Annotated in this window: 47 protein-coding genes and 3 tRNA genes; 23 read left to right on the forward strand and 27 right to left on the reverse strand. The window is 63.5% G+C overall.

Annotated elements, in window-relative coordinates; all coding sequences use genetic code 11:
* From AYB31_RS05050 to AYB31_RS05070, 5 genes are all read left to right on the forward strand, one after another.
* A partial coding sequence (locus AYB31_RS05050) for an FAD-binding protein (protein ID WP_153020650.1) occupies positions 1–985 on the forward strand: 985 nt, incomplete at its 5' end.
* 11 nt (positions 986–996) lie between these two features.
* Complete coding sequence (locus AYB31_RS05055) at positions 997–1752, forward strand: glucose 1-dehydrogenase (protein ID WP_068826404.1); 756 nt, start codon at positions 997–999, stop codon at positions 1750–1752.
* An 11-nt stretch (positions 1753–1763) separates the two neighbouring features.
* Complete coding sequence (locus AYB31_RS05060; protein ID WP_236715503.1) at positions 1764–2816, forward strand: ferredoxin--NADP reductase; 1053 nt, start codon at positions 1764–1766, stop codon at positions 2814–2816.
* A gap of 89 nt (positions 2817–2905) precedes the next feature.
* A complete protein-coding gene (locus AYB31_RS05065; protein ID WP_068826408.1) occupies positions 2906–3670 on the forward strand; it encodes an SDR family NAD(P)-dependent oxidoreductase in 765 nt (254 codons plus the stop codon).
* Positions 3671–3738: 68 nt separating this feature from the next.
* Positions 3739–5301, forward strand: coding sequence for a FadD3 family acyl-CoA ligase (locus AYB31_RS05070; protein WP_068826410.1), 1563 nt, complete (start codon positions 3739–3741; stop codon positions 5299–5301).
* A 733-nt stretch (positions 5302–6034) separates the two neighbouring features.
* Here AYB31_RS05070 and AYB31_RS05075 read toward each other — a convergent pair.
* Both AYB31_RS05075 and AYB31_RS05080 read right to left on the reverse strand, forming a co-directional pair.
* On the reverse strand, positions 6035–6910 hold the full coding sequence (locus tag AYB31_RS05075; protein WP_068826413.1) for an SDR family NAD(P)-dependent oxidoreductase: 876 nt from the start codon (positions 6908–6910) through the stop codon (positions 6035–6037).
* A gap of 64 nt (positions 6911–6974) precedes the next feature.
* Complete coding sequence (locus tag AYB31_RS05080; RefSeq protein WP_068826415.1) at positions 6975–8687, reverse strand: FAD-dependent oxidoreductase; 1713 nt, start codon at positions 8685–8687, stop codon at positions 6975–6977.
* Positions 8688–8932: 245 nt separating this feature from the next.
* Here AYB31_RS05080 and AYB31_RS05085 point away from each other — a divergent pair, with 245 nt between their 5' ends.
* From AYB31_RS05085 to AYB31_RS05095, 3 genes are all read left to right on the forward strand, one after another.
* On the forward strand, positions 8933–10507 hold the full coding sequence (locus AYB31_RS05085) for a DUF1302 domain-containing protein (RefSeq protein ID WP_068826417.1): 1575 nt from the start codon (positions 8933–8935) through the stop codon (positions 10505–10507).
* Positions 10508–10527: 20 nt separating this feature from the next.
* Positions 10528–11904, forward strand: a complete 1377-nt coding sequence (locus AYB31_RS05090; RefSeq protein ID WP_068826419.1) for a DUF1329 domain-containing protein — start codon at positions 10528–10530, stop codon at positions 11902–11904.
* A 184-nt stretch (positions 11905–12088) separates the two neighbouring features.
* Positions 12089–13072: a 5'/3'-nucleotidase SurE gene (locus AYB31_RS05095; protein ID WP_068826421.1), complete on the forward strand. Its 984-nt coding sequence runs from the start codon at positions 12089–12091 to the stop codon at positions 13070–13072.
* Positions 13073–13152: 80 nt separating this feature from the next.
* On the opposite strand, the gene AYB31_RS05100 is transcribed toward AYB31_RS05095, so the two are convergent.
* The 3 genes from AYB31_RS05100 to AYB31_RS05110 are packed head-to-tail and all read right to left on the reverse strand — an operon-like array spanning position 13153 to position 16029.
* Positions 13153–14271, reverse strand: a complete 1119-nt coding sequence (locus tag AYB31_RS05100; protein WP_068826423.1) for a 3,4-dihydroxy-2-butanone-4-phosphate synthase — start codon at positions 14269–14271, stop codon at positions 13153–13155.
* An 11-nt stretch (positions 14272–14282) separates the two neighbouring features.
* Positions 14283–15209: an alpha/beta hydrolase gene (locus tag AYB31_RS05105; protein WP_068826424.1), complete on the reverse strand. Its 927-nt coding sequence runs from the start codon at positions 15207–15209 to the stop codon at positions 14283–14285.
* Entirely contained in the window at positions 15196–16029 is an 834-nt protein-coding gene (locus AYB31_RS05110) for an SDR family NAD(P)-dependent oxidoreductase (RefSeq protein WP_068826426.1), read from the reverse strand. The genes AYB31_RS05105 and AYB31_RS05110 overlap by 14 nt, the downstream gene beginning before the upstream one ends.
* 164 nt (positions 16030–16193) lie before the next feature.
* Here AYB31_RS05110 and AYB31_RS05115 point away from each other — a divergent pair, with 164 nt between their 5' ends.
* From AYB31_RS05115 to AYB31_RS05135, 6 genes are all read left to right on the forward strand, one after another.
* Positions 16194–17225, forward strand: coding sequence for a Rieske 2Fe-2S domain-containing protein (locus tag AYB31_RS05115; RefSeq protein ID WP_068826428.1), 1032 nt, complete (start codon positions 16194–16196; stop codon positions 17223–17225).
* Between the two features lie 84 nt (positions 17226–17309).
* Entirely contained in the window at positions 17310–18440 is a 1131-nt protein-coding gene (locus tag AYB31_RS05120; RefSeq protein WP_068826429.1) for a helix-turn-helix transcriptional regulator, read from the forward strand.
* A 123-nt stretch (positions 18441–18563) separates the two neighbouring features.
* Positions 18564–19112, forward strand: coding sequence for an ADP compounds hydrolase NudE (gene nudE / locus AYB31_RS05125; protein WP_068826431.1), 549 nt, complete (start codon positions 18564–18566; stop codon positions 19110–19112).
* Positions 19113–19221: 109 nt separating this feature from the next.
* Positions 19222–19386 carry a hypothetical protein gene (locus tag AYB31_RS21690; protein ID WP_161489372.1) on the forward strand — a complete coding sequence of 55 codons (165 nt, stop codon included), beginning with the start codon at positions 19222–19224 and terminating at the stop codon, positions 19384–19386.
* A gap of 313 nt (positions 19387–19699) precedes the next feature.
* Positions 19700–20305 carry a DUF4113 domain-containing protein gene (locus AYB31_RS05130; protein WP_068826819.1) on the forward strand — a complete coding sequence of 202 codons (606 nt, stop codon included), beginning with the start codon at positions 19700–19702 and terminating at the stop codon, positions 20303–20305.
* A 137-nt stretch (positions 20306–20442) separates the two neighbouring features.
* The gene (locus AYB31_RS05135) at positions 20443–20625 is read left to right on the forward strand and encodes a hypothetical protein (protein WP_068826432.1); all 183 of its coding nucleotides are present in this window, start codon (positions 20443–20445) and stop codon (positions 20623–20625) included.
* A gap of 210 nt (positions 20626–20835) precedes the next feature.
* On the opposite strand, the gene AYB31_RS05140 is transcribed toward AYB31_RS05135, so the two are convergent.
* The 10 genes from AYB31_RS05140 to AYB31_RS05185 form a co-directional block, all read right to left on the reverse strand.
* A tRNA-Pro gene (locus AYB31_RS05140) sits at positions 20836–20912 on the reverse strand.
* Between the two features lie 82 nt (positions 20913–20994).
* Positions 20995–21351, reverse strand: coding sequence for a MerR family transcriptional regulator (locus AYB31_RS05145; protein ID WP_068826434.1), 357 nt, complete (start codon positions 21349–21351; stop codon positions 20995–20997).
* A complete protein-coding gene (gene ihfA / locus AYB31_RS05150; RefSeq protein ID WP_002553164.1) occupies positions 21332–21634 on the reverse strand; it encodes an integration host factor subunit alpha in 303 nt (100 codons plus the stop codon). Before ihfA ends, AYB31_RS05145 begins: the two co-directional genes overlap by 20 nt.
* Before the next feature lie 3 nt (positions 21635–21637).
* A complete protein-coding gene (gene pheT / locus AYB31_RS05155; protein ID WP_068826435.1) occupies positions 21638–24016 on the reverse strand; it encodes a phenylalanine--tRNA ligase subunit beta in 2379 nt (792 codons plus the stop codon).
* A 43-nt stretch (positions 24017–24059) separates the two neighbouring features.
* Positions 24060–25076: a phenylalanine--tRNA ligase subunit alpha gene (gene pheS, locus AYB31_RS05160; RefSeq protein ID WP_068826437.1), complete on the reverse strand. Its 1017-nt coding sequence runs from the start codon at positions 25074–25076 to the stop codon at positions 24060–24062.
* A 95-nt stretch (positions 25077–25171) separates the two neighbouring features.
* Positions 25172–25528, reverse strand: coding sequence for a 50S ribosomal protein L20 (gene rplT / locus AYB31_RS05165; RefSeq protein ID WP_068826439.1), 357 nt, complete (start codon positions 25526–25528; stop codon positions 25172–25174).
* A 31-nt stretch (positions 25529–25559) separates the two neighbouring features.
* On the reverse strand, positions 25560–25754 hold the full coding sequence (rpmI, locus tag AYB31_RS05170; protein ID WP_021701550.1) for a 50S ribosomal protein L35: 195 nt from the start codon (positions 25752–25754) through the stop codon (positions 25560–25562).
* A gap of 60 nt (positions 25755–25814) precedes the next feature.
* Complete coding sequence (infC, locus tag AYB31_RS05175) at positions 25815–26366, reverse strand: translation initiation factor IF-3 (RefSeq protein ID WP_177332279.1); 552 nt, start codon at positions 26364–26366, stop codon at positions 25815–25817.
* Complete coding sequence (gene thrS / locus AYB31_RS05180) at positions 26366–28288, reverse strand: threonine--tRNA ligase (RefSeq protein WP_068826443.1); 1923 nt, start codon at positions 28286–28288, stop codon at positions 26366–26368. Before thrS ends, infC begins: the two co-directional genes overlap by 1 nt.
* Positions 28289–28514: 226 nt before the next feature.
* Positions 28515–28591 (reverse strand) — tRNA-Val (locus AYB31_RS05185).
* A 185-nt stretch (positions 28592–28776) separates the two neighbouring features.
* On the opposite strand from AYB31_RS05185, the gene AYB31_RS05190 reads away from it, so the two are divergent.
* Positions 28777–30060 (forward strand): NAD(P)/FAD-dependent oxidoreductase, encoded by a 1284-nt coding sequence (locus AYB31_RS05190; protein WP_068826444.1) that lies wholly within the window; start codon positions 28777–28779, stop codon positions 30058–30060.
* A gap of 58 nt (positions 30061–30118) precedes the next feature.
* On the opposite strand, the gene AYB31_RS05195 is transcribed toward AYB31_RS05190, so the two are convergent.
* Positions 30119–30424, reverse strand: a complete 306-nt coding sequence (locus AYB31_RS05195) for a DUF2388 domain-containing protein (protein ID WP_068826446.1) — start codon at positions 30422–30424, stop codon at positions 30119–30121.
* Between the two features lie 134 nt (positions 30425–30558).
* Between AYB31_RS05195 and dusA the strand changes: the two genes are divergently transcribed.
* Together dusA and tal are read left to right on the forward strand one after the other, a co-directional pair.
* Positions 30559–31563 carry a tRNA dihydrouridine(20/20a) synthase DusA gene (gene dusA / locus AYB31_RS05200; protein ID WP_082805201.1) on the forward strand — a complete coding sequence of 335 codons (1005 nt, stop codon included), beginning with the start codon at positions 30559–30561 and terminating at the stop codon, positions 31561–31563.
* A gap of 77 nt (positions 31564–31640) precedes the next feature.
* Positions 31641–32564: a transaldolase gene (gene tal, locus AYB31_RS05205; protein WP_068826461.1), complete on the forward strand. Its 924-nt coding sequence runs from the start codon at positions 31641–31643 to the stop codon at positions 32562–32564.
* A 69-nt stretch (positions 32565–32633) separates the two neighbouring features.
* Here the strand turns inward: tal and rssC are convergent, their stop codons facing one another.
* Positions 32634–33128, reverse strand: a complete 495-nt coding sequence (gene rssC, locus AYB31_RS05210) for an anti-sigma factor antagonist RssC (RefSeq protein ID WP_068826463.1) — start codon at positions 33126–33128, stop codon at positions 32634–32636.
* On the reverse strand, positions 33125–34309 hold the full coding sequence (gene rssB / locus AYB31_RS05215) for a two-component system response regulator RssB (RefSeq protein ID WP_068826465.1): 1185 nt from the start codon (positions 34307–34309) through the stop codon (positions 33125–33127). Before rssB ends, rssC begins: the two co-directional genes overlap by 4 nt.
* A 215-nt stretch (positions 34310–34524) precedes the next feature.
* On the opposite strand from rssB, the gene AYB31_RS05220 reads away from it, so the two are divergent.
* Positions 34525–34824: a PilZ domain-containing protein gene (locus tag AYB31_RS05220; protein ID WP_068826467.1), complete on the forward strand. Its 300-nt coding sequence runs from the start codon at positions 34525–34527 to the stop codon at positions 34822–34824.
* Between the two features lie 48 nt (positions 34825–34872).
* Here AYB31_RS05220 and AYB31_RS05225 read toward each other — a convergent pair whose 3' ends face one another.
* Positions 34873–35571, reverse strand: a complete 699-nt coding sequence (locus AYB31_RS05225) for an MlaA family lipoprotein (RefSeq protein WP_068826469.1) — start codon at positions 35569–35571, stop codon at positions 34873–34875.
* A gap of 103 nt (positions 35572–35674) precedes the next feature.
* Here AYB31_RS05225 and AYB31_RS05230 point away from each other — a divergent pair, with 103 nt between their 5' ends.
* The 3 genes from AYB31_RS05230 (at position 35675) to AYB31_RS05240 (ending at position 37201) form a co-directional block, all read left to right on the forward strand.
* Positions 35675–36082, forward strand: a complete 408-nt coding sequence (locus AYB31_RS05230; protein ID WP_068826821.1) for an acyl-CoA thioesterase — start codon at positions 35675–35677, stop codon at positions 36080–36082.
* A 71-nt stretch (positions 36083–36153) separates the two neighbouring features.
* Positions 36154–36816: a hypothetical protein gene (locus AYB31_RS05235; protein WP_068826471.1), complete on the forward strand. Its 663-nt coding sequence runs from the start codon at positions 36154–36156 to the stop codon at positions 36814–36816.
* A 121-nt stretch (positions 36817–36937) separates the two neighbouring features.
* Positions 36938–37201: a DUF4404 family protein gene (locus AYB31_RS05240; RefSeq protein WP_068826473.1), complete on the forward strand. Its 264-nt coding sequence runs from the start codon at positions 36938–36940 to the stop codon at positions 37199–37201.
* Positions 37202–37243: 42 nt separating this feature from the next.
* Here the strand turns inward: AYB31_RS05240 and queF are convergent, their stop codons facing one another.
* From queF to AYB31_RS05275, 7 genes are all read right to left on the reverse strand, one after another.
* Entirely contained in the window at positions 37244–38071 is an 828-nt protein-coding gene (gene queF / locus AYB31_RS05245; protein WP_068826475.1) for an NADPH-dependent 7-cyano-7-deazaguanine reductase QueF, read from the reverse strand.
* A 54-nt stretch (positions 38072–38125) separates the two neighbouring features.
* Positions 38126–38617 carry a cupredoxin domain-containing protein gene (locus AYB31_RS05250; RefSeq protein ID WP_068826477.1) on the reverse strand — a complete coding sequence of 164 codons (492 nt, stop codon included), beginning with the start codon at positions 38615–38617 and terminating at the stop codon, positions 38126–38128.
* Between the two features lie 69 nt (positions 38618–38686).
* On the reverse strand, positions 38687–41755 hold the full coding sequence (locus tag AYB31_RS05255; RefSeq protein ID WP_068826480.1) for an efflux RND transporter permease subunit: 3069 nt from the start codon (positions 41753–41755) through the stop codon (positions 38687–38689).
* Entirely contained in the window at positions 41752–42738 is a 987-nt protein-coding gene (locus AYB31_RS05260) for an efflux RND transporter periplasmic adaptor subunit (protein ID WP_236715504.1), read from the reverse strand. The genes AYB31_RS05255 and AYB31_RS05260 overlap by 4 nt, the downstream gene beginning before the upstream one ends.
* A 105-nt stretch (positions 42739–42843) precedes the next feature.
* A complete protein-coding gene (locus AYB31_RS05265; RefSeq protein ID WP_068826484.1) occupies positions 42844–43623 on the reverse strand; it encodes an ABC transporter permease in 780 nt (259 codons plus the stop codon).
* Positions 43620–44555 (reverse strand): ABC transporter ATP-binding protein, encoded by a 936-nt coding sequence (locus tag AYB31_RS05270; RefSeq protein ID WP_068826486.1) that lies wholly within the window; start codon positions 44553–44555, stop codon positions 43620–43622. The genes AYB31_RS05265 and AYB31_RS05270 overlap by 4 nt, the downstream gene beginning before the upstream one ends.
* 120 nt (positions 44556–44675) lie before the next feature.
* Entirely contained in the window at positions 44676–45350 is a 675-nt protein-coding gene (locus AYB31_RS05275) for a transglutaminase-like domain-containing protein (protein WP_068826488.1), read from the reverse strand.
* 112 nt (positions 45351–45462) lie between these two features.
* On the opposite strand from AYB31_RS05275, the gene AYB31_RS05280 reads away from it, so the two are divergent.
* Together AYB31_RS05280 and AYB31_RS05285 are read left to right on the forward strand one after the other, a co-directional pair.
* Entirely contained in the window at positions 45463–47910 is a 2448-nt protein-coding gene (locus AYB31_RS05280; RefSeq protein ID WP_068826490.1) for an acyl-CoA dehydrogenase, read from the forward strand.
* A gap of 61 nt (positions 47911–47971) precedes the next feature.
* Positions 47972–48382: a PA2817 family protein gene (locus AYB31_RS05285; RefSeq protein ID WP_068826492.1), complete on the forward strand. Its 411-nt coding sequence runs from the start codon at positions 47972–47974 to the stop codon at positions 48380–48382.
* Positions 48383–48476: 94 nt separating this feature from the next.
* On the opposite strand, the gene AYB31_RS05290 is transcribed toward AYB31_RS05285, so the two are convergent.
* Positions 48477–48552: transfer RNA gene (locus tag AYB31_RS05290), tRNA-Gly, on the reverse strand.

A 48552-nucleotide genomic window follows, 5' to 3' on the forward strand; every position in this document is an offset into this window, starting at 1 on the left:
GGCTCGCCGGCACGCGCGGCTGTCGCGCTGGGCCCAGGCGCTGCACATGTACAGCCCAGCCCTGGCCGAGCGCCTGCGCGCACGGGCTCGGCGCATCGAGCTGGCTCATGCCCAGCGTCGCCTGATTCGCGCCGAGCACGGCGTGCTGCTGTGCGCCGGAGGTTTCGTATTCAACCGCGAACTGGTCCGCCAGCACGCGCCGGCCTACCTGGCCGGGCTGCCCCTGGGCAGCGCCGGCTGCGACGGCAGCGGTATCGCCCTGGGCAGCAGTGTCGGCGGCGCGACCGCGCGGATGGACAGGATCAGCGCCTGGCGCTTCATCAATCCGCCGCTGGCCTGGGCCTGCGGCCTGATCGTCAACGCGCACGGCCAGCGCTACTGCAACGAAGAGGTGTACGGCGCCAAGCTCGGCCACGCCATGGTCGAGGAGCAGGACGGCCGCGCCATCCTCATCCTCAACCGCGCCCTGGTCGGCGAGGCGCTGCGCCAGGTCGGCCCGGGCAAGGTCTGGCAGTTCCAGCGCCTGCCGGTATTGCTCAATTTGCTATTCAACGCCAAGCGTGCCGCCACGCCCGAACGCCTGGCCCGGCGCTGCGGGCTGCCCGCGGAGAACTTGCAGGCCAGCCTGGCCGCCTATGGCGCCGCCGCCCGCGGTGAATGTGCCGATGTTTTCGGCAAGTCGCCGGCGATGCTCGCCGACCTGAGCCAGGGCCCCTGGTATGCGCTGGATCTGTCCTTCGCCAGTCGTCTGTTCCCCTGCCCGACCATCAGCCTCGGCGGCCTGCGCGTGTGCGAGACCAGCGGCCGGGTGCTCGACGCCGGCGGCAGCGTTATCGACGGGCTGTACAGCGCCGGGCGCAATGCCGTGGGCATCGCCTCCAACCTCTACGTATCCGGCCTGTCGCTGGCCGACTGCATCTATTCCGGCCGCCGCGCCGCCGCCCATGCGGCAGCCGCGGCGACCGCCCAACCCGAAATCGCCTGAAGGAGAACACCATGAACCGAGTCCAAGGCAAGGTCTGCCTGATTACCGGCGCCGCCAGCGGCGTAGGCCGCGAAGACGCACTGCTGCTGGCCAGCCAGGGCGCCAAGGTGGTGCTCACCGACCTCAACGAGGAGGCCGGCCGCCTGGTCGCTGCGGAGATCGGCGACAACGCCCTGTTCATCCGCCAGGACATCGCCAGCGAGGCCGATTGGCAAAACACCATCAAGACCATCCTGGAACGCTTCGGCCGCCTCGATGTGCTGGTCAACAACGCCGCCATCCTCGCCCTCGGCAGCATCGAGGACACCAGCCTGGAGCAGTGGCAGAAGGTGCAGAAGATCAACAGCGACGGCTATTTCCTCGGCTGCAAGTACGCCATCGCGGCGATGAAGGAAACCGGCGGCGGCTCCATCGTCAACATGTCCTCGGTGGCGGCCCTGGGCGGCATGCCGATGTTCTGCGCCTACTCGGCGTCCAAGGGCGCGGTGGCCGCCATGACCCGCTCCATCGCCCTGCACTGCAAGCAGCAGGGCTACCGCATTCGCGTCAACAGCGTGCACCCGGACGGCATCAACACGCCGATGACCCAGGCCCTGGCCGGCGGCCAGGCGATTCCCCAGGACGTGCTGGACGCCGACCCGCTGAACCGCATGGCCGCCCCGCGGGACATCGCCAACGTGGTGCTGTTCCTCGCCAGCGACGAGTCGCGCTTCATCAGCGGCGCCGAGATCCGCGTCGACAACGCCCAGCTGATCAGCGGCCTGTAACGGAGATGAGCATGAGCGCGCAGCCCGTCCAGCAACCGAGCGCCGGCACCTACCGCCTGCAGGTCGCCGCGGTGATAGACGAAACCGCCGACGCCCGCTCGCTGGTACTGAGCGTGCCGGCGGAGCTGCGCGAGCGCTTCCGCTATCGCCCGGGGCAGTTCCTCAGCTTCCGCGTGCCGCATGGCGGCAAGCTGCTGACCCGCTGCTACTCGATGGCCAGTTCGCCGGACTGCGACGCCCAGCCCAAGGTCACCATCAAACGGGTGAACGAGGGTCGGGTGTCCAACTGGATGAACGATGCGGTGCAGGCCGGCGACTGGCTGGAGGTGCTGCCGCCGGCCGGGCACTTCTATCTCAAGCCCGGTACGCATCCGCTGGTGCTGTTCGGCGGCGGCTCGGGCATCACCCCGGTGATGTCGATCCTCAAGTCGGCGCTGCGCACCGGCACGCGGTCGGTCAAGCTGGTGTACGCCAACCGCGACGAGGCCTCGGTGATCTTCCGCGACGAACTGCGCGCGCTGCTCAAGGCCCATCCCGAGCAGCTGCAGGTGGTGCATCTGCTCGACTCGCTGCAAGGCTTCGTCGATGCCGCCGAGGTGCGCCGCCAGGTGCGTGGCGTGGGCGACGGCGAGTTCTTCATCTGTGGCCCGGGCCCGTTCATGGACACGGTCGAAAACACCCTGCTGGAGCTGGGTAAGCCGCGCGAGCGCATCCATGTCGAGCGTTTCGTCTCGCCGCCCGATCCCGACCAGGTCGCGGAGCCGGCGCCGATCGCCAGCACGGTCGAATGCCAGGCCCTGATCGTCGAAGTCGACGGCGTCGCCCATGAGGTGCCCAGCCTGCCTGGCGCCACACTGCTGCAAAGCTGCCGGGCGGCCGGTCTGGATGTACCCTTCTCCTGTGAAGAGGGTTTCTGCGGCGCCTGCATGTGCCAGGTCGAGGAGGGCACGCTGGGCCTGGCGCGCAACGACGTGCTCAGCGCCCAGGAGCTGGCCGAGGGTTGGACCCTGGCCTGCCAGGCTCGCCCGGACGCGCCCAGGGTGCGCCTGAAGTTCCCCGCCTGACGGGCATCTGCCTAGTCCCATCGGACGATCAACCACAGCGGCTGCGCCGGGTAGACTCGGCGCCAGCTCACAAGAACAAGAGGTTTGCTATGGCTCGTTTGCACAACAAAGTGGCGGTGATCACCGGCGCCGCCTCAGGTATCGGCCTGGCCTGCGTGCGCCGCTTCGCCGCGGAAGGTGCCCAGGTGGTCGGTCTGGACCTCGGCGAACCCGCCGCCGACCAGCTCTGGGACCTGAACCCGGCCCCGCTGTTCCTGCGCCTGGACGTCAGCGATGAAGCGCAGACCCAGGCCGTGATGCAGCAGGTCGTCGAGCGCTATGGCCGTATCGACGTGCTGGTCACTGCCGCCGGCATCGCCTCGCAGGGTAGCGCCACCCAGATCGAAACCGCCACCTGGCAGCGCATGCTCGACATCCACCTCAACGGCTGCCTGTTCGCCTGCCGCCACGTGCTGCCGCAGATGGTGGAACAGCGCAGCGGCTCGATCATCACCTTCGGCTCGATCTTCGGCCTGCAGGGTTGCGACAACAACCTGGCCTACAACGTGGCCAAGGGTGGCATCAACCAGCTGACCCGCTCGCTGGCCATCGACTACGGCCACGCCAACGTGCGGGTCAACGGCCTGTGCCCGGGGCTTATCGACACGCCGATGACCAGCATGGTCAAGGAGCATGCCGAGTTCCACGCCTACTTCGCCTCGCAGCACATGCTCAGCCGCGCCGGTCGGCCCGACGAAGTGGCCAATGTCGCGTTGTTCCTCGCCTCCGACGAAGCCTCCTTCGTCAGCGGGCAGATGATCGCCGTCGACGGCGGCTTCTCCGCCGGCCGCCGCTTCGCCCCACCCGCAGCCTGAACCCGAGGCCGGGCGCCCTGCCCGGTCCTTTCCTTCTTGGTTTTTCATCCTCTACCCGGGGAGGCCCCATGACGCCCGCCACCACTTCGCAACTGATCGCCAGTGCCGCCGCCCGGTATGGAAATGCCCTGGCCATCGACGATGCCGGCCGGCGCATCGACTACCACCAGCTCGACGCCCTGCGCCGCCAGGCCGCCCGCGCCCTGCTGGCCCTCGGCATCGAGGCCGGCGAGCGGGTGGCGATCTGGGCACCGAATGTCTGGGAGTGGGTGGTGGCGGCCACCGCCCTGCACAGCGTCGGCGCCGCCCTGGTACCGCTGAACACGCGAATGAAAGGCAGCGAAGCGGCCTTCATCCTGCGCGAGAGCGGCGCCGCGGCGCTGTTCGTAATCGGCGAATTCCTCGGCACGGACTACCCCGCGCAACTGCATGGCGAGGACCTACCCAACCTGCGTCAGCGCATCGTGCTGCGTGGCGAGAGCCAGGGCTGCCTGGGCTGGGACGACTTCCTGGCGCTGGCCGAGCGCCACAGCGACGCACAACTGGCCGCCCGCGAGGCCGAAGTGGACGGCGACAGCCTGGCCGACCTGCTGTTCACCTCCGGCACCACCGGCAAGCCCAAGGGCGTGATGTGCTGCCATGCGCAGAACCTGCAGGTGGTGCGCGACTGGAGTGAGGTGGTCGGTCTGCGCGAGGGCGACCGCTACCTGATCGTCAATCCGTTCTTCCATTCCTTCGGCTACAAGGCCGGCTGGCTCGCCGCACTGATGCGCGGCTGCACCTTGCTGCCACAGCAGGTGTTCGACGTGGACGCCGTACTCGACTGCGTGCAGCGCGAACGCATCAGCGTGCTGCCCGGTCCGCCGACCCTGTACCAGTCGCTGCTGACCCACCCGCGCCGCGGCGACTATGACCTGTCCTCGTTGCGCGTGGCCGTGACCGGCGCAGCCGCCATTCCGGTGGAAATGGTGCAGCGCATCCGCGACGAGCTGGGCTTTGCCACCGTGGTCACCGCCTACGGCCTGACCGAGAGCTGCGGCTTCGTCAGCATCTGCCGCCCCGGCGACAGCGCCGAGCTGGTCGCCAACACCAGCGGCCGCGCCATGCCCGGAGTCGAGGTGCGCTGCGTGGATGGCGCCGGTCAGCCGGTGGCGACAGGCGAGCCCGGGGAAATCCTGGTGCGCGGCTACAACCTGATGCGCGGCTACTTCAACGACCCGCAAGCCACCGCCGAAGCCATCGATGCCGAGGGCTGGCTGCACACCGGCGATGTCGGCGTGCTCGACGCGCAGGGCTACCTGCGCATCACCGACCGGCTCAAGGACATGTTCATCACCGGCGGCTTCAACGTCTACCCGGCGGAGATCGAGCAGGGGCTGCTGGACTACCCCGGCGTGGCCCAGGCCGCGGTGATCGGCATCCCCGACGAACGCCTGGGCGAGGTGGCCATGGCCTTCCTGCTCCCCGCGCCGGGCCAGGTAATCGACTGCGCCAGCGTGATCACCTGGTGCCGTGAGCGCATGGCCAACTACAAGGTGCCACGCCGTGTGCAACTGCTGGCACAGATGCCGCTGAATGCCTCGGGCAAGGTGACCAAGCAGGTGTTGCGGGAGATGGCTGGGCGCGGTTGAGGCTACGTACGCCTCTATCGACTTCCAATCCGTGCCGCTGCTGTTTATTGCTCGGCTTGAATCTTTCTGTTCCGCCCTACTGGGCGGGTCACTTTTGCCAGTCGCGGCAAAAGTAACCAAAACCGCTTGCCCCTACATCCGGCCCTACGCTTCGCTTCGGGTCCGTTCGCTCCATCATCGCTCCAGGGGCACGTCGCGAAGGGCCATCCTTGGCCCATCGCGTCTCTCGCGGCATCCATGCCGCTCAACCCCTTCCACGATGATTCCACTCACCCTTCTGAAGGGGCATTTCGGGCTGCCTGAAGGTTTCGCACGCACTCTCTCTGGAAGAAGGCGCGTTCAGCCGATGCAGCGAATTTCATCCAGGCTGCACCGCTACAGAGCTCCCCTCGTTCCCGGCCCCTCTACCTTCGGGAGAGGGGAGACAAATCACTCCCCGGCAGCGCAAAGCGCCCCTTCAGAAGGGAGAGCGGAGTCGTTGCGTAGAGGGATGAGCCGCATGGATGCGGCGAAAGGCTTAAAGGGCCATGGATGGCCCTTTAAGCCGACCCTAGGAGCGGCGATGGAGCGAACGGACCCGAAGCGAAGCGTCGGGCCGGATGCAGGGGCTAGACCTTTTGGTTCCTTTTGGGGCAATGCCAAAAGGAACCCGCCCAACAGGGCGGAACCAATGCCGCCACCAACGCGAAAACCAGCAGCGGCACGAACATAAGCAGTCAGCCCAATCAGAACCTCAAACGACCCGCGCCGGATGCGCCACCCGCGGCGCACCGAGCATCTCGCGGTAGGACGGCGGCTGCCGCCCCTCCGCCTCGCAGATGCCATAACGCGCTGCGATCTCGGCGCTAATCAGGGTCTGCCCGGACAGGCTCGCCAGTTCGGGATCGTCGAGCAGCGCGTGAATGATCCGCCCGTTGAACTCCGGCGTCTCGGCCTGGGCCAGGAAGGCCTGGTACTGCTCACCATGCTGGGCACCGACCAGGCGCGTGCGCTCGGTCAGCTGCGGGCCGAGCCACAGCGACAGAGCGGCCACGCCCGTGCCCTCGAAGTCCACCGCCATGTCTGCCGCCAGCTTGTCCACCCCGGCCTTCTGCGCGCCGTAGGCCGGGCCGTGCATGTAGCAGGCGCCGCCGAACGACGAGGTGAAGCAGATCAGGCCCTGGCGACTCTTTAGCAGCAAAGGCGCGGCGTGGTAGCTGGCGACATAGGCCGAGCGCAGGCCGACGTCGAGGATACCGACCAGTTCCAACGATTTTGCCCAGAACGGCCCCGGCTCGATCAGTTGCTCGTGGATATGCGCCACGTTGTTCACCAGCAGATCCAGACGCCCCTGCTCGTCCTCGATGCGGGCGAACAAGGCGCGGACCTGGGCATCGTCAGCGTGGTCACAGGGCACGGCGATGCCGCGCCCGCCGGCCGCGTCGATGGTTGCGGCCACGTCTTCCAGCGAGCCGCTCAGGCGCTGGCCGTACAGGCGCGAGTCGCCTTGCCCGGGTTGGCGGCCGGTGATGTACACGGTCATGCCGGTGGCGCCCAGGGCTTGGGCGATGCCGCGGCCGACGCCACGGCTGGCGCCGGTGACCAGGGCAATGCGGTTCTGCTGAGTCATGCGGGTTCCTCGCAAGGCAAAAGGCCCCGCTGCCGCATGCGACTGCGGGGTTGGATGGCGTGTATCAGGCCGGCAGTTCGGCCGAGGCCCTGGCCACGGCGGCAGCCTGCGCGGCGATATGTCGAGCGGCGATGTAGCCGAAGGTCATGGCCGGGCCGATGGTCGAGCCGGCACCGGGATAGGTACGGCCCATCAGCGAAGCGGCGCTGTTGCCGATGGCATACAAGCCAGGGATGGGCACCCCGCTGTCGTGCAGCACGCGGGCATGCACATCGGTGAGCAGGCCGCCCTTGGTGCCGATGTCGCCGGCATCAAGACGCACCGCGTAGAACGGCCCCCGGCGCAGCGGCGCCAGGCAGGGATTGGGGCTGACACCGGGATCGCCGTAGTAGCGGTCGAACAAGGAATCGCCCTTGCCAAAATCCACATCGACACCCTGCTCGGCCATGGGGTTGAAGCGCTCGACCGTGGCTTCCAGGCCCTGGGCATCGACGCCGATGCGCTCGGCCAGCGCAGCCAGGCTATCGGCCTTGTGGAAGTAGTCGCGCAGCTGTGCAGGCACCTGCCAGTCCGGTTGGGCGTAGCCGGGCAACAGCGCACCGCAGGGGTATTTGCGGCGGAACTCGGCATCGAACACCATCCAGCACGGCACGCTGGCCTGCTCGTACATGGCGTAGACGATATCGCTGTAGGGTGCGCCCTCGTTGACGAAACGCTGCCCGGCGGCGTTCACCAGGATACAGCCCGGCAGGTTGCGCTCGACGAACATCGCCCGCTGCTTCTCCTCGCCCGCCACATGACTGGTCGGCGCCCACCAGCTGTGCGACATCAATGCGGTCTGCGCGCCCAGGGCCTGGCCGGCGCGGATGCCATCGCCACTGTTGTGCGGCGGGGTGGCGCTCCAGCTCGCCTGGGTCGGCTGCGGCAGGTACTGCTCGCGCATCTGCTGGCTGCGCTCGAAGCCGCCAGCGGCGATCACCACGCCATGGCGGGCCTGCACGCGCAGGCTCTGCCCGGCATAGCGCAGGCGTGCGCCCTGGACCCGGCCATCGGCCTCGATCAGCTCCTGTAGCGCACAGTTCAGCCACAGCGGTGCCTGCCGATCCAGCAGGGAACAACGCAGTGCGCCGATCAGCGCATTGCCCAGGGTCAGGTAACGATCACGGCGCGACAGACGCCGGCCGGCCAGGTCGCGCCAGTACCGCCACAGCACCTTGCAGGTCAGGCCGATCCAGCCTGGGCCGCGACACAGCAGCACGCGCGCCTCCTTCATGGTCATCGCCATGCGCCCCATCATCAGGGTGCCGGGCGATGGCGGGCGCATGCGCAGGAACTCATCGCCCAGCTCGGCGGCGTCAAACGGCAAGGGGTCCATGGAGCGGTAGCCGGGCTTGCCGCCGGGCAGTTCGGGGTAGTAGTCGGGATAGGCTGCCTGGGCCTCGAAACGTACCCGGCTGTGCCGCTCCAGGTACTCGACCATGGCACGCCCCTCGGCGACGTAGGTCTCGATACGGCCGTCGTCGATCTCGCCGAAGGTCGCGGCACGCAGGTAGGCGATGGCCTCTTCGGGCGAGTCGCTGCCACCCAGACCGGCGATGCGATGGTTGTCGGGAATCCAGATGCCACCGCCGGATACCGCCGAGGTGCCGCCATACAGCTCGCTCTTCTCGATCAGCAGCACCTTCAACCCGAGGTCGTGGGCGCACAGCGCGGCCGTCATGCCGCCAGCACCTGAGCCGACCACCAACACATCGCACACCTCGTCCCAGTCGCTCACGGCTTCGGTCTCCCTGCAGCAAGTGCCGGCAGCCGGGTGCTGCACGGTCGCAGGGATTGTTGGAGCGGGGCCGGCAGCGGGCATCGTCCATGCGGACTAGCCGCCGCGCGGGCTCTGCTCCGGCCAATCGGGTTAGTCCGCTTGGACGATGTTGCAGCCAAAACGCGACTCCATAGTCACACCCGGCTGCACCCCTTCACCCGAGATGCTGGTCGGGGCCGCCCGACCGCCGTAACGAGGACGAGATGATAAAAACAACAAACGCCCTGCGACCGCTGCGCGTGTCCATTCACCTGGCTGCCCTGACACTGGCCGGCCAGGCCCAAGCCATGAACTTCCAGCCCAACGAAGACCTCAACCTCGACCTGGACACCACCCTGTCCTACAGCCTGGCCTGGCGCGTCGAGGACCGCGACCACGAGCTGACCGCCAATGCTGACGGTAACGACGGCGACAACGCCTTCGACAAGGGCAGCCTGATCAACAACCGGGTCAGCTTCCTCACCGAAGCCAACCTCAGCTGGCGTCAGGACTACGGCGTATTCCTGCGCGCCACCGGCTTCTATGACAACGTCTACGACCGGGGCAACGACAACGGCAGTGGCAGCTCCAACTGCTTCGCCGGTGGTCACTGCTCGCGGCCCGACCGTTTCTCCGAAGACACCATCGACCAGCACCGCGAAGACCTGCGCATGCTCGACGCCTATGTCTACGGCAACTGGAGCATTGCCGATCACAACCTCAACCTGCGCGTCGGTGACCAGGTGGTGAGCTGGGGTGAGAGCATGTTCTACCCGGGCATCTCCGGCGCGCAGAGCCCGGTCGATGCGACTAAGGCCACCACGCCGGGGGTCGAGGTCAAGGAAATCCTCCTGCCGGTGGGCCAGGTGTTCGGCCAGATCAACCTGACCGACGCCCTCAACCTGCAGGCCTACTACCAATACAAATGGGAGAAGACCGAGCTGTTCGGCGTCGGTAGCTACTTCTCCACCACCGACTACATCGACGAGGGCGGTTTCAACGACGCCAGCGGCTTCCTCACTCGCCTCAAGGACGACGAGCCGAGCGACAGTGGCCAGTACGGCGTGGCCCTGAGCTATGCCGCCGAGTCGCTGAACAACACCGAGTTCGGTCTGTACTACGTGCGCTTCCACGACAAGCAGCCCTCGCTGGACTTCCGCCCCTCGCTGAGCGGCAACTACCAGGTGCGCTACTTCGACAATATCGACCTGTACGGCGTCAGCTTCGCCACCAACGTCGGCGACGCCAGCATCGCCGGCGAGATCAGCTACCGCGACGGTCAGTCGGTGATGGTCGACGACCTGTTCTCCACCCCGGTGCGTGGCGAAACCCTGCAGAGCCAGCTGTCGACCGTTTACGTGTTCGGCCCGACCAGCTTCGCCGACAACCTCACCCTGGTCGGCGAGGTCGTGCATATCCACGTGCTGGACAACGACGCCTCGCAGCCCATCGAGCTGTTCCCCGGCTTCGTCCTGCCCGGCTCCAGCTCGGACAGCCTGGCCCTCGACCGCGACGCCTGGGGTTACACCGTGCAGGCGACGCTCGACTACAACAACATCATCAACGGCTGGGACATGTCCGTGCCGATCACCTACAGCAGTGCCGCCGACGGCGACAGCGCGATCAACGGGGCGATCAACAACGGCGCCCACGACAACCGCTTCAGCATCGGTTCCTCCTGGCGTTACCTCAACAACTTCACCGTCGAAGCCCGCTACAACGCCTACCTCGGCAACCCCAACAACACCGGCCTGGCCGACCGCGACAACGTCGCCCTGAACTTCAAGTACCGCTTCTGAGCCGGACGGAGGAGAACCCCATGAACACTCACAGCATGATTCGCTCGGCCCTGGCCGTTGCCCTGCTCGGCAGTTGCCTGAGCGCCCAGGCCAAGGTCAGCGAGGCCGAAGCCGCCCGCCTCGGCCAGGACCTGACCCCCATCGGCGCAGAAAAGGCCGGCAACGCCGACGGCACCATTCCTGCCTGGACCGGCAAGTGGCTGGGCACCCCGCCGCACGTGCAGTTCGCCGGCCCGGGCACACCCTATCCGGACCCCTATGCCGACGAAAAGCCGTTGTTCGTCATCACCTCGACCAACATGGAGCTGTACGCCGCTTACCTCAGCGACGGCCAGAAGGCCCTGCTCAAGCGCTACCCCAAGAGCTTCCGCATCCCGGTCTACCCGAGCCACCGCGACTTCCGTGTCGACCCCGAGCTTGAGCAGCTGATCAAGCGCAACGCCCTCAACGCCTCGCTCAGTGAGAATGGCTATGAAGCCCGCAACGCCTGGGGCGCCTCGCCGTTTCCCATCCCGCAGAACGGCAATCAGCTGATTCTCAACCACACCATGCAGGGTCGCGCCTATACCGAGGAAGCCAACTACATCCAGACCGTCAGCTACTCGGACGGCAACCGCGCCATCGACAAGGTCAACTACAAGATTCAGTCGATCTGGTCGAACCCCAAGCAGTCGCCAGAGGGCGCCAACGGCATCTTTACCAACTTCATGGTCACCAACCTGGAGCCGGTACGGAAAAAAGGCGAGATCGTTACCGGCCACGAGTTCATCGATGCCTTCAGCCAACCGCGCCAGGCCTGGCAGTACGCGCCCGGCCAACGCCGCGTGCGCCGCGCCCCTACCGTGGGCTACGACTCGCCGACCGGTGCCGGTGGCTTCCGTACCTACGACGAGGACCGCCTGTTCAACGGCTCACCCGACCGCTATGACTGGAAGATCGTTGGCAAGCGCGAGCTGTTCATCCCCTACCACAACTACCGTCTCGACGCGCCGGACGTCACCACCGAGCAGATCCTCGCCACCACCGGCCACGTCAACCCCGACCTGATGCGCTACGAGAAGCACCGCGTCTGGGTTCTCGAAGGCAACCTCAAACCCGGCACAAGGCACATCTACGCCAAGCGTGTGATCTATCTGGACGAGGACAGCTGGTCGGCCACCATGGCCGACAACTACGACGGCCGCGGGCAGCTGTGGCGCACCAATATGCAGACCTCGATCTACGCCTATGACATCCAGCGCTTCCATGCGCGCCTGGGCATCTATCAGGACCTGATCGCCGGCTCCTACCTGGTCGACCGTCTGCTGGACGATCAGAAGCCTGCCCTGCTCAACGTCAGCAAGTGGAGCGACGACATGTTCACTCCGGCCAACCTGCGCAAGCTGGGTACTCGCTGAGCCAAGCCCGCAGAACCTTGCCCACAAGGCGCAGTTTCGCTACCAGGGCCTCGCCGCAACCGCGTCGGGGCCCCGGCTTTTCGGCTCATTCCCCAGAACAGTTTTGCCACGCCCAGTCTGCCGTCGGTAGCGTGGCATCAACCGGCCCTGCAGGGCCATCGATACATCCACGGAGACAACAAGAATGCACAAGCTCCTCGCTACGGGTATCGCCCTGGCCAGCCTCGGCCTCGCAGGCCAGGCCAATGCCCTCAACATCCTGTTGACCAATGACGACGGTTGCCGCGCGCCCGGCATCGGTGCGCTGTATCAGGCACTCACCGCCGCCGGCCACCAGGTCACCCTGGTCGGCCCACAGAACGACAGCAGCGGCATCGGCGCCGCCAGCGTGGTCAGCCCCGGCCAGGCGGTCGCAGTGACCGAACTGGAGCCAGGCAAGTACTGCGTCGGCGCCCCGGATGGCTACACCCCGCCTGCCGGCAAGACCTCGGCCATCGGCACCCCGGTCGATGCGGTCAATGTCGGCCTGGACCTGCTGCTCAAGAACAACCGCCCGGACCTGGTGGTCTCCGGCAGCAACTTCGGCGAGAACGTCGGCCCGCTGACGCAGATGTCCGGCACGGTCAACGCGGCAGTGCGTGCCATGTTCAAGGGTGTGCCGGCAGTGGCGGTGTCCACCGCCATCGACATGGAACTGATCATGCGCGACCCGCAGGCCGGCTACGCCAAAACCCTCAACGCCCTGGACGATACCGCCGCCTTTGCCACCCGGGTGATCGGCGAACTCAGCGCCAAGGCCGACAAGACTCGACATGCCTGTGACAAGAGCAAGAAGCACAAGGCCTGCGACCTGAACGTCCTCGGTCTACCGGGGAGCACCGGGCTCAATATCAACTACCCGGCACTGGAGGCCCACGAGGTCAGGGGTGTGGCCTATGCGCCGATCGGCGACTGGAGCGCGGTCAACTTCCTTGCCCAGCGCAGTGACGATGGCGGTGTGCGAATCAACCTGGTCGCACCGCCCACACCGAGCGCAGAACAGAAGCACTACGACGCCTATCAGCTGTTCAGCGGTAAAGCGGTGATCAGCGTGATGGACGGCAACCTGAGTGTGGACGGTAAGCTGCAGGACCATATCCGCAAGGAACTGCGCGGCCTCAGGCCCTGACAAGACTCCGCCAAGGACTCGGCGGGCACAGCAAAAAAGAAACAGGCCTGGAGCCTGTTTCTTTTTGTCCGCAGCTCCAACTAGGTCGCAAGCGCGGCATCGCCGCTATAGGGGACGAATTCGGCCACTTCCAGCTCGAAGCCAGACACTGCCTTGTATGGCACCGGCGAGCTCATCAGCTGCATACGTCGCACCCCGACGTCACGCAGGATCTGTGCACCGATGCCCAGGGTGCGCTGCGGAAAGTGCGGAGGCCGCGGTTGCCCGGCGCTGCGCAGGCGCAACTGTTCAAGCAGCGCTTCGCCGCTCTCGCGCTGGGCCAACAACACCAGCACGCCGTTGCCGACGGCGGCGATATGAGCCAGGGAACGGTCGAGATTCCATTGCCGGGCAGCACCCTCGCTGTCGCAACCGAGAGCATCGCGCAGGGTTTCCAGGGCCTGCACCCGCACCAGGGTCGGGCGCGCCCTGTCGATATCGCCGCACACCAGGGCCAGGTGTACCTGCCCCTGGTAAGTGTCCTGGTAGCTCACCACGCGGAACTCGCCGTGACGGGTAGACAGCGGGTACTGCTCACCCCGGCGGATGGTGCCTTCGTGAAGAATTCGGTAGTGGATCAGCTCGGCGATACTGCAGATCGGCAGGCCGTGCTGGGCGGCCAAATCCTGCAGCACCTCGCCGCGGGCCAGCTCGCCCGCCTCATCGAGGATGCTGACCAGGGTCGCGGCCGGCTGGAACCCGGCCAGGCGCGCCAGATCGCAGGCGGCCTCGACATGGCCGGCACGCTGCATCACCCCTCCGGGCAGCGCCTGCACCGGGAACACATGCCCCGGCTGAACGATGTCGAAGGCCGTGCTGGCAGGATCGACCGTCACCTGGATGGAATGCGCACGATCGGCGGCGGAAATACCAGTGGTCACGCCCTGACGCGCCTCGATCGAACAGGTGAAGCCGAGGCCATGCGCGGCCCGCGAGTGCGGCACCATCAGGTCCAACCCCAGGCGCTGGCAATGCGCCTCGCCAAGCCCCAGGCAGATCAGGCCACGCGCGTGCATGGCCATGAAATTGACCGCCTCGGCGTCGGTGCGCTCGGCGGCCATCAACAGCACGCCCTCGCCATCCTGCTCATCGTCACAGATCACCACCATGCGCCCGGCGCCCAGGGCGTCCAGCAGTGTTTGCACGCTGTCGAAACTCATTGCCAGCCCTCTCAGCTCAGTGCCTGGCGTAGGTCGGCAGAGAACTCCGCCAGCTCGGCCGCCGCCTGCTCGACGAAGGGCGCCATGCTGGCGAACCCGTGGATCATCCCCAGGCAACGCTTGGCCCGCACCGGCACCCCGACCTGGCGCAAGCGCTCGGCGAAGGCCTCGCCCTCGTCGCGCAGCGGGTCGAACTCGGCCGTCAGCAGGCTGGTCGGCGGCAGCCGGTCAAGATCCTCGGCCAGCAGCGGCGAGGCCAGTGGATCATCGGCCTGGGCGGGCTCGGCCAGGTACTGGCGCCAGAACCAGAGCATCTGTTCGCGGGTCAGGAAGTAGCCCTCGGCCAGCTCCTGATAGGAGCTGCTGCCACAACGGCCATCGGTGACCGGGTACAACAGGCCCAGCGCGGCAATCCGTGGCCCGCCGCTGGCGTCGACCTGCCGAGCTACGGCGATGGCCAGGTTGGCACCGGCGCTGTCACCCGCCAACGCCAGGCGCGAGGCGTCCACACCCAACTCGTCAGCGCGGGCGAACAGGTCAAGAGTGGCGCGGTAGCAGTCCAGCGGTGCCGCCGGGAACGGGCTTTCCGGCGCCAGCCGATAGGCCACCGAAACCACCAGCGCACCGCTCTGCGCGGCCAGGCTGCGGCACAGGTTGTCATGGGTATCCAGTGTGCCGATCACAAAGCCGCCGCCATGGAAGAACACCAGCAGCGGCAGGTTCGCCTCGTCACGCGGACGGTACAGGCGCGCCTGCAGCGCACCGGCCGCGCCGGCCACCCGCAGGTCGCGCACTTCAGCCATGGATTCGCCGGGCAACGGCGGCATCATGTGGTCGGCGACCTGGCGATAGCCGGCCGCCTCGAGCTGACTGAAGTCTGGCTGTGGCAGGCCACTGAACTGCTGAAGAACGGCGGCGATCTGCTTATCGAGCGGCATGGGAGTTCTCCTGGGCCATCTGGAATATCGGGTTGGTCTCGTCGAGGATGCTCTGTAGGCGACTCTGCAGCGCCGGCTTGAAGAACTTGTGCGGGAGGATCCAGAAGCGCTTGTCCTCCACCGCGGCGAACACCAGCTCGGCCAGCTGCAGCGGGCTCATGCCCTCGCGGATGCTGCTGTCGAGCACCGCTTCGAGCGGCGCGTCGGCAGCGCCGGTGGTGCGATTGGAGGTCATTATCGAGCTGGCCACCGGGCCGGGACAGAGCACCGAGACGCCGACCTGGGCGCCGAGCATGGCCAGCTCGTAGTGCAGGGTTTCGGAGATCGCCACCACTGCCTGCTTGCTGACGTTGTAGGGGCCCATCAATGGACTGTTGATCAACCCGGCCAGCGACGCGGTGTTGATCACATGCGCCGGGCGGTTCTGCTGGAGCAGCAGCGGCACGAAGCTGCGGATGCCATTGAGCACGCCGTTCAGGTTGATATCCAGCATGCGTTGCCACTTCGCCGCCTCGATCTCCCAGCACAGCCCGGTCTGCATCACCCCGGCGTTATTGAATAGCAGGTCGACGCCGCCAAAGCGCTCCAGCGCCAGATCGCGCAGGGCATCCAGCTGTTCGGGGTGGCTCACGTCGGTAGGCAGCCAGGCGACCTCGGCCCCCTGCCCGCCCAGTTCCGCAGCCAGGTCAGCCAGACGCCGTGCATCGACATCCCCCAGCACCAGGCGTAGCCCCAGACGGGCTGCATGTTCGGCCAGGCCACGGCCAATACCGCTGGCGGCGCCGGTGATGACCGCGACGCGGCAATTGAGGTTGCTCATCTAGGGCTCCACTTCTTGTTCTCAGTGGCGCCAGTAGAACTGCCCCCCGTAGCGCGGCCATCGTCCGTTCAGACGATGCCGCGCCGGCTCAGGACGGCAGAATCCGGAACGTGGCAAAGCCTAGCCGCGCCGTCTGCCTGAGCGCGCAACCGGAGAACAACAAGATGACTGCACTGCACCGTATCGAAGTGAAACAGCTGCCCGAGCGCTACGCCCGCGGCTGGCACTGCCTGGGCCTGGCGGCCGACTACCGTGATGGCAAGGCACACCGGATCGATGCTTTCGGCACCCGTCTGGTGGCCTTCCAGGGCGAGGATGGCCAGCTGCATATCCTCGACGGTTACTGCCCGCACATGGGCGCCGACCTCAGCGAGGGCTGCGTCGAAGGCAGTTCGCTACGCTGCCCATTCCACGAATGGCGCTGGGGCGCCGACGGTGTGTGCGACGACATTCCCTACGCCAAACGCATCCCCCCGCGGGCCAAGATCAAGGCCTGGCCGGTACTCGAGCAGAACAACCTGCTGTTCGTCTGGAATGATCCGGAAGGCAATCCACCGCTACCCGAGCAGGCCATTCCGCGCATCGACGCCTGCTTCGACGACGATTGGGCCGACTGGGCCATCGCCGAGATGACCATCAACACCAACTGCCGCGAGTTGGTGGACAACGTCGCCGACATGGCGCACTTCGACAGCGTGCACGGCGCGCCGCTGCACTACTTCAGCAACGTCTTCGAGGGCCATGTCGCCATCCAGATCATGCGCGGCACCAGCGCGCGCCTGTCCGGCGATGACGAGCTGTGCACCGTGGCCAGCTATTACGGCCCGGCCTACCAGATCACCGACATGACCGGTGCGATGAACGGCCAGACCATCCACTCGATCCTGCTCAACTGCCACGTGCCGATCGACCAGCACAGCTTCACCCTGCGCTACGGCGTGCTGGTGAAGAAGATCCCCGGCCTGAGCGAGGAAGACAACCGCGCCATGGCCATGGCCTACGTCGAGCAGGCGCGCGCTGCCTTTTACGAGGACGTGGCGATCTGGAACAGCAAGACCCGGGTGGACAATCCCCTACTGTGCGACGGCGACGGTCCCGTCTACCAGCTGCGCAAATGGTACGAGCAGTTCTACACCGACCAGGCCGCCGTACCGGCCGAAACCGCCGAACGCCGCGAATACCTGGTCAAGGGCTGATCCCGCGCCGCCGAGTGGCGTTGCCTGGACCCTCAGGTAGCGCCTATCCTCGGACGCCTATAAAAACAACAGAGCGCAACCATCATGGCTCACCCCCTACCCCTCGATGCCTTCAGCGAGATGCTCGGCAACCTCTACCAGGGTCCGTTGGAAAACGTGCCGTGGTCGAGCTTCCTCGGCCAACTCAACCATTTGCTCGCCAGCAAGTACGTCACCTTCATCCTGCGCCCACCGAGCCACTCGGTGGACGGACTGATGGTCAACACCAACGGCACCTCGGCCGAGGCCACGGCGTCCTACAACAAACACTTCTACGCGATGGACCCCTTCGTCGGCCTGCCCAACCGCCAGGTGGTGTGCAATACCGAGTTCATTCCGCTCGAGGAGTGGACCGGTTCGGAGTTCTACAAGAACTTCCTCGAACCAGTGGGGGTACTGCACATCCTCGGCGCCGACATCAACACCAGCGACGGCGTGCAATGCCGCATCCGCATCAGCCGCGGCCCCGAGCACCCGCCCTTCACCACTGCGGACAAGGAGCTGCTGGCGCTGTTCGTGCCGCATCTGGAGCGCTCCGTGCAGCTGCACGTGCGCCTCAACCGCTACGAATCCGAGCGCAACCTGTATGCCGGCGCGGTCGACCAGATGGCGGTGGGCACCATCATCCTCGACGAGGACGGCAAGGTGCTGCAGACCAACCAGGTGGCCGAACAGCTGCTGCAAAGCAAGGACGGTCTCAAGCGCGTCGACGACGGCCTGCAGGTCGGCAACCCACGCGACAACCAGGAGTTCCGCCGCCTGGTCAAACAGGCCCTGCTGGCGCAACGCAGCAACAACCCCTCGGTGGTCGAGGCGCTGCGCGTGCAACGCCCGTCCGGTCGCGCCGACCTGGGCATCATCGTGCGCTCGGTGCCGCTGTCGGAATGGAACGAAGGCAAGCAGTGCCCCTCGGTCGCGATCTTCATCAGCGACCCCGAGCAGCAATCCAGTGCGCCGCAGGAGATCGTCCGCGCCCTGTTCGACTTCACCCCGGCGGAAACCCAGCTGGCCATGCTGCTGGCCAACGGCCTGACCCTAGACGAGGCCTCGGAGGAACTCGGCATCAGTCGCAACACCGCGCGCGCGCACCTGCGCTCGACCTTCTCCAAGACCGGCGTAACCCGCCAGACCATGCTGGTGCGCCTGATCCTGCGCAGCGTGGCCACCCTCGGCTAAGGGCCTAGAGCTCCCCTCATCCACTCACCGGAGAGGGGCCACCCACCTAGTCCGTCGGGACGATGCCGAGCAGTCGCAGCCGGAAGATGCTGTGCCAGTGTCCACCCCGCAGGGGCGAGAGCCATGCGCCAGCTACCCACCATTCTCAAGACCGAGCTGCTCGCCGAGAGCGGCCACTTCCAGATCGAGGCCCTGCACCTGCAGTTCAGCAACGGCCAGCAGCGCATTTACGAGCGTCTGCGCGGCACTGGCTACCGCTCGGTACTCATGGTCGCCTTGCCCGATCCCGAACACGTGTTGCTGGTGCGTGAATACGCAGTGGGCGTGGAAGGTCGCGTGCTAGGCCTGCCCAAGGGCGGTGCCGAACACGGCGAAAGCTACCTGCAGGCAGCACAACGCGAATTGATCGAGGAAACAGGCTTGCGCGCCAGGCGCCTGACCGAACTGGGCGAGCTTACCCTGGCGCCCGGCCATCTTTGTCACCGCTGCCAGGTGGTACTCGCCGAGGATCTACAGCCCGCCAGCGGCGATGGCGACGAGCCGGAAGCCCTGGAACTGGTGCGGGTCCCCCTAAGCGAACTTCACGATCTGGTGGCCCATGGCGAACTGCAGGAGGCGCGCGCCATTGCAGCGCTGTTCATGGCCATGGGCGCCCTGGCCCGACGCGTCTGAACAGGTTTGTCACTCGCTCGGCGATCTAGTCCATTTGGACGAGGCCGGACTATTGCGCAGCCCCTAAGGTGAAGTCACAACAACAATCGTGCCCGCGCCGAGGCTCGCCATGAAAACATCCACCTGCGCAACCCTGCTGCTTGCCATCGCCGGCCTGGCTCTCGGCCTGCTGCTGACACCGCGTCCACAGCCACAGATCACCCTTCTCACCTGCCCACCGGCCCAAGGTGGCTGCTATTTTCCACCACCATCCATCGGCCGTTTGATGCCCTGATGGGCTCTACTCCGAAGTCGGCTGTGGTGGTCGAGGATATCTGGACGCTAGCCTGACGCTCACCCGCCAGTGATTCGGTTTTCACTGGCACCCACTCCATTTCAGGCCGCTGAATACTCCCGTGATCAAGCATGCTGTCCCGGCAATTGCTGCATAACTGTCATGGTCTACTCATCCCGCCCCATGAAACGCCGATATTCCTGCACCGAGCCCAGGAGTTGCTCAACTGTCTGCCGAGGACTCCATGACTCAACAGATAGCGGTAAGTCATGACGCTATATTCCAGCGCCGCCAGCTGCGGATTGGGGTGACCATGGAGCGGACTGCACGTGAGCTGCGCGGCGTGAGCTGCATTGGCTTCAATCAAGGCCCTCCTCCGAAGGAGGCAATCTGCAGTAGCAAGATGTTCGGTGCGCGCCAAACAGAGCTGCCACCGATTCGCGAAGCGCTTGCCGCATATGTGGCTAGAGCCGCTGAGAAACTACGCGCTCAGAGCTCACTATGCAGCACGATTCACGTAGGCCTTCAGACCCAATTGGCTGACCTGGATGGGCCCCGCTATGCAAACGCAGTGACCCTGGCTCTACCTTCCCCAACAGATGACACTCGGGAGATTCTGGCGCTCGCCCAGCGCGGCCTGAGTCAAATCTACAGACCAGGTTATCCATTCTCTAAGTGCAGCATCCTGCTCATGGATCTGAGTCAGCGAGGCGAGCTAACGCCAGATTTGTTTGCACCCAAACCACGCAGAGGCTCAGAGCAGCTCATGGCTACTGTCGACCAAATCAATAAGCTGCAAGGAAGGGGCGCGGTGCGGATTGGACGGATTCCGGTGAAGCCGAAGTGGGCAATGCGCAGAGAAATGCTGAGCCAGAGGTATACGACGCGTTGGGATGAAGTGATTGGGGTGCGAGGATAGGCTTTCTTAGATGGGCAAAATCCGGTCGACCTAGGTCACGACTGCCTCAAAGCGGCCAGAAGCGGACGGTTTTGGCTTATAAATAAATCAGCTCATGTTTCCGTCCCTTTCCACATGTAACTCTAAGGAGCTGCCAAGTGATCACGGAGCTTGAAGAGACAGCCTTTCCTAATCTCTATGCTCGCTTTGTTGGACTGTTCCAGGGCACTAAGCCCTGGCTAACGGTGGTTGAAAAGCATCAGTTGCAGATCAAAGCCAACCCCTATTCCCAATCGCAGATACAGAGGGAATACCGTGTTGAATCGCCCCTGTTTTCCTAGACCCAGAATGACCGCTTCTGGCCGTTAGTCGCCCCTCACCCTAAGCCGACGTCATCTATGCTGCAGCAGGTGGACTGGCGCCCCTATCCGATTCTGCAACGCCATTTTCAGCGGTGGCACAAAAAGTGGCACAAAAACTCGACTCAGTAAAAATCATCGCCCATAAAAAAATCCAGTCACCGCTAAGTGACTGGATTTTTTAGGGTTTTTTGGTCGGGACGGAGTGATTCGAACACTCGACCCCTTGCACCCCATGCAAGTGCGCTACCGGGCTGCGCTACGCCCCGACGATGCTTACGTGTTACTGCAAGCGGGGAGGACTTTACAATAAGCTGCTGAATTGTGGAAGTTTTTTTTACCGCAGCAGGCTTATTTGCGAAGTACCAACAGCAAATCCTCAAGCTCGACAATCATCTGTCGAATCATCTGCTTGTACTGAGTGGTGTCGTCCTTGGCCTCATCACCGGAGAGACGCTGCCGCGCCCCGCCAATGGTGAAGCCCTGGTCATACAGGAGCGCTCGAATCTGGCGGATCATCAGCACGTCTTGGCGCTGATAATAGCGACGGTTACCTCGACGCTTTACCGGATTGAGCTGGGGGAACTCCTGTTCCCAGTAACGCAAAACATGAGGTTTGACGGCGCAGAGGTCGCTGACTTCGCCAATGGTGAAGTAGCGTTTGCCAGGTATAGGCGGTAGCTCGTCGTTATGACTTGGTTCCAGCATATGCCTCTACTCTGGCCTTCAATTTCTGGCCCGGACGAAAGGTGACGACACGGCGAGCCGTGATCGGGATTTCTTCGCCTGTTTTGGGATTACGACCCGGGCGCTGACGCTTGTCGCGCAGGTCGAAATTGCCGAAACCGGACAATTTGACCTGCTCGTTGTCTTCCAGCGCGTGGCGGATTTCCTCGAAAAACAGCTCCACCAACTCCTTGGCTTCCCGCTTATTCAGGCCAAGCTCTTCATACAGACGTTCCGCCATCTCAGCTTTCGTCAGAGCCCCCATACGCTACTTCCTTAACGTGGCGTTGAACCTTTCTTCCAGCGAGGTGATGATGTTTTGCGTAGTTGTATTCACCTCATCGTCATTAAGAGTGCGCGATGGATGTTGCCAGGTCAAGCCGACAGCCAGGCTTTTTCTATGCGGATCAATACCTTTACCGTGATAGACGTCAAATAGCTTGAGGTCGGTAAGCCACTCGCCCGCTGCCTCGCGGATGGCGGTGAGGAGCGCTTCCGCCGGCTGTTCGCGATCGGCCAGTAGCGCCAGGTCGCGACGCACCTCAGGGAAGCGCGACAGTTCGCTGAAGAGTGGCATACGCCCAACGGCCACTTCCGCCAGCACCAGTTCGAACAGGAATACCGGCTGACTTAACCCGAGGGTCTTGGCCAGCTCCGGGTGCAGCGCCCCCATGAAACCAACCAGCCGCCCTTTCCGCTCAACGCGTGCGGTCTGGCCCGGATGCAGGGCCGGATGCTCGCCCGGCACGAAGCTGAAGTCATCGGCGGCGCCGGCATAACCCAGCAGCGCTTCGACATCAGCCTTGAGGTCGTAGAAGTCCACGCTCTCCCGGCCGTTAGCCCAGCCTTCCGGCAGGCGACTGCCGCTGATCACGCCAGCCAGCATGGCCTCCTGCTTCAAGCCTTCGAGCTGGCCGACGAAGCGCAGGCCGCTCTCGAACAAGCGCACACGCGACTGTTGGCGATTGAGGTTGTGCTCGAGCGCCTTGACCAGGCCCGGCCATAGCGAAGAACGCATCGCGGCCATGTCAGCGGAAATCGGGTTCGCCAGCTGCAGCGGCGCCACGCCCGGGTTAAACAGTTCGAACAGCTTGGGGTCGATGAAGCTGTAGGTGATGGCTTCCTGGTAGCCGCGAGCAACCAACAGGCGACGCAGGGCTGGCAGCTCGGCACGGGCCTCGGCCTTGGCCTGCGGCGCCAGGCGGGCCTGCGGGTAGCGCACCGGCAGGCGGTTGTAGCCGTACAGGCGACCCAGCTCTTCGATCAGATCCACTTCCAGGCTGATGTCGAAGCGGTGGCTAGGCACGCTGACCTGCCACTGGCCGGAGCCTTGGGCGGTCACGCCCAGACCCAGCGCGACGAGCAGGCGCTCGACCTCGGCACCGTCCATATCCATGCTCAGCATCTGACTGATGCGTTCGGCACGCAGAGTGATCGGCGCGACATTCGGCAGGTCAGCGGCGCTCGCCACCTCGATGATCGAGCCGGCTTCGCCGCCGACGATCTCCAACAGCAGCGCAGTGGCACGCTCCATGGCACTGCGCGCCAGCTGCGAGTCGACGCCGCGCTCGAAGCGATGCGAGGAATCAGTGTGCAGGCCATAGGAACGGGCCTTGCCAGCCACCGAGATGGTGTCGAAGAAGGCGCTTTCGAGGAACAGGTCGCGGGTCTTGCCGCTGACGCCGCTGTGCTCGCCGCCCATCACGCCAGCGATGGCCAGGGCGCGGTTGTGGTCGGCGATCACCAGGGTGTCGGCGCGCAGGCTGACTTCCTGGCCGTCCAGCAAAACCAGCTTCTCACCCTCTTCCGCCATGCGCACGCGGATGCCGCCGTTGATCTCGGCGAGGTCGAAGGCGTGCATCGGCTGACCGAGCTCGAGCATCACGTAGTTGGTGATGTCGACTGCGGCATCGATGCTGCGGATGTCGGAGCGGCGTAGGCGCTCGACCATCCACAGCGGAGTCGGCTTGGACAGGTCGACGTTGCGGATGACACGACCCAAGTAGCGCGGACAGGCCTTGGGCGCCAGCACTTCGACCGGGCGCACTTCGTCATGGACTGCAGCAACCGGCGCGACCGACACCACCGATACCGGCGTGCCGTAGATGGCACCCACTTCACGAGCCAGGCCGGCCAGCGACAGGCAGTCGCCACGGTTGGGAGTCAGGCCAATCTCGATGCTGGCATCATCCAGGCCCAGGTAAGCGCGGATGTCCTGGCCGGCCGGGGCGTCCGCCGCCAGCTCCATCAGGCCACTGTTGTCGTCGCTGATCTGCAGCTCGGAGGCCGAGCAGAGCATGCCCTGGGACTCCACACCGCGCAGCTTGGCCTGCTTGATCTTGAAGTCGCCCGGCAACTCGGCGCCGATCATGGCGAAGGGAATCTTGATGCCGGCGCGGGCATTTGGCGCGCCGCAGACCACCTGGAAGGTGGCGCTGCCGTTGCTGACCTGGCACACGCGCAGCTTGTCGGCGTCCGGGTGTTGTTCGGCGCTGAGGATCTCGCCTACCACCACGCCGCTGAACTGGCCGGCGACCGGGATCACGGCGTCCACCTCGAGGCCAACCATGGACAGGCGGGCTACCAGTTCGTCACGCGATACCGCCGGATTTACCCAACTGCGCAGCCACTGTTCACTGAATTTCATGCTGTCTGTTCTCCTTAAGCGAATTCGATACGGGTCATGCGGCCTAGCGGAATTGCGCCAGGAACCGTAGGTCGTTATCGAAGAACAGGCGCAAGTCGTTGACGCCGTAGCGCAGCATAGCGAGGCGCTCGACCCCCATACCGAAGGCGAAGCCCTGGTATTTCTCCGGATCGATGCCGGACATTCGCAGCACGTTCGGGTGGACCATGCCGCAGCCCATCACTTCCAGCCAGCCGGTCTGCTTGCATACGCGACAGCCCTTGCCGGAGCACATCACGCATTGCATGTCGACTTCAGCCGAGGGTTCAGTGAAGGGGAAGAACGACGGACGGAAGCGCACACCTAGCGGCTTCTCGAAGAACACGCGCAGGAATTCCTCGATGGTGCCCTTGAGGTCCGCGAAGCTGATGTCTTCGTCAACCAGCAGGCCTTCGACTTGGTGGAACATCGGCGAGTGGGTGATATCGGAGTCGCAGCGATAGACGCGGCCGGGGCAAACAATACGAATCGGCGGCTGCTGCGATTCCATGGTGCGCACCTGTACCGGCGAGGTGTGAGTGCGCAGCAGCATGTTCGCGTTGAAATAGAAGGTGTCGTGCATCGCCCGCGCCGGGTGGTGGCCGGGGATATTGAGGGCTTCGAAGTTATGGTAGTCGTCTTCGACTTCCGGACCCTCGGCCACGTTGTAGCCGATATGGGTAAAGAACTGCTCGACACGCTCCAGCGTGCGGGTCACCGGGTGCAGACCACCAGTGGTCTGACCGCGGCCCGGCAGGGTCACATCGATACGCTCGGAAGCCAGCTTCTCGGCGAGCAAGGCCTGCTCAAGCACGGATTTGCGGGCACTCAAAGCATCCTGAACCTGGTTCTTGGCGGCATTGATCAGGGCGCCGGCCTGCGGACGCTCTTCGGCGGAGAGTTTGCCGAGGGTCTGCATCAGGGCGGTCAGTTCACCCTTCTTGCCAAGGTATTGCACCCGGAGCTGCTCCAGGGTGTTCACGTCTACGGTATTTTGCACGGCCTCTAGCGCTTGCGAGACCAATGCATCCAGGTTTTCCATGTACGGACTCCAGATACGAAATAGGGGAAGAGCTTGAAGGCTCTTCCCCTATCTTTGACGTTGCCACCGAGCAAGCCCGGTGATTGTCGGGGGACTTAAGCCAGAACGGCCTTAGCTTTCTCGACAATCGCAGCAAACGCCGCTTTTTCGTTCACTGCCAGATCGGCCAGAACCTTACGATCGATTTCGATGGTCGCTTTCTTCAGACCAGCGATCAGACGGCTGTAGGACAGACCATTCTGACGGGCACCGGCGTTGATACGAGCGATCCACAGAGCGCGGAACTGACGCTTACGCTGACGGCGGTCACGGTAGGCGTACTGGCCTGCCTTGATCACAGCCTGCTTGGCAACGCGGAACACGCGCGAACGCGCGCCGTAGTAGCCTTTGGCGAGTTTCAGGATTTTTTTATGACGAGCACGAGCGATAACGCCACGCTTAACACGAGCCATGAGTAACTACCTCTAAAATATCTTGACCGAATTAACGAACGCGCAGCATGCGCTCGACTTTTGCTTTGTCCGACGGATGCATCAGTTCGCTACCGCGAAGTTGACGCTTACGCTTGGTGGACATCTTGGTCAGGATGTGGCTCTTGAAAGCGTGCTTGTGCTTGTAGCCGGCCGCGGTTTTCAGGAAACGCTTGGCCGCGCCGCTTTTGGTTTTCATCTTTGGCATGTTTGGTACTCCGCATTCATTAACAACTGATAACCATCAGGCCTGCCAGTGCCCGGGAGGTTATTTACGCTTCTTGGGAGCGATGACCATCATCAGCTGGCGTCCTTCCAGCTTGGGATGCTGTTCAACGGTGCCGAGTTCGGCGAGGTCGGCTTCGACCCGCTTCAACAGCTCCATGCCCAGTTCCTGGTGGGCCATCTCACGACCGCGGAATCTCAGAGATACCTTGGCCTTGTCCCCATCTTCAAGGAAACGTACCAGGTTGCGTAGCTTTACCTGGTAATCCCCTTCTTCCGTCCCTGGACGAAACTTGATTTCTTTAATCTGCTGCTGATGCTGGTTCTTCTTGGCAATCGCAGCTTGCTTCTTCTTCTCGAACAGGTGCTTGCCGTAGTCCATGATCCGGCAAACTGGCGGGGCTGCATCGGCCGAGATCTCGACCAGATCAAGCTTGGCCTCGTCGGCCACACGCAGCGCCTCATCAATCGAAACGATACCAATCTGCTCACCATCCGCACCAATCAGGCGGACTTCGCGGGCGGAGATGTTCTCATTGATCGGTGGCTTAGGTACAGCCCGCTTATCCTGTCTCATTTCACGCTTAATAATGATTACTCCGAATCTTGGCGACCACGCCGGGAAACCGCTTGCTTGAGCTGTTCGACGAATTGTTCCAGAGGCATGGAGCCCAGGTCGACACCTTCGCGAGTACGCACAGCAACGGATCGTGTCTCAACTTCCCTGTCGCCAATAACCAGGAGATAGGGAACCTTGAGCAAAGTATGCTCGCGGATTTTAAAGCCGATCTTTTCGTTTCTCAAGTCGGACTTGGCACGGAACCCGCTTTGGTTGAGAGTTTTCTCCACTTCCAGAGCAAAATCGGCCTGCTTGTCAGTGATATTCATCACCACCGCCTGAGCTGGCGCCAACCAGGACGGGAACGCACCGGCATAGTGCTCGATCAACATACCAATGAAGCGCTCGAAGGAACCGAGGATGGCTCGATGTAGCATCACCGGGCGCTTACGGTTGTTATCTTCGGCGATATAGCTGGCATCCAGCCGCTCTGGCAGGTTCGGATCGTACTGCAGAGTGCCGCACTGCCAGTTACGCCCCAGGCAATCCTTCAGAGTGAATTCGATCTTCGGCCCGTAGAAAGCACCCTCACCCGGCTGATACTCCCACTCAAGACCAGACTCGTTCAGCGCATCAGCCAGTGCCGTCTCGGCGCGATCCCACAGCTCGTCGGAACCGACACGCTTGACCGGACGAGTGGACAGTTTCATCGAAATATCGGAGAAACCGAAGTCCGCGTACACTTGCAGAGTCAGCTTGATGAAGTCGGCAGCCTCCTTCTTCACCTGATCCTCAGTACAAAAGATGTGCGCATCATCCTGAGTGAAGCCACGAACCCGCATGATGCCGTGCAGCGCACCAGAAGGCTCATTGCGGTGGCAGGCACCAAACTCAGCCATGCGCAGCGGCAGGTCGCGGTATGACTTCAAGCCCTGATTGAAGATCTGCACATGGCACGGGCAGTTCATCGGCTTCACCGCGTAATCGCGATTCTCCGAATTGGTGGTGAACATATTCTCGGCGTAGTTGGACCAGTGCCCTGAGCGCTCCCAGAGAATACGATCGACCACCTGCGGCGTACGCACTTCGACGTAACCATGCTCGCGCTGCACCTGGCGCATGTACTGCTCGAGCACCTGATAGACGGTCCAGCCGCTCGGATGCCAAAACACCATCCCAGGCGCCTCTTCCTGCAGATGGAACAAATCCAGCTGCTTGCCGATGCGGCGATGGTCGCGCTTCTCGGCCTCCTCGATGCGCTGGATATAGGCAGCCAACTGCTTCTTGTCCGCCCAGGCGGTGCCGTAGATGCGCTGCAGCTGCTCGTTCTTCGAGTCGCCGCGCCAGTAGGCACCAGAGATCTTGGTCAGCTTGAAGGACTTGAGGAAGCGCGTGTTCGGCACGTGCGGGCCACGGCACATGTCGACGTATTCTTCGTGGAAGTACAGGCCCATGGCCTGCTCATCCGGCATATCCTCGATCAGACGCAGCTTGTATTCCTCGCCGCGGGACTGGAACAGCTCAATGACTTCGGCACGCGGAGTCATCTTCTTGATGACGTCGTAGTCCTTGTCGATCAGCTCGACCATGCGCTTCTCGATGGCCGTCATATCTTCCGGCGTGAAAGGCCGACCGATGGCGATGTCGTAGTAGAAACCTTCTTCGATGACCGGCCCGATAACCATCTTGGCGTCCGGGTACAGCTGCTTGACCGCATGGCCAACCAGGTGCGCACAGGAGTGGCGAATGATTTCCAGCCCCTCCTCATCCTTCGGCGTGATGATCTGCAGAGTTGCATCAGCCTCGATCAGATCGCAGGCATCGACCTGCTTGCCGTTGACCTTGCCAGCCAAGGTAGCCTTGGCCAGGCCGGCACCAATGGACTGGGCGACCTTGAGCACGGATACGGGATGATCGAACGAACGCTGACTGCCGTCGGGAAGAGTAATGATGGGCATGGCGCCTCCTCTCCTAGTGGTGACCCCTACCAAAGGTCACGTGGGTTGGGATGAGCCAGGAAGCGATCCGGCGGCATACCTGCCAAACGATGGCAGGAGTCTTGCGACAAACCGGGGCGAACCACAATCACTGGAGGTATACAGAATCGCGGATGCTTCCAGAAAGCCTATTCTCTGGCAAGCAGCCAATAAAAAAAGGGGTCGTATGAACGACCCCTTTCGGATTTGGTAGGCACAATTGGACTCGAACCAACGACCCCCACCATGTCAAGGTGGTGCTCTAACCAACTGAGCTATGTGCCTGCAATGGAGGCGCATTTTAGGGAGATTCCCTGAGGTGTCAACACCTTTTTCCGCTAACCCTCTGAAAAAGTGGATTTTTTGCCGCACAGCGGGACGTTTAAAATTTTGCACAGAGGCTAGCCGCCCATGAATCTCTCGGGTAGCATCCACTCACTTCGTAAAAAATAAAGAACATAGGTTCAAATATGGCGCACACTCCATACCCCCAGTCCTACTATGCCGCCTCGGCCAACCCGGTACCGCAGCGCCCGGCCCTGCAGGGTGAGACCGAGACCGATGTCTGCATCATCGGCGCCGGCTATACCGGCCTCTCCACTGCACTCTTCCTGCTGGAGAACGGTTTCAAGGTCACTATCGTTGAAGCAGCCAAGGTTGGCTTCGGCGCTTCCGGCCGCAACGGCGGCCAGATCGTCAACAGCTATAGTCGCGATATCGATGTGATTGAGCGCACTGTTGGCCCGAAGCATGCGCAGTTGCTCGGCCAGATGGCTTTTGAGGGCGGCCGCATCATTCGTGAGCGCATCGCCAAGTACGACATCCAGTGCGCCCTAAAGGATGGTGGTGTATTCGCCGCCAACACCCCAAAGCACATGAAGCACCTGGAATCGCAGAAGAAGCTGTGGGAGCGCTACGGCCACACCCAGCTGGAATTGCTGGATGAGAAGCGCATCCGCGAAGTAGTGGATACCGACACCTATGTCGGCGGCATGCTGGACATGAGCGGCGGCCATATTCACCCGCTCAACCTGGCCCTGGGTGAGGCAGCCGCAGTCGAATCGCTGGGCGGCATCATCCACGAACAGAGCCCGGCGATCCGCGTCGAGCGTGGCGCCAATCCGGTGGTGCACACCCCTGAAGGCCGAGTTAAGGCCAAATTCGTGGTAGTCGCTGGCAACGCCTATCTAGGCAACCTGCTACCCGAACTGTCCGCCAAATCGATGCCCTGCGGCACCCAGGTGGTCACCACCGAACCGCTGTCCGACGAACTGGCCAAGAGCCTGCTGCCACAGGACTACTGTGTCGAAGACTGTAACTACCTGCTCGACTACTACCGCCTTTCCGGCGACAAGCGCCTGATCTTCGGCGGCGGCGTGGTCTACGGCGCTCGCGACCCGGCGAATATCGAGGCGATCATTCGCCCGAAGATGCTCAAGACCTTCCCCCAACTGAAAGACGTGAAGATCGACTTCGCCTGGACCGGCAACTTCCTGCTGACCCTGTCGCGCCTGCCGCAAGTCGGCCGTCTCGGCGACAACATCTACTACTCGCAGGGCTGCAGTGGCCACGGTGTGACCTACACCCACCTCGCCGGCAAGCTCCTGGCCGAGACACTGCGCGGCCAGGCAGAGCGCTTCGACGCCTTTGCCAGCCTGCCGCACTACCCCTTCCCCGGCGGCCGCCTGTTCCAGGTCCCCTTCAGCGCCATGGGTGCCTGGTACTACAGCCTGCGCGACAAACTGGGCGTGTAACACCAAGTACAAACAAGAACGGCGCCCTTGGGCGCCGTTCTTGTTTGGGGGTAAAAACTCAGATTGCCAGTATGGCCTGAGCCAGCTGCATGTCATCTGCCTGCAGCTCAGGCAGTTTGCCGCGAATGTGCAGCAGCGCCGCCTCCAGATGTGCGCCACGAATCGCGCCCTGGCTGGCCACGAAACTCGCCGCATCATCTCTGGCCTCCCGGACCACCTTGTCGTCACCGAAGCTGGACGAGGTGACATCGGTAGTACCTTCCACCGTATTGACCATTGCATCGGTGGTGACCACGAAACTGGTCGCCCCCACCTGCACGCTGCAGCCCAGCACCAACAACGCCAACCAGTATTTACTTTGCATACCATGCACTCCCTGAACGATCCATTAGGGGACGGCACGGCACCAAGTCATCCCCTCAATTGATGGTATAGCAGGCACATCCACCGAGTGGGGTAAAATGCTCAGGACATTCGTCTTGCAGTCTTCGATTCCCCATGCCCCAGCACCCCACCTCCAAACAAAACCTTTCCCCACCTTCGCGCCGCTTTTCTGTGGCACCGATGATGGATTGGACAGACCGCCACTGCCGCTACTTCCTGCGCCTGCTGTCCAGCCAGGCCCTGCTGTACACCGAAATGGTCACCACCGGCGCCATTTTGCATGGCGATAGGCAGCGCTTTCTGCGCTATGACGAGTGCGAACACCCCATTGCCCTTCAGCTGGGAGGCAGCAACCCAGCCGATCTTGCCGCCTGTGCCCAGCTAGCAGAGGCACATGGCTACGACGAGGTGAACCTCAATGTCGGCTGCCCCAGCGACCGGGTGCAGAACAACATGATCGGCGCCTGCCTGATGGGTCACCCGCAACTGGTCGCCGATTGCGTCAAAGCCATGCAGGACGCAGTCAGTATTCCGGTCACGGTCAAACACCGCATCGGCATCAACGGTCGTGACAGCTATGCAGAGCTGTGCGAGTTCGTCGGCACGGTACGCGAGGCCGGCTGCACCAGCTTCACCGTGCATGCGCGCATTGCCATCCTCGAAGGCCTGTCGCCCAAGGAAAACCGCGAAGTGCCTCCGCTGCGCTACGAAGTCGCCGCACAGCTCAAGCAAGACTTCCCGGAACTGGAGATCGTCCTCAACGGCGGCATCAAGACCCTGGAAGAGTGCCAACAGCACCTGCAGACTTTCGACGGCGTCATGCTGGGTCGCGAGGCCTACCACAACCCCTACCTGCTGGCTCAGGTAGACCAGCAGCTGTTCGGCCAAGAGGCTCCGACCATCAGCCGCGCAGAGACCCTGGCACGCATGCGCCCTTACATCGAGCGCCACCTCGCCGAGGGCGGCGCCATGCACCACATCACCCGCCATGTGCTGGGCCTGGCACAGGGCTTCCCCGGCGCTCGACGCTTTCGCCAGCTGCTCTCGGTCGACGTACACAAGACCCAGGAACCACTGAAACTGCTCGATCAGGCCATCGAACTCCTGGGGGATCGCTGAAAAGCCCACGCCAGGCCGTTGAGCGGCCTCGACTGCTCGGGTAAGGTCATGCCCATACGCCACGACAGGGTTTAGTCATGACTTCCAAGCTGGATCAACTCAAACAATTCACTACCGTGGTTGCCGATACCGGTGATCTGGATGCCATCAGCCGCCTCAAACCGGTAGATGCCACCACCAACCCTTCCCTGCTGCTCAAGGCCGCCGCATTACCACGCTATGCCGAGCTACTGGATCAGGCAGTGGCTGGCTGCGGCGGCGATCTGGGACTGGCCTGCGACCGCTTCGGCGTGGCCGTTGGCCAGGAGATCCTAAAGGTCATTCCGGGGCGTATCTCCACCGAAGTGGACGCCCGCCTGTCCTTCGATACCTCCGCTACCCTGGGCCGCGCCGAGCGCATCATCGAACTGTACGATCAGGCCGGCATCGGCCGCGAACGGGTGCTGATCAAGATCGCCTCGACCTGGGAGGGCATACGCGCCGCCGAACAGCTGGAAAAGGCCGGCATCCAGACCAACCTGACCCTGCTGTTTTCCTTCGCCCAGGCCGTGGCCTGCGCCGATGCCGACGTATTCCTGATATCGCCCTTCGTTGGGCGCATCTATGACTGGTACAAGAAGGCCGAGGGTCGTGACTTCGTAGGGGCAGAGGACCCAGGCGTGAAGTCCGTCTCGCGCATCTACCAGTACTACAAGGCCAATGGCTATGACACCGTGGTAATGGGTGCGAGCTTCCGTAATCTGGGCCAGATCGAACAGCTGGCCGGTTGTGACCGCCTGACCATCAGCCCCGAACTGCTGCAACAACTGGCCGACGACCAAGGCCACCTGCCGCGCACCCTCAACGCCGGAACCAGCGAGAGCCGCCAGCCAATGGATGAAAAAGGCTTCCGCTGGGCCATGAACGAAGACGCCATGGCCACCGAGAAGCTGGCCGAGGGCATCCGTCTGTTTGCCCACGATCAGGAGAAGCTGGAAGCGCTGCTCGCCGCACGCCGCTAATCCTCCCGGACACCACGAAAAAGGGCGATCTCCCTGCGGAAATCGCCCTTTTTCGTATTTTGCAGAGGCTCAACTGCGTTCCAGCGCACTCACCAGATCATGAAAGGCCTCGCGATTGGAGTCGTTGAGCCCCATGAGAATGCGGTGCGCCTCCAGCACTTTGGCCTTGACCACCTCCTCGGACTGGTCCTGGGATGGCAGATCACTCAGGCACTCCGGACAGGGCACAGGGCGGTCGACGATGTTGAACACCTGGTCGAAGCCCATGGACTGCAGCAGCCGCGTGATGTCCTCGTGGGTAGTAACCACGGTGGGCAACAGGCCGATCTTTTGCCGGGACAGAATGGAGAGTTTGGCCAGCAGGCCAAGGGTCGTGCTATCGATGCTGCGGGTTTCCGTCAGATCAATGACGATTGCCGAAAAATTCAGCGCCGTGAAGATTTTCTCGATTGTCGAATCCAGTGCCGAACACAAGGTCAGACGGACTTCGCCGACAAACTTCAGGACGAAGGTTCCATCCTGCTCGGCAAACTGGATTCTACCGGGGCTATTCCCAGGATTCATGCAAGGTTCCTGCTCAACACCAGCAAGGCGATATCATCCGGCATATCGTGCAGATTGGCCAGCCCGAGCACCTGCCGCAGCCCGTCGAGCGTGCCTCCGGCCTGGCTGACCAACTTCGGCAGCGTGGCCTCCTTTTCTTTGAGCGTGTCGCCCGGCAAAAGATCCAGAATGCCATCGGACATCAGGGTCAGGCTGAAGGACTGCGGCAGTGGCATGACCAGATCACTATATGCAGCCTCCTCGAACAGCCCTACCGGCAAGCCGCGCCCCTCTAGATAACTGGCCTCGCCTTCGACGAACAGCACCGGCAGCGGCAGGTGCCCACCAATGCTGTAGGTCAGCTGACCGCTCTGCTCGTCGATTACCCCGCCGAGCATGGTTACATGCTTGCCCAGCTTGCAGTTGATCAGGCCGCGGTTGATATGGCCGAGAACGTCGGACGGCTTGAACTCCGGCAGCGTGCCGTTGCGCCGCCACTCGTAGAGCAGGCGCGTCGTCATGAACTTGAGCAGTACGGTGACGAAGGCCGAGGAAGCGCCATGGCCTGAGACATCGGCCAGGTAGAAAGCCACTCGATGCTCGTCCACCCGGAAGTAATCGACGAAATCCCCGGAGAGATACAGCGAAGGAATGATCTGGTGGGTGAACTCCAGATCATCCGTCCGCCAGGGCGTCACCGGCAGCATGTTCATCTGCACCTGACGACCGGCGTTCTGGTCTTCCTGCAACAAGTGCAGGCTGGCCTGCAACTCGCGGTTGGCCGCTTCCAGCTTCTCGCGATAGCGCTGGTTCTCCAGGCGCAGCTGATAGCGATCAAGCGCGCGCCGCACTGAGTGTTCGAGTACCGCGAGATCTTCCAGGGGTTTGATCAGATAATCGGCCGCGCCCAGCCGCAGGGCCTCGACCGCATCACTCATGACGCCTGCGCCGGAAACCACTATCACCGGCATTTCACTGGTCAGTTTGTTGATGCGGCGGATCAGCTCCAGGCCATCCACCTGCGGCATGCGCAGATCGCAGATAACCAGATCGGGCTGTTCACGCTCGAAAACCTCCAGCCCCTGCAACCCGTTCTCGGCCTGCAGAACCTGGAAACCACTGTCTTCAAGGTAAGCCGCGAGACTCGCCCGCACTACCTCGTCATCGTCGATTATCAGCAGCTTGGCGCTGGGATTGTGCATGGGCCATCCAGGCAAACGACGCCGGAGAGAGATTGACAATTAGCGCACCGAGCCAGGAAGGGACATCTGTGCTCGGACGATTCAAGGCGCAGACGGTACTCCCATCCGCAGGGTGATTCAAGCCGCTGCCGATTGTCGCCAGCCGCCTTTACACCTCAAATCGACGGGGGTTATAAGACCCCCGGGGAGTGCCCAAAAAACAAGAGGAAGGGTCCATGAGCCAGAACGATCATGCCTACAGCGAGAAACGCGACTTTATCCGCATGCGACTGGAAGCCCCAGTCATCCTGCAGCATGCCGGCCAGGAAATTCAGGCCCAGTGCCTGGACCTCTCCAGCACAGGCATGCAACTGGAAGCCAACTGCCAGGTAGCCATGGGTGACCGAGTAAAAGTGCTGATCCCTTCCGAGCACACTGAACTGAAAGGGCTCGAAGCCGAAGCGGAAGTGGTGCGAATCAGTGCAATGGACGACGGACGGAGCTCCATAGGACTCGCCATACTGTCCATGAGTTGAAACAAAAAAGGCGGCCTAGGCCGCCTTTTCTACATCCAGTGGATGACCTCAGAAGTCGTCCACCACTTCGCCGTCCTTGACGCGGAACTCGCGGTTCTGCAGATAGGCGTTGCGGATGAAAATGTACTTGTCGCCGCTGATCATCTTCTCGGCCGACAGCAGGCTGGCGCGTGTATCGACCACATCCACCGCACGGGTCACGTTGCGGGTCGGCACGTGGTCGATGTAGGGATAGGGTTCCAGGAAGCTGTCAGGAATCTTGGCTGGGGCATCACGCAAGGTGCTCGGGCCGAGGAACGGAATCACCAGATATGGGCCGCTGCCCACGCCCCAGGCGCCAAGCGTCTGGCCGAAGTCCTCGTCATTGCGCTGCAGCCCCATGTGGCTGGCCACATCGAAGAACCCGAGCAGACCAAAGGTCGTGTTGAACAGCAGGCGTCCGGTATCGACGCCCGCGTCGTGGAGTTTGCCCTGCAACAGGTTATTGGCCAGATTGCCCACGTCGCCGATGTTGTTGAACACGTTGTGCACGCCGTCTTCGACAATCTGCGGCGTCACTGCCTGATAGCCCTTGGCTACGGGCTTCAGGGCGTATGTGTCGAGCGTATCGTTGAACGTGAACACCGGGCGGTTGAAGGACTCCCAGGGGTCATCTTCAGCATTGGCCGCCAGCGGCAATACCGCCAGCACGGCGCATGCGCACAGACGTGTCAGGCGATCGCTCCAGCGCGTACCTATCATTGGCATTTGCAGTCTCTCCTTGGCATCAGTAGTGTGGCGGCCCGCGGCCAACCTATGCCGCGCAGTATAAACGTCGTCGCCCTTATAAGCAGCAGTAGTGAATGCCAGCATGTCGGAACAACGCCTCCTCCATACCGCCCATATCCCGGTTCGCTGGAGCGACATGGATAACTACGGCCACGTCAACAACACGATCTACCTGGAGTACGTCCAGGAAGCGCGAGTCGAGTGGTTTTCCAGTATCGGCATCGATATCGATCACGTGGCCCAGGGCCCGGTCGTGCTGCAAACCCTGCACACCTACCTGAAACCCGTGGTCCATCCGGCCACCGTGGTGGTCGAGCTGTATGCCGGCGCCGTAGGCCGCAGCAGCCTGGTGGTCGAGCATCGCCTGAGCACATTGGAAAGCCCCTCCATCTGCTACGGAGAGGGCCATTGCAAACTGGTCTGGATCGACCATGCCAACAACACCCCGGTTCCCGTACCCGAGCATCTGCGCCAGGTGATGGGTGCCTGACCTGTAGTCGTCATGTAATCGTCATCCGCGCTCGCTACCCTGCCCGCCTCACTCCGGGAAGCGAGCCCGCCATGTCTGCGCCCACCTTCAACGCCCTGCTGTTCGGCCTGACCGGTTGTCTGGTCGACCATGGCGCCCGCACCCTGGCGATAGCTCAACAACACAGCGGACTGTCGGCACGCCCTGCAGACCTGGCGCACCCTAGCCTGCTGCCGGCCCTGCTGGCCAGCGCCGACGAATGTGCCGAAGCCCTGCCCGCCGTCCCCTTGTTGCTCCATGAGCTGCACGAGCAGGCCATGCCCTGCGCCTGGCTGGATGAACTCCCTGACGGCGTCGCCCAGCGCCTTGCCGCGGCGTTGCCAGCTGGCGTGCACGGCAGCCACATGAATGGCGCTCGCCCATGGCCGGCGCCGGATGCCATCTGGCAGGCCCTGAGCGAGCTGAAGGTGACAAGCCTGCACGGCTGCGTACTGATCGCCAGCGATCCACGCCTGCTTCAGGCGGGCCTGAATGCGGGCGTCTGGTGCATAGGCCTGGCCACCTGCGGCCCACTTTGCGGCCTGGCCCTGGGCGACTGGCAGGCGCTCGGCAACCAGGAGCGGGAAAGCCTGCGTGCCCAGGCCACGCTCGACCTCTATCGCCTCGGCGCCCACTCGGTGATCGACCACCCCGGAGAGCTACCGGCCTGCCTACAGGATCTGGCCGTGCGCCGCCACAAAGGTGAGAAACCCTGAACCCTTCGTTGCCCTGGATCAGGCAGATCGCCGCCGCCTGGAGTAACCTTCAAGCAGGACACAGCGAACCTCGTCCCACACACCGAGGTCCATGCTCAGTCATTCGCAGAAGGAGACACCCATGCCCGCACGCCTGCAGCAACACCTCCAGCAATTGAGCGAGGAGCTTTCCGGCGACACGCCACTGGATACCGAGGACCGCGCCGCGCTACTCGAACTCATGCAGCAGATTGACCTGAAGCTGGCCAGGGAACTGGCCGGTGATCCGGACGCCAGCCTCGTAGATGGCGTCAACCTGGCGGTAGAAAGCTTCGAAAGCCAGCACCCCACCCTGACCGGCACCCTGCGCAATATCCTGCAGAGCCTGGCGAATATGGGCATCTGATTCGCCCGCGCAGAAAAAAGCCCGCATTCGCGGGCTTTTTCATTACTGACGCACCAGGCGGCGGTTGTCCGGGGCGATGGCCTCGGTGCTGCGGTAAGGGTTGATATCCAGCCCGCCACGACGCACATAGCGCGCGTAGACGGTCAGGCGCTCCGGTTGCAATAGCCGCTGCAGATCGAGGAAGACCCGCTCCACGCACTGCTCATGGAAGTCTTGGTGCTGACGGAAGCTCACTACATAGGCCAGCAGGCTGGCCGCATCCAGGCGTGGGCCGCGGTAGTCGACCACCAGCGAGCCCCAGTCCGGCTGGCCGGTGACCGGGCAGTTGGACTTGAGCAGATGGCTGTAGAGCACCTCCTCCACCACCTCGTCGTCACGGCGCAGCAGCTCGGGACGCGGATGGGCATAGTCATTCACGGCGATCTCAAGATCATCGACGCAGCGCCCCGGCAGCTGCGCCACGCCCTCGGCAGCCACTTCGTCCAGGCCCCGGACACGCACCAGGACCGGCGCCCCGGCGCAGGCGGAAAGGTCCTTGGCCAGCACCGCCTCGACTTCCGTCCGACTGGCGTAGGCCGTCTGGTTCAGCGAATTGAGGTAGAGCTTGAACGACTTGGACTCGATGATGTTCGGCGAATCGGCCGGGATGGCGAACTCGCCGATGGCCACCACCGGTTTACCACTGGGGGTCAGCCAGGACAGCTCATAGCAGTTCCAGAAGTCCACGCCCTGGTACGGCAAGGTGCTGGCGCTCAGCCCCAACTCGGCCCACTTGGTGGTGCGCGAGATGGGGAACAGCAGCTCGGGGGCGTACTGCGAGACGTACTCACTGGACTTGCCCAGCGGCGAGTGTTCGGCGGGATGGTGCATGGCGAGGGCCTGGAAAGCGGAAATCGGCGGGCATTATACGCCCGCCACAGCGCTTCAGGAGTTCGGTCGTACCTGCAACCGCCCCACCATGCCGGCCTGGTAATGCCCGGGAATATTGCAGGCAAACTGCAGCTCCCCGGCCTGGGTGAATGTCCAGGTCAGCTCGGCCTGCTCGCCAGGTCGAACCGAAGCAGTTGAGGCATCCTCATGCTGCATGCTGTGCCCCATTTGCTGCATGGCCAGCATCTGTTGCTGGTGTTCGGCATGGGAGGTTGCATTCCCCAGGCTGAACTCATGCAACAGCTTGCCCTCATTCTTCAGCACGAAACGCACTGTCTCCCCGGCCTGAACCTCGAGGGACGCCGGACGGTAGTACATGTCGCCGAGCACGATCTCGACCGTGCGCGTCGCCTTTGCCGCCTCGGCTGGCTGACCGAACGGACTGGCGCCATGCCCTGCAGCAGCACCGTGGGAATCATGACCGGCGTCCGCCTGTACCGACAGGCTCAGCGTACAAAGCAGACCGCAGAGAACGAGATTGCGCATGGAATACCTTCTTGATCCGTGACAAGGGTTTCCAGCCTAAAACCTTGCCATAGTGACAAGGCAAGCACTTCAGAGCGGGCTTGCCTGCCCTTGCTCCACCCGTATTGGTCGCCAGCGGCGCAGCAGGCTGTACAACGTCGGCACCACGAACAGGGTGAAGAAAGTGCCGACCAACAGGCCGCCGACGATGACCATGCCGATCTGCTGGCGACTCTCGGCGCCGGCGCCCGTGGCGATGGCCAGTGGCAGCGAACCGAGCACCATGGCCCCGGTGGTCATCAGGATCGGTCGCAGACGCTGCACCGCTGCCTCCAGCACGGCATCGTGCAGTACGCGGCCCTCACGCAGCAGGTGATTGGCGAACTCGACGATGAGAATGCCGTGCTTGGTGATCAACCCGATCAGCGTCACCAAACCCACCTGCGAGTAGATGTTCAGGGTGCCGCCAAACAGCTTGAGCGCCAGCAAGGCACCGGCCATCGACAACGGCACGCTGAACAGGATGATCAACGGGTCGAGGAAGCTCTCGAACTGCGCCGCCAGCACCAGGTAGATGAACACTAGGGCCAGCACGAAGATCAATGCCACGCCGCTGCTGGAGTCCTTGAAGTCGCGCGAGGTGCCGGTGTAGTCGAACAGGGTGTCCGCCGGGAAGATTGCCCGCGCCCGCGTCTCCAGGTGATCCAGCGCCTCGCCCAGGGTGTAGCCGGAACCGACGTTGGCCGTGACCGTCACCGCGCGCAGCTGGTTGAAGTGGTTGAGCTCGCGCGGTGCCACGGTTTCGCGCACCTCGATCAGGTTGGAGAGCTGCACCATGTTGTCGTTACGCCCGCGCACATAGACGCGGTTGAGATCGTCCGGATTGCTGCGGTCGACATCGGCCAGCTGCACCAGCACGTCGTACTGTTCGCCATTCTGCTTGAAGCGCGTGACCTGACGGCTGCCGAACAGGCTTTCCATGCTGCGGCCGATGGTGGCCACGTCGGTGCCCACCGCCACCGCCTGCTCGCGGTTGACCGTGACCTTGAGCTGCGGCGTGTTGAGTTTGAGGTCGCTGTCCAGGCTCTCCAACCCAGGGTAACCGCGCGCCTCGGCCAGCAGCTGATCGACATAGGGCTGCAGCTCGGCGTACTCCAGCGAGGAGCGGATGACGAAGTTGACCGGCTGGTTGCGCGCACTCTGCCCCAGCGGCGGTCGGTTGATCGGGAAGGCACGCACGCCGGGTATGTCACGCAGCCTGGGCAGCAGTTCGTCGCGAATCTCGAACTGGCTGCGTGAACGCTCGTTCCAGGGTTCCAGTTTCATGAACGACAGGCCCTGGGCCACCGTGGGGAAACCGATGATGACCATGTAGCGATTGGTCTCCGGCACCGCCGCGTAGGCGGCTTCCAGCTGCCTGGCATAGTGACTGGTGTAGCCCAGGGTGGCGCCATCCGGGCCGTTGATCGAGCCGACTATGGTGCCGGTGTCCTCGGTCGGCGCCAGCTCGCTGTGCAGGCTGCCAAACAGCCAGGCGCACAACAGCAGGATGCCCAGCAGCAACGCCAGCACCAGCCACCAGGCGCGCAGGACCTGCTGCAACAGGCGCTGGTAGTTGCGGGTCACGCCGTCGAGGCCTCGCTCGATCAGGTTGTACAAGCGGCTGTGCCTGTCCTGCGGCACATGAGCCTTGAGCAGATGGCCGCACATCATCGGCGAAAGCGTCAGGGCGACGAAGCCGGAGACCAGCACGGCGCCGGCCAGGGTCCAGGCGAACTCGGTAAACAGCTTGCCAGTGGTGCCCTGCATGAAGCCGATCGGTGCGTAGACCGCAGCCAGGGTCAGGGTCATGGCGATCACCGCTAAGGCGATCTCGCGACTGCCGACGAAGGCCGCCTGCAACGGCTGCATGCCCCGCTCGATATGCCGGTGGATGTTCTCCAGCATGACGATGGCATCGTCCACCACCAGGCCGATGGCCAGGACCATGGCCAGCAACGTCAGGGTATTGAGGGTGAAACCCATCAGAGCCATCAGCGCACAGGCGCCGATCAGCGACACAGGGATGGTCACCAGCGGAATCAGCGTGGCGCGCAGTGAACGCAGGAACAGGAAGATGATCAGGATGACCAGCAGCACCGCCTCCCAGATAGTGGTGTAGACGTTGCTGATCGACTCACGGATAAACAGCGAGTTGTCGTTGGCCACCGCCATCTGCATGCCCTCGGGCAGCAGCGCACGGATATCCGGCAAGGCCTGTTCGAGCCCATCGGAAATATCCAGCGGGTTGGCCGTGGCCTGCTTGACCATGCCCACCGCCACCGCCGAGCGCCCGTTGAAGCGCACCAGGGTGCGTTCGTCGGCGGCGCCAATTTCCGCGTGGCCGACGTCGGACAGCCGCAGCAGGTAACCGCGCGAGTCGTCGAGGATCAGCCGGTTGAATTCATCCGGGGTCTTCAGGTCGGTTTCCGACAGCACACTGAACTCGCGCTGCACCGACTCGATGCGCCCGGCGGGAATCTCCACGTTCTGCCGGCGCAGGGCCTCCTCCACGTCCTGCACGGTGAGATCGTGGGCGGCCAGCTTCTCCGGATCGAGCCAGATGCGCATGGCATAGCTGCGCGCGCCGCGCACCTGGACCTCGGAAACACCGGGAATGGTCTGCAGGCGATCCTGCACCCGCCGCTCGATCACGTCGGTGATCTCCATGGCGGAGAAGCGCTCGCTGTAGAAGGCCAGCCAGACCACCGGCTGGGCGTCGGCCTCGACCTTCTGCACCAGCGGCTCATCGATCTCCTCCGGCAGCAGCGCACGCACACGGCCGAGGCGGTCGCGCACATCGTTGGCCGCCTCGTCGGAGTTGCTGCCGAGGCGAAACTGGGCGGTGATCTGGGTGTTTTCCGAGCGACTGATGGAGCTGACGAAATCCAGGCCCTCGATGCCGGACAGCACGTCCTCGACAGGCTGGGCGACCTGGGACTCCATGATCTCCGGGCTCGCCCCCGGGTAAGTGATGTTGACCGTGACGATGGGCACGTCGATGTTCGGATACTCGCGCACCGCCAGACGCTGGTAGGCCATGAGGCCGAGCAGCACGATGATCAGCGACAGCACGGTGGCGAACACCGGCCGGCGGATGCAGATCTCGGACAGGCTCATGCGCCCTCACCGCGCTGGACGGTGCGTACCTCGTGTCCGGGGCTGACCTTCTGCCAGCCGGCGCTGATCAGCGTCTCGCTGCCATCGAGCCCCTCCACCACCTCGGCCTTGCCGCGCAGGCGCTGACCGATGCGGATCTGCCGGCGCTCGACCTTGCCATCCACCACCAGGTTGACGAACAGCAGTTGCCCCATCGGCATCACCGCCTCCTCCGGGATCAGCAGGGCATGAGGCCGTTCGGCGAGGATCACCGAGACCTTGACGAACTGACCGGGCTTGAGGCGCAGGTCGGCATTGCCCACCTCAGCGCGAATGGCCTGGCTGCGCCCGACGTCGTCCAGGCGCGGGTTGAGGGCGCTGATCCGCCCGGGGAAACGCTCGCCGCCGTAGGCATCCAGCGACAGCTCCACGGCCTGGCCGACGCGCACCTGGCTGACCGCCTTCTGCGGCACACGAAAATCCAGCTTGAGCGGGTCGAGCACTTCCAGGTTGACGATATCGTCACCGGCACTCAGGTAATCGCCGACGCTGACCAGGCGCAGGCCGAGCGTGCCATCGTAGGGCGCACGAATCTGCGTCTTGTCCAGGCGCGCCTGGGCCAGGGCCAGGCTCGCACGGGAGGCCTGCTGCTGCGAGCTGGCTTCGTCGAGGGCCTGGGCATTGCTGGCGCCGCGCTTGAACAGCATCTGGGCGCGCGCGAAGCTCTTTTCCGCCAGATCGACATTGGCCCGGGCCTGGGCCAGCTCGGCGCGGGCGATGGCGTCATCCAGGCTGACCAGCAGCTCGCCGGCCTTGACCGCCTGGCCCTCGCGAAAGTGCACGGCGGCGATACGCCCGTCCACTTCCGGGCGGATCATGGTCGACTCGTCGGAACGTAGCGAACCGAAGGTGACCAGCTCGTCGCGCACCAGGGTGCGCTCGGGCTGCGTTACTTCCACCAGCGTGGCCTGCTCGGCCAGCACGGGGCCGGCCAACACCCACATTGCGATCAGCTGTACTGCGCGCCTGAGCACCATCACTCGCCCCCGTGCCGTTCAAGTGCACGAGTCTAGCGTCGATGCCTGGCGCTGCCGAGCGCCAGACCGGTATTACTGGCGCATGCCGCGCCCACTCTGTAACAGGCGAATACAGACGATGTAGAGCACCGTGCTGGCCAGCAGCATCATGCCGATCGCGATGCCGATATTGATGTCGGACACGCCGAGGATGCCGTAGCGGAAAGCGTTGACCATGTGCAGGATCGGGTTGATCAGAGATACGTGCTGCCAGAACTCGGGCAGCAGGCTGATCGAGTAGAACACCCCGCCCAGGTAGGTCAGCGGCGTCAGCACGAAGGTCGGGATGATCGAAATGTCGTCGAAGTTGCGTGCATACACCGCGTTGATGAAGCCGCCCAACGAAAAGGTTATCGCGGTGAGCAGGATCACCAGCACCGTCACGCCCAGGTGATGCACCTGCAGCTGGGTGAAAAACAGCGACAGCAGGGTGACGATGAAAGCCACCGCCAGGCCGCGCAGAGCACCGCCGATGGTGTAGCCGATGAGGATGGTGTGCGGCGACACCGGCGAAACCAGCAGCTCCTCGACGTTGCGCTGGAACTTGCTGGAGAAGAAGCTCGACACCACGTTGCTGTAGGAGTTGGTGATCACCGACATCATGATCAGCCCAGGCACGATGAACTCCATGTAGGAGTACTGCCCCACTCCGCCCACCTGACTGCCGATCAGGCGGCCGAAGATGACGAAGTACAGGGCCATGGTGATGGCCGGCGGCAACAGGGTCTGCGCCCAGATGCGCATGAAACGGCGCACTTCACGACGCACGATGGTCTGCAGGGCGATCCAGTTGGAGCTGAGTTCCGGGCTCATTGCGCCACCTTCTTCGCCAGATTCTTCTCGACCAGGGACACGAACAGCTCCTCGAGACGGTTGCTCTTGTTACGCAGGCTGAGCACCTCGATGTTCTGCGCCGCCAGCTGGCGGAACAGTTCGGTAATGCCCAGGCTCTTCTCCACCTGCACCTCCAGGGTGTGATGGTCGACCAGCGTTGCCGGGTAGCCCACCAGCTGCGGCGGCACCAGCAGTGACTCCTTGAGATCGAGCAGGAAGGTTTCCACGTGCAGGGTCTTGAGCAGCGCCTTCATGCTGGTGTTCTCGACGATGCTGCCGTGGTCGATGATGCCGATATGGCGGCACAGCTGCTCCGCCTCCTCCAGGTAGTGCGTGGTGAGGATGATGGTGATGCCCTTCTGGTTCAGCTCGGTGAGAAAGCCCCACATCGAACGGCGCAGCTCGATATCCACGCCCGCCGTGGGCTCGTCGAGGATCAGCAAACGCGGCTCGTGCACCAGCGCGCGGGCGATCATCAGACGCCGCTTCATGCCACCGGAGAGCATGCGCGCGGCCTCGTTGTGCTTGTCCCACAGGCCGAGCTGGGTCAGGTACTGCTCGGCACGCTCCTTCGCCACCTTCTGCGGGATTCCGTAGTAGCCGGCCTGGGTCACGACGATGTCGAAGACCTTCTCGAACTGGCTGAAGTTGAACTCCTGCGGCACCACGCCGAGGCAGCGCTTGAGGCCAGACGGGTCGCGATCGAGATCGTGGCCGAACACCTGGACGCTGCCGCCGCTCTTGTTCACCAGGGTGGAAAGAATGCCGATGGTGGTGGACTTGCCTGCCCCGTTGGGGCCGAGCAAGGCGAAGAAATCACCTTCGGCGACATCGAGGTCGATACCCTTGAGGGCCTGGAAGCCGTTGGCGTAGGTCTTGGTCAGTTGCCGGATGGACAGCGCAGAACTCATGAGAGATAGCTACTCAGCGAAGGGAAGGCTTAGATAGGGGCCGCGAGGGACAATTGCAACCATTGATTTCAGGGTAGCCTGCCTGTCTGCGGCCCAGGAAAAAAGCCCTCACGACTGATGTTAACTATCGAGTCGCTTCATGATTGCCGCTTCGGCCAGCAAATCGCCGCGCAGAAAAGCCGAGCCCGCCTCGAACAGATGCGGATAACAACGCTGCAGGTGAGTGAAGAACAGCTCCAGCGGCAGATCCTCGAACTGGCCATGATCGACCAGGTACTCCATGTAACGCGCGCCCTCGTCGTTGAAGGGGTGGAAGACGCTGTCGCTGCGCCCGTCGAACTCCAGCGGCGCCACCTTGAACACCCGGCATAGCGCCAGGTTGAACGCCGGCGTGGCCTTGACCCACTTATCCTCGATAAACAGCTCGGTGTAACCGTGCATGGCGAACACCTCGCTGCGCAGCATCTCCAACAGGCGCGGCGTAGACAGGTGATTGCGCACGTCCGCCAGGCCGATGCGCGCCGGTATCCCGCAATGCCGGGCACAGGCCGCCAGCAGCAGCGCCTTGGGCACGCAGTAGGACTCACCGGCCGCCAGCGCATGGCTGGCCTTGAGCGTCTCGGGATCGGGGCTGAACACATAGGGGTTGTAGCGAATCTGGTCGCGCACCGCGTAGTACAGGCTCACCGCCTGCTGACGCGGATCACGGCTGGCTCCGCGCCAGCGCTCGGCGAACTCGACTACCCTGGGGTGGTCACTATCAACGAACCGGCCGGGTTGTAGATTGGCTTGCATGGGGTTGCTCCGTGCTTTTCAGCAGTCTATCCAGGCTGTCCCTGCCAGGGGCACGACGATCCGGCCAAGCTAGCCCGCCCTCTCGCCAGGGCTGGCCCATGGAGGACTGTGCATGCTCGTTGTCTGGTTACTTATTCTGCTGCTCGGCATCGCCTGCCTGGCTTACAAGCGCACCGCCGCCCTGCCCGCCCTCGGCCTGGTCGCCGCCTACCTGTTACTGCTCAGCCTGTTTGGCCCAGCCCCCGGCTGGCTGAAGACCCTGCTCTGGCTGGGCTGGCTGGCGGTCTCCCTACCCATCGCACTGCCCGAGCCGCGCCGCAAGCTGATCACCGGCCCGCTGTTCGCCTGGTTCCAGAAAGTCCTGCCGCCGATGTCCGACACCGAACGCGAAGCCATCGAAGCCGGCAGCGTGTGGTGGGACGGCCAGCTCTTCAGCGGCAAGCCGGACTGGCAGGTATTGCTCGACTACCCCACAACCCAGCTCAGCGACGAGGAGCAGGCCTTTATCGACGGCCCAGTGGAAGAGCTCTGCGCCATGGTCAGCGATTGGGACATCGGTCAACACCTGGACCTGCCGGACAAGGCCTGGAAACACATCAAGCAGCACGGCTTCTTCGGCCTGATCATCCCCAAGGAATACGGCGGCAAGGGTTTCTCCGCCTTCGCTCACTCCCAGGTGGTGATGAAGCTCGCCACCCGCTCCGGCGACCTCGCCTCCACCGTGATGGTGCCCAACTCCCTCGGCCCAGCCGAACTGCTACTGCACTACGGCACCGATGAACAGCGCCAGCACTACCTGCCGCGCCTGGCCGGCGGCGAGGAAATTCCCTGCTTCGCCCTGACCGGCCCGCTGGCCGGCTCCGACGCCGGCGCCATGCCGGATACCGGCATCGTCTGCAAGGGCCCGTGGAACGGCGAGGAGGTCATCGGCCTGCGCCTGACCTGGGAGAAGCGCTATATCACTCTCGGCCCCATCGCCACCCTGCTCGGTCTGGCCTTCAAGGCGTATGACCCGGAGCACCTGCTAGGCGAGGAAGAAGACCTCGGCATCAGCCTGGCACTGATTCCCACCGACACCCCCGGCGTGGAAATCGGCCGCCGCCACCTACCTCTGGGTGCCGCGTTCATGAATGGCCCCAACTCGGGCAAGGACGTATTCATCCCGCTGGATTACCTGATCGGCGGCCCGGAATACCTGGGCAAGGGCTGGATGATGCTGATGAACTGCCTTTCGGTTGGCCGCTCCATCTCCCTGCCGGCCGGCGGCACCGGCGCAGCCAAGTTCGCCGGCCTGGTCAGCGGCCAGTACTGTCGCGTGCGCGAACAGTTCGGCGTGCCGCTGGCCGCCTTCGAGGGTATCCAAGAAGCCCTGGCGCGCATCGGCGGCAACGCCTGGATGATGGATGCCGCACGCCGCCTCACCGCCAGCGCCGTGGATCTGGGCGAAAAACCCTCGGTACTGTCGGCCATCCTCAAGTACCACCTGACCGAACGCGGTCGCGAATGCATCAGTCACGCCATGGACATCCACGGCGGCAAGGGCATCATCATGGGGCCGCGCAACTACCTGGGCCGCACCTGGCAAGGCGCGCCGATCTCGATCACCGTGGAAGGCGCCAACATCCTCTCGCGCAACCTGATGATCTTCGGCCAGGGCGCGATCCGTTGCCATCCCTTCGTCCTCGACGAAATGGCCCTGGCGGGCCGCGAGGACAAGGACCAGGCGCTGATCGAGTTCGACGAACTCTTGCTCAAGCATGTCGGCTTCGCCGTCGGCAATGCTGCCGGCACCCTGCTCCACGGCCTGTCGCTCAACCGCTTTGGCGACGTACCCGGTGACAGCCTGAGCCGCCCTTACTTCCGCGCGCTCAACCGCCTGGCTGCGGCCTTTGCCCTGCTCGCCGACTGCAGCATGATGCTGCTGGGTGGCGAACTGAAGCGCCGCGAACGCTTGTCCGCCCGCCTGGGCGACGTGCTCAGCCACCTCTACCTGGCCTCCGCCGCACTCAAGCGCTACCACGATCTGGGCAGCCCGGAGGCCCTGCAGCCGCTCCTGCGCTGGGCGATGGAGGAGAGCCTGGAGAAAGCCGAGACTGCCCTGCAAGGCATTCTCGGCAACTTCCCCAACCGCTGGCTGGGCTGCCTGCTGTATCTGCTGGTCTTTCCCCTCGGCCGCCGCCACCGCGGCCCAGGTGATGAGCTGGATGCCGAGATCGCCGCAACCCTTGGCCGCCCACAGAACGACCCGGCACTGGAGAGTCTGCTGGATGGCTGCTTCCGTCCAACCCAGGAGCACGACCCGGTCGCCGCCCTCGGCCAGGCCATCGCACTGCTGGACAACAGCAAACCGCTGCGGCGCAAGCTGGACCAGGCCGAACGCGATGGTCAGTTGCAGATACAGCCTGGTGAGACCGCGATAGAGGCCGCCGCTCGCTGCGGCCTGCTCAGCGCGGAAGAAGCGACGCAGTTGCAGCAGGCCGAAGCTGCCCGTCGCACCGTGATCGATGTCGACGACTTCGCCAAGGAGGACCTCAAGCTCAGTCGCGGCAAGGTCCGCTGAGGACAGCGAGGGCGTGGGGCTCTATAATCCCGCGCCCGTTTTCGCTTTCAGGATCATCGTCATGGCCAGCAGCTACCTCGACCACCACCTCGCCCTGCTCACTCACCTGCGCGGCATCCTGGTTGCCCTGGGCGAGGCCGAGCAGGTGCTGGACGACACCCACGCCCTGTTCCTCGAACGCTTCGACGAGCTGCTGGTGCAACTGCCGCAAGATCCGGAGAACTGCCAGTACTTGGGCCAGGACCTGATCAGCCAGGTTTTCCATCGCTACCCGCAGATCGCCCACCTGGTGCCGCGCGACCTGCTCTGGTTCTTCGGCGGCGACTGCCTGCATTTCATGCCGGATGAAGAGATCGAGATGTTCCAGCAGCTGGACGAGCGTCGCTACGAGGCCGAAGCCAACGACGAACCCTTCGACTGGAACCAGGAAAAGCAGTTGCTTGCCCTGCCCCAGGACAGCGCCAAGCACTGAATACCCGTAACGCAGGAGCAGGCCCGGCCTCTCCTGCGGGACAAATCGCGCGCAAACAAAAACGCCGCTCGGATGAGCGGCGTTTTTGTTTATTTGGAGCGGGAAACGAGACTCGAACTCGCGACCCCGACCTTGGCAAGGTCGTGCTCTACCAACTGAGCTATTCCCGC

The organism is Pseudomonas sp. BMS12, from assembly GCF_001592875.1.
Classification (GTDB): domain Bacteria; phylum Pseudomonadota; class Gammaproteobacteria; order Pseudomonadales; family Pseudomonadaceae; genus Aquipseudomonas.

What these genes read in the sequence shown, in the direction of transcription:
- AYB31_RS05220 (WP_068826467.1), top strand. Translation starts at nt 34,525, where the DNA reads ATGAGCCAGAACGATCATGCCTACAGCGAGAAACGCGACTTTATCCGC.
- AYB31_RS05230 (WP_068826821.1), top strand. Translation starts at nt 35,675, where the DNA reads ATGTCGGAACAACGCCTCCTCCATACCGCCCATATCCCGGTTCGCTGG.
- rpmI (WP_021701550.1), bottom strand. Translation starts at nt 25,754, where the DNA reads ATGCCAAAGATGAAAACCAAAAGCGGCGCGGCCAAGCGTTTCCTGAAA.
- AYB31_RS05260 (WP_236715504.1), bottom strand. Translation starts at nt 42,738, where the DNA reads ATGTGGGTGTTGGCCGGCCCCGTGCTGGCCGAGCAGGCCACGCTGGTG.
- queF (WP_068826475.1), bottom strand. Translation starts at nt 38,071, where the DNA reads ATGCACCATCCCGCCGAACACTCGCCGCTGGGCAAGTCCAGTGAGTAC.
- rplT (WP_068826439.1), bottom strand. Translation starts at nt 25,528, where the DNA reads ATGGCTCGTGTTAAGCGTGGCGTTATCGCTCGTGCTCGTCATAAAAAA.
- tal (WP_068826461.1), top strand. Translation starts at nt 31,641, where the DNA reads ATGACTTCCAAGCTGGATCAACTCAAACAATTCACTACCGTGGTTGCC.
- AYB31_RS05095 (WP_068826421.1), top strand. Translation starts at nt 12,089, where the DNA reads ATGCACAAGCTCCTCGCTACGGGTATCGCCCTGGCCAGCCTCGGCCTC.
- AYB31_RS05280 (WP_068826490.1), top strand. Translation starts at nt 45,463, where the DNA reads ATGCTCGTTGTCTGGTTACTTATTCTGCTGCTCGGCATCGCCTGCCTG.
- nudE (WP_068826431.1), top strand. Translation starts at nt 18,564, where the DNA reads ATGCGCCAGCTACCCACCATTCTCAAGACCGAGCTGCTCGCCGAGAGC.
- AYB31_RS05285 (WP_068826492.1), top strand. Translation starts at nt 47,972, where the DNA reads ATGGCCAGCAGCTACCTCGACCACCACCTCGCCCTGCTCACTCACCTG.
- AYB31_RS05075 (WP_068826413.1), bottom strand. Translation starts at nt 6,910, where the DNA reads ATGACTCAGCAGAACCGCATTGCCCTGGTCACCGGCGCCAGCCGTGGC.
- AYB31_RS05100 (WP_068826423.1), bottom strand. Translation starts at nt 14,271, where the DNA reads ATGAGTTTCGACAGCGTGCAAACACTGCTGGACGCCCTGGGCGCCGGG.
- dusA (WP_082805201.1), top strand. Translation starts at nt 30,559, where the DNA reads ATGCCCCAGCACCCCACCTCCAAACAAAACCTTTCCCCACCTTCGCGC.
- AYB31_RS05060 (WP_236715503.1), top strand. Translation starts at nt 1,764, where the DNA reads ATGAGCGCGCAGCCCGTCCAGCAACCGAGCGCCGGCACCTACCGCCTG.
- AYB31_RS05055 (WP_068826404.1), top strand. Translation starts at nt 997, where the DNA reads ATGAACCGAGTCCAAGGCAAGGTCTGCCTGATTACCGGCGCCGCCAGC.
- ihfA (WP_002553164.1), bottom strand. Translation starts at nt 21,634, where the DNA reads ATGGGGGCTCTGACGAAAGCTGAGATGGCGGAACGTCTGTATGAAGAG.
- AYB31_RS05235 (WP_068826471.1), top strand. Translation starts at nt 36,154, where the DNA reads ATGTCTGCGCCCACCTTCAACGCCCTGCTGTTCGGCCTGACCGGTTGT.
- rssB (WP_068826465.1), bottom strand. Translation starts at nt 34,309, where the DNA reads ATGCACAATCCCAGCGCCAAGCTGCTGATAATCGACGATGACGAGGTA.
- AYB31_RS05275 (WP_068826488.1), bottom strand. Translation starts at nt 45,350, where the DNA reads ATGCAAGCCAATCTACAACCCGGCCGGTTCGTTGATAGTGACCACCCC.
- AYB31_RS05250 (WP_068826477.1), bottom strand. Translation starts at nt 38,617, where the DNA reads ATGCGCAATCTCGTTCTCTGCGGTCTGCTTTGTACGCTGAGCCTGTCG.
- rssC (WP_068826463.1), bottom strand. Translation starts at nt 33,128, where the DNA reads ATGAATCCTGGGAATAGCCCCGGTAGAATCCAGTTTGCCGAGCAGGAT.
- AYB31_RS05190 (WP_068826444.1), top strand. Translation starts at nt 28,777, where the DNA reads ATGGCGCACACTCCATACCCCCAGTCCTACTATGCCGCCTCGGCCAAC.
- AYB31_RS05110 (WP_068826426.1), bottom strand. Translation starts at nt 16,029, where the DNA reads ATGAGCAACCTCAATTGCCGCGTCGCGGTCATCACCGGCGCCGCCAGC.
- AYB31_RS05105 (WP_068826424.1), bottom strand. Translation starts at nt 15,209, where the DNA reads ATGCCGCTCGATAAGCAGATCGCCGCCGTTCTTCAGCAGTTCAGTGGC.
- AYB31_RS05255 (WP_068826480.1), bottom strand. Translation starts at nt 41,755, where the DNA reads ATGAGCCTGTCCGAGATCTGCATCCGCCGGCCGGTGTTCGCCACCGTG.
- AYB31_RS05240 (WP_068826473.1), top strand. Translation starts at nt 36,938, where the DNA reads ATGCCCGCACGCCTGCAGCAACACCTCCAGCAATTGAGCGAGGAGCTT.
- AYB31_RS05085 (WP_068826417.1), top strand. Translation starts at nt 8,933, where the DNA reads ATGATAAAAACAACAAACGCCCTGCGACCGCTGCGCGTGTCCATTCAC.
- thrS (WP_068826443.1), bottom strand. Translation starts at nt 28,288, where the DNA reads ATGCCCATCATTACTCTTCCCGACGGCAGTCAGCGTTCGTTCGATCAT.
- AYB31_RS05145 (WP_068826434.1), bottom strand. Translation starts at nt 21,351, where the DNA reads ATGCTGGAACCAAGTCATAACGACGAGCTACCGCCTATACCTGGCAAA.
- AYB31_RS05270 (WP_068826486.1), bottom strand. Translation starts at nt 44,555, where the DNA reads ATGAGTTCTGCGCTGTCCATCCGGCAACTGACCAAGACCTACGCCAAC.
- AYB31_RS05065 (WP_068826408.1), top strand. Translation starts at nt 2,906, where the DNA reads ATGGCTCGTTTGCACAACAAAGTGGCGGTGATCACCGGCGCCGCCTCA.
- AYB31_RS05090 (WP_068826419.1), top strand. Translation starts at nt 10,528, where the DNA reads ATGAACACTCACAGCATGATTCGCTCGGCCCTGGCCGTTGCCCTGCTC.
- AYB31_RS05130 (WP_068826819.1), top strand. Translation starts at nt 19,700, where the DNA reads ATGGAGCGGACTGCACGTGAGCTGCGCGGCGTGAGCTGCATTGGCTTC.
- pheT (WP_068826435.1), bottom strand. Translation starts at nt 24,016, where the DNA reads ATGAAATTCAGTGAACAGTGGCTGCGCAGTTGGGTAAATCCGGCGGTA.
- AYB31_RS05070 (WP_068826410.1), top strand. Translation starts at nt 3,739, where the DNA reads ATGACGCCCGCCACCACTTCGCAACTGATCGCCAGTGCCGCCGCCCGG.
- AYB31_RS05115 (WP_068826428.1), top strand. Translation starts at nt 16,194, where the DNA reads ATGACTGCACTGCACCGTATCGAAGTGAAACAGCTGCCCGAGCGCTAC.
- AYB31_RS21690 (WP_161489372.1), top strand. Translation starts at nt 19,222, where the DNA reads ATGAAAACATCCACCTGCGCAACCCTGCTGCTTGCCATCGCCGGCCTG.
- AYB31_RS05265 (WP_068826484.1), bottom strand. Translation starts at nt 43,623, where the DNA reads ATGAGCCCGGAACTCAGCTCCAACTGGATCGCCCTGCAGACCATCGTG.
- pheS (WP_068826437.1), bottom strand. Translation starts at nt 25,076, where the DNA reads ATGGAAAACCTGGATGCATTGGTCTCGCAAGCGCTAGAGGCCGTGCAA.
- AYB31_RS05120 (WP_068826429.1), top strand. Translation starts at nt 17,310, where the DNA reads ATGGCTCACCCCCTACCCCTCGATGCCTTCAGCGAGATGCTCGGCAAC.
- AYB31_RS05225 (WP_068826469.1), bottom strand. Translation starts at nt 35,571, where the DNA reads ATGCCAATGATAGGTACGCGCTGGAGCGATCGCCTGACACGTCTGTGC.
- AYB31_RS05195 (WP_068826446.1), bottom strand. Translation starts at nt 30,424, where the DNA reads ATGCAAAGTAAATACTGGTTGGCGTTGTTGGTGCTGGGCTGCAGCGTG.